General features: G+C 41.4%; 50 protein-coding genes and 1 pseudogene. 24 read left to right on the top strand and 27 right to left on the bottom strand.

Features of this window, described 5'->3' with window-relative positions; genetic code table 11:
- Window positions 1-356: 356 nt before the first annotated feature.
- From V7K97_RS22310 to V7K97_RS22300, 3 genes are read right to left on the bottom strand one after another with little or no spacing between them, the layout of a single operon-like run.
- Window positions 357-1838, bottom strand: coding sequence for a DUF1802 family protein (locus V7K97_RS22310; protein WP_334803170.1), 1482 nt, complete (start codon window positions 1836-1838; stop codon window positions 357-359).
- Window position 1839: 1 nt separating this feature from the next.
- A complete protein-coding gene (locus V7K97_RS22305; RefSeq protein ID WP_334803169.1) occupies window positions 1840-3672 on the bottom strand; it encodes a hypothetical protein in 1833 nt (610 codons plus the stop codon).
- 20 nt (window positions 3673-3692) lie between these two features.
- Window positions 3693-4346: a hypothetical protein gene (locus V7K97_RS22300; protein WP_334803168.1), complete on the bottom strand. Its 654-nt coding sequence runs from the start codon at window positions 4344-4346 to the stop codon at window positions 3693-3695.
- A gap of 489 nt (window positions 4347-4835) precedes the next feature.
- On the opposite strand from V7K97_RS22300, the gene V7K97_RS22295 reads away from it, so the two are divergent.
- Window positions 4836-5333 carry a hypothetical protein gene (locus V7K97_RS22295; protein ID WP_334803167.1) on the top strand — a complete coding sequence of 166 codons (498 nt, stop codon included), beginning with the start codon at window positions 4836-4838 and terminating at the stop codon, window positions 5331-5333.
- Window positions 5334-5428: 95 nt separating this feature from the next.
- Complete coding sequence (locus V7K97_RS22290; RefSeq protein WP_334803166.1) at window positions 5429-5761, top strand: translation initiation factor; 333 nt, start codon at window positions 5429-5431, stop codon at window positions 5759-5761.
- A 1123-nt stretch (window positions 5762-6884) separates the two neighbouring features.
- Here V7K97_RS22290 and V7K97_RS22285 read toward each other — a convergent pair.
- The 5 genes from V7K97_RS22285 to V7K97_RS22265 form a co-directional block, all read right to left on the bottom strand.
- Complete coding sequence (locus V7K97_RS22285; RefSeq protein ID WP_229550829.1) at window positions 6885-7100, bottom strand: NAD(P)H-quinone oxidoreductase subunit O; 216 nt, start codon at window positions 7098-7100, stop codon at window positions 6885-6887.
- 95 nt (window positions 7101-7195) lie between these two features.
- A complete protein-coding gene (locus V7K97_RS22280) occupies window positions 7196-7480 on the bottom strand; it encodes a hypothetical protein (protein WP_334803165.1) in 285 nt (94 codons plus the stop codon).
- Between the two features lie 479 nt (window positions 7481-7959).
- On the bottom strand, window positions 7960-8841 hold the full coding sequence (locus V7K97_RS22275; RefSeq protein ID WP_334803164.1) for a DNA-formamidopyrimidine glycosylase: 882 nt from the start codon (window positions 8839-8841) through the stop codon (window positions 7960-7962).
- A 243-nt stretch (window positions 8842-9084) separates the two neighbouring features.
- On the bottom strand, window positions 9085-9300 hold the full coding sequence (locus V7K97_RS22270) for a photosystem I reaction center subunit IV (RefSeq protein WP_094349537.1): 216 nt from the start codon (window positions 9298-9300) through the stop codon (window positions 9085-9087).
- A gap of 266 nt (window positions 9301-9566) precedes the next feature.
- The gene (locus V7K97_RS22265; protein ID WP_334803163.1) at window positions 9567-10151 is read right to left on the bottom strand and encodes a PAP/fibrillin family protein; all 585 of its coding nucleotides are present in this window, start codon (window positions 10149-10151) and stop codon (window positions 9567-9569) included.
- A 243-nt stretch (window positions 10152-10394) separates the two neighbouring features.
- Here V7K97_RS22265 and V7K97_RS22260 point away from each other — a divergent pair, with 243 nt between their 5' ends.
- The 4 genes from V7K97_RS22260 to V7K97_RS22245 all read left to right on the top strand — a co-directional run bounded on the left by V7K97_RS22260 (window position 10395) and on the right by V7K97_RS22245 (window position 14572).
- Window positions 10395-10634, top strand: a complete 240-nt coding sequence (locus V7K97_RS22260; protein WP_334803162.1) for a DUF3134 domain-containing protein — start codon at window positions 10395-10397, stop codon at window positions 10632-10634.
- Window positions 10635-10713: 79 nt separating this feature from the next.
- Complete coding sequence (mraY, locus tag V7K97_RS22255; RefSeq protein WP_334803161.1) at window positions 10714-11805, top strand: phospho-N-acetylmuramoyl-pentapeptide-transferase; 1092 nt, start codon at window positions 10714-10716, stop codon at window positions 11803-11805.
- Window positions 11806-12458: 653 nt separating this feature from the next.
- Window positions 12459-13430, top strand: a complete 972-nt coding sequence (locus V7K97_RS22250) for a CobW family GTP-binding protein (protein WP_334803160.1) — start codon at window positions 12459-12461, stop codon at window positions 13428-13430.
- A gap of 80 nt (window positions 13431-13510) precedes the next feature.
- Window positions 13511-14572, top strand: a complete 1062-nt coding sequence (locus tag V7K97_RS22245; protein WP_334803159.1) for a WD40 repeat domain-containing protein — start codon at window positions 13511-13513, stop codon at window positions 14570-14572.
- A gap of 132 nt (window positions 14573-14704) precedes the next feature.
- Here V7K97_RS22245 and V7K97_RS22240 read toward each other — a convergent pair whose 3' ends face one another.
- Window positions 14705-14842, bottom strand: a complete 138-nt coding sequence (locus V7K97_RS22240; RefSeq protein ID WP_334803158.1) for a hypothetical protein — start codon at window positions 14840-14842, stop codon at window positions 14705-14707.
- Window positions 14843-14845: 3 nt separating this feature from the next.
- On the opposite strand from V7K97_RS22240, the gene V7K97_RS22235 reads away from it, so the two are divergent.
- Complete coding sequence (locus V7K97_RS22235) at window positions 14846-16450, top strand: NAD(P)H-quinone oxidoreductase subunit N (protein ID WP_334803157.1); 1605 nt, start codon at window positions 14846-14848, stop codon at window positions 16448-16450.
- 247 nt (window positions 16451-16697) lie between these two features.
- Here V7K97_RS22235 and V7K97_RS22230 read toward each other — a convergent pair whose 3' ends face one another.
- Window positions 16698-18173, bottom strand: coding sequence for an ATP-binding protein (locus V7K97_RS22230; protein ID WP_334803156.1), 1476 nt, complete (start codon window positions 18171-18173; stop codon window positions 16698-16700).
- Window positions 18174-18212: 39 nt separating this feature from the next.
- Window positions 18213-18755 carry a methanogen output domain 1-containing protein gene (locus V7K97_RS22225; protein ID WP_334803155.1) on the bottom strand — a complete coding sequence of 181 codons (543 nt, stop codon included), beginning with the start codon at window positions 18753-18755 and terminating at the stop codon, window positions 18213-18215.
- 330 nt (window positions 18756-19085) lie between these two features.
- Here V7K97_RS22225 and V7K97_RS22220 point away from each other — a divergent pair.
- Window positions 19086-19451: pseudogene (locus tag V7K97_RS22220) on the top strand (RNA-guided endonuclease InsQ/TnpB family protein); the annotation flags it as partial.
- 160 nt (window positions 19452-19611) lie between these two features.
- Here the strand turns inward: V7K97_RS22220 and V7K97_RS22215 are convergent.
- Genes V7K97_RS22215 through V7K97_RS22205 form a run of 3 tightly spaced genes read right to left on the bottom strand, consistent with a single transcriptional unit; the run spans window position 19612 to window position 23158 of the window.
- Window positions 19612-20655 carry a sensor histidine kinase gene (locus V7K97_RS22215; RefSeq protein ID WP_334803154.1) on the bottom strand — a complete coding sequence of 348 codons (1044 nt, stop codon included), beginning with the start codon at window positions 20653-20655 and terminating at the stop codon, window positions 19612-19614.
- A 6-nt stretch (window positions 20656-20661) separates the two neighbouring features.
- Window positions 20662-21813 carry an FIST signal transduction protein gene (locus tag V7K97_RS22210; protein WP_334803153.1) on the bottom strand — a complete coding sequence of 384 codons (1152 nt, stop codon included), beginning with the start codon at window positions 21811-21813 and terminating at the stop codon, window positions 20662-20664.
- A 25-nt stretch (window positions 21814-21838) separates the two neighbouring features.
- Complete coding sequence (locus V7K97_RS22205; protein ID WP_334803152.1) at window positions 21839-23158, bottom strand: hybrid sensor histidine kinase/response regulator; 1320 nt, start codon at window positions 23156-23158, stop codon at window positions 21839-21841.
- 659 nt (window positions 23159-23817) lie between these two features.
- On the opposite strand from V7K97_RS22205, the gene V7K97_RS22200 reads away from it, so the two are divergent.
- Complete coding sequence (locus V7K97_RS22200; RefSeq protein ID WP_334803151.1) at window positions 23818-24786, top strand: terpene synthase family protein; 969 nt, start codon at window positions 23818-23820, stop codon at window positions 24784-24786.
- 61 nt (window positions 24787-24847) lie between these two features.
- Window positions 24848-26254, top strand: coding sequence for a cytochrome P450 (locus tag V7K97_RS22195; protein WP_334803150.1), 1407 nt, complete (start codon window positions 24848-24850; stop codon window positions 26252-26254).
- A 210-nt stretch (window positions 26255-26464) separates the two neighbouring features.
- Here V7K97_RS22195 and V7K97_RS22190 read toward each other — a convergent pair whose 3' ends face one another.
- On the bottom strand, window positions 26465-32119 hold the full coding sequence (locus V7K97_RS22190; RefSeq protein ID WP_334803149.1) for a trifunctional serine/threonine-protein kinase/ATP-binding protein/sensor histidine kinase: 5655 nt from the start codon (window positions 32117-32119) through the stop codon (window positions 26465-26467).
- 598 nt (window positions 32120-32717) lie between these two features.
- Complete coding sequence (locus tag V7K97_RS22185) at window positions 32718-33371, bottom strand: response regulator (RefSeq protein ID WP_334803148.1); 654 nt, start codon at window positions 33369-33371, stop codon at window positions 32718-32720.
- Window positions 33372-33845: 474 nt separating this feature from the next.
- Between V7K97_RS22185 and lipA the strand changes: the two genes are divergently transcribed.
- Window positions 33846-34766, top strand: a complete 921-nt coding sequence (gene lipA, locus V7K97_RS22180) for a lipoyl synthase (RefSeq protein WP_334803172.1) — start codon at window positions 33846-33848, stop codon at window positions 34764-34766.
- A gap of 149 nt (window positions 34767-34915) precedes the next feature.
- Window positions 34916-35053, top strand: a complete 138-nt coding sequence (locus V7K97_RS22175; RefSeq protein WP_334803147.1) for a photosystem I protein PsaX — start codon at window positions 34916-34918, stop codon at window positions 35051-35053.
- Window positions 35054-35075: 22 nt separating this feature from the next.
- Here the strand turns inward: V7K97_RS22175 and V7K97_RS22170 are convergent, their stop codons facing one another.
- A complete protein-coding gene (locus V7K97_RS22170; RefSeq protein ID WP_334803146.1) occupies window positions 35076-35942 on the bottom strand; it encodes a branched-chain amino acid ABC transporter permease in 867 nt (288 codons plus the stop codon).
- A 204-nt stretch (window positions 35943-36146) separates the two neighbouring features.
- Between V7K97_RS22170 and hrmK the strand changes: the two genes are divergently transcribed.
- From hrmK to larE, 3 genes are all read left to right on the top strand, one after another.
- Window positions 36147-37970, top strand: a complete 1824-nt coding sequence (gene hrmK, locus V7K97_RS22165) for a hybrid histidine kinase/response regulator HrmK (protein WP_334803145.1) — start codon at window positions 36147-36149, stop codon at window positions 37968-37970.
- 156 nt (window positions 37971-38126) lie between these two features.
- Window positions 38127-38555, top strand: coding sequence for a hypothetical protein (locus tag V7K97_RS22160; protein WP_334803144.1), 429 nt, complete (start codon window positions 38127-38129; stop codon window positions 38553-38555).
- Between the two features lie 221 nt (window positions 38556-38776).
- Window positions 38777-39604, top strand: coding sequence for an ATP-dependent sacrificial sulfur transferase LarE (larE, locus tag V7K97_RS22155; RefSeq protein ID WP_334803143.1), 828 nt, complete (start codon window positions 38777-38779; stop codon window positions 39602-39604).
- Between the two features lie 29 nt (window positions 39605-39633).
- Here the strand turns inward: larE and V7K97_RS22150 are convergent, their stop codons facing one another.
- The 3 genes from V7K97_RS22150 to V7K97_RS22140 form a co-directional block, all read right to left on the bottom strand.
- Window positions 39634-40689: an SGNH/GDSL hydrolase family protein gene (locus V7K97_RS22150; protein ID WP_334803142.1), complete on the bottom strand. Its 1056-nt coding sequence runs from the start codon at window positions 40687-40689 to the stop codon at window positions 39634-39636.
- Window positions 40690-41669: 980 nt separating this feature from the next.
- Window positions 41670-42173 (bottom strand): hypothetical protein, encoded by a 504-nt coding sequence (locus V7K97_RS22145; RefSeq protein ID WP_334803141.1) that lies wholly within the window; start codon window positions 42171-42173, stop codon window positions 41670-41672.
- Between the two features lie 236 nt (window positions 42174-42409).
- Window positions 42410-42715, bottom strand: a complete 306-nt coding sequence (locus V7K97_RS22140; protein ID WP_334803140.1) for an RNA recognition motif domain-containing protein — start codon at window positions 42713-42715, stop codon at window positions 42410-42412.
- A gap of 316 nt (window positions 42716-43031) precedes the next feature.
- Here V7K97_RS22140 and ilvA point away from each other — a divergent pair, with 316 nt between their 5' ends.
- Window positions 43032-44543: a threonine ammonia-lyase, biosynthetic gene (gene ilvA, locus V7K97_RS22135; RefSeq protein ID WP_334803171.1), complete on the top strand. Its 1512-nt coding sequence runs from the start codon at window positions 43032-43034 to the stop codon at window positions 44541-44543.
- A 235-nt stretch (window positions 44544-44778) separates the two neighbouring features.
- On the opposite strand, the gene V7K97_RS22130 is transcribed toward ilvA, so the two are convergent.
- Both V7K97_RS22130 and V7K97_RS22125 read right to left on the bottom strand, forming a co-directional pair.
- Window positions 44779-45810, bottom strand: a complete 1032-nt coding sequence (locus tag V7K97_RS22130) for a hypothetical protein (RefSeq protein ID WP_334803139.1) — start codon at window positions 45808-45810, stop codon at window positions 44779-44781.
- Between the two features lie 10 nt (window positions 45811-45820).
- Complete coding sequence (locus tag V7K97_RS22125) at window positions 45821-46066, bottom strand: hypothetical protein (RefSeq protein ID WP_334803138.1); 246 nt, start codon at window positions 46064-46066, stop codon at window positions 45821-45823.
- A 353-nt stretch (window positions 46067-46419) separates the two neighbouring features.
- On the opposite strand from V7K97_RS22125, the gene V7K97_RS22120 reads away from it, so the two are divergent.
- On the top strand, window positions 46420-46638 hold the full coding sequence (locus V7K97_RS22120) for a hypothetical protein (RefSeq protein ID WP_334803137.1): 219 nt from the start codon (window positions 46420-46422) through the stop codon (window positions 46636-46638).
- Here the strand turns inward: V7K97_RS22120 and V7K97_RS22115 are convergent.
- Window positions 46629-48152: an energy transducer TonB gene (locus tag V7K97_RS22115; RefSeq protein WP_334803136.1), complete on the bottom strand. Its 1524-nt coding sequence runs from the start codon at window positions 48150-48152 to the stop codon at window positions 46629-46631. The two genes, V7K97_RS22120 and V7K97_RS22115, sit on opposite strands and share 10 nt — an antisense overlap.
- A 348-nt stretch (window positions 48153-48500) precedes the next feature.
- On the opposite strand from V7K97_RS22115, the gene V7K97_RS22110 reads away from it, so the two are divergent.
- Together V7K97_RS22110 and V7K97_RS22105 are read left to right on the top strand one after the other, a co-directional pair.
- A complete protein-coding gene (locus V7K97_RS22110; RefSeq protein ID WP_334803135.1) occupies window positions 48501-49169 on the top strand; it encodes a MotA/TolQ/ExbB proton channel family protein in 669 nt (222 codons plus the stop codon).
- Complete coding sequence (locus V7K97_RS22105; RefSeq protein WP_334803134.1) at window positions 49156-49560, top strand: ExbD/TolR family protein; 405 nt, start codon at window positions 49156-49158, stop codon at window positions 49558-49560. Before V7K97_RS22110 ends, V7K97_RS22105 begins: the two co-directional genes overlap by 14 nt.
- A 61-nt stretch (window positions 49561-49621) precedes the next feature.
- Here V7K97_RS22105 and V7K97_RS22100 read toward each other — a convergent pair whose 3' ends face one another.
- Window positions 49622-50377 (bottom strand): thioesterase II family protein, encoded by a 756-nt coding sequence (locus tag V7K97_RS22100; protein ID WP_334803133.1) that lies wholly within the window; start codon window positions 50375-50377, stop codon window positions 49622-49624.
- A 301-nt stretch (window positions 50378-50678) separates the two neighbouring features.
- Between V7K97_RS22100 and V7K97_RS22095 the strand changes: the two genes are divergently transcribed.
- Genes V7K97_RS22095 through V7K97_RS22085 form a run of 3 tightly spaced genes read left to right on the top strand, consistent with a single transcriptional unit; the run spans window position 50679 to window position 51812 of the window.
- Window positions 50679-50918, top strand: coding sequence for a hypothetical protein (locus tag V7K97_RS22095; protein ID WP_334803132.1), 240 nt, complete (start codon window positions 50679-50681; stop codon window positions 50916-50918).
- 60 nt (window positions 50919-50978) lie between these two features.
- Entirely contained in the window at window positions 50979-51533 is a 555-nt protein-coding gene (locus V7K97_RS22090) for a pyridoxamine 5'-phosphate oxidase family protein (protein ID WP_334803131.1), read from the top strand.
- A 9-nt stretch (window positions 51534-51542) separates the two neighbouring features.
- Window positions 51543-51812, top strand: coding sequence for a hypothetical protein (locus V7K97_RS22085; protein ID WP_334803130.1), 270 nt, complete (start codon window positions 51543-51545; stop codon window positions 51810-51812).
- Between the two features lie 10 nt (window positions 51813-51822).
- On the opposite strand, the gene V7K97_RS22080 is transcribed toward V7K97_RS22085, so the two are convergent.
- On the bottom strand, window positions 51823-52308 hold the full coding sequence (locus tag V7K97_RS22080; protein WP_334803129.1) for a molybdenum cofactor biosynthesis protein MoaE: 486 nt from the start codon (window positions 52306-52308) through the stop codon (window positions 51823-51825).
- A gap of 260 nt (window positions 52309-52568) precedes the next feature.
- Here V7K97_RS22080 and V7K97_RS22075 point away from each other — a divergent pair, with 260 nt between their 5' ends.
- Window positions 52569-52940 (top strand): hypothetical protein, encoded by a 372-nt coding sequence (locus V7K97_RS22075; protein WP_334803128.1) that lies wholly within the window; start codon window positions 52569-52571, stop codon window positions 52938-52940.
- A 79-nt stretch (window positions 52941-53019) separates the two neighbouring features.
- Here V7K97_RS22075 and V7K97_RS22070 read toward each other — a convergent pair whose 3' ends face one another.
- Window positions 53020-53451 (bottom strand): KTSC domain-containing protein, encoded by a 432-nt coding sequence (locus tag V7K97_RS22070; RefSeq protein WP_334803127.1) that lies wholly within the window; start codon window positions 53449-53451, stop codon window positions 53020-53022.
- 306 nt (window positions 53452-53757) lie between these two features.
- The gene (locus V7K97_RS22065; RefSeq protein ID WP_334803126.1) at window positions 53758-54228 is read right to left on the bottom strand and encodes a GAF domain-containing protein; all 471 of its coding nucleotides are present in this window, start codon (window positions 54226-54228) and stop codon (window positions 53758-53760) included.
- A 185-nt stretch (window positions 54229-54413) separates the two neighbouring features.
- Here V7K97_RS22065 and V7K97_RS22060 point away from each other — a divergent pair, with 185 nt between their 5' ends.
- Entirely contained in the window at window positions 54414-54956 is a 543-nt protein-coding gene (locus tag V7K97_RS22060; protein ID WP_334803125.1) for a Uma2 family endonuclease, read from the top strand.
- Window positions 54957-55306: the final 350 nt, after the last annotated feature.

The following is a 55306-nucleotide window of genomic DNA, read 5'->3' as shown; positions in this document are numbered from 1 at the left end:
AAGAGTATCAACCAGAAAATTTAGTGAGTTGGTAATCGAAAAATTACTGTTTCAATCGGTAAATTTAAGTGCGATCGCCTGGTTTTTGACCCAACCCAATTAGAGTGTTTAAAAACCTGATTTTTTTGACTGATACGCTTGTAAATTAAGGTCTTTTAGGGAATGAATCAGCCCTGGGGGTTAGGGGGGATCAGCGAGTGCCTAAAATCACACCTAACTACTTTTCAAACAACCTCTAAGAAAAGAGATATATTATATAGCGGTTCTCGGTTGAGTGAGGTACAAGAACCCCACCCCCGCAAGCGAGGAGGGGGCTTAAGATGTACCTCACTAGATTGAGAAACGCTATATTATCTTTAGTTAATAGGTAAATCGCGGAGAAAGTAAAAGCGATCGCTATTCCAATTACTGCCTTTTATTCGTCCTAAATAGCCTGTTAAAGGTGAGGAAAGTTCAATCAGTAAATCGTGAACTACTTCATCATTTAGCCGGGGATTATGAGTAACATTGTAATGAACACGAATTTCTATAACTGTGAAACTCGGATGTGTAGCTTTTAAAGTTTCGTTGTCTTGTTCAGAGAGTTCTTTGACTGCTGTGATCATCTGCGATCGCAGGCTCATCTCTGTATAAACTTGGTCAATATATTTTTCTACTTCCTCATCAGATTGACCTGCTTTTAAATATTCTTTTAGCTTAAATAAGTCTACTGAGTTGCGATGGTTGCTTTGTAACTTGACTAATTTCTGAAGCGTTTCTGGTTTAATGATAGCCATACCTTGTATTTTTGCAGCGTCTTGTAGTTGGGTTGTTGGTTCACCAGGGCCAATAATTAATTTAGCAGCCTGATTAAAAAGGTCTGGTCGGCGTAGCATTCCCAAATTCAATAGTTGCACTGCGGTAGGATTGGGAATTTTTTTACCTGCTTTACACTCACCAAAAAGTGGATATGGTTTAGAACAAAATAAATCTAAACCACCAGCACCGCCTTTGTGAGCATAGTCAATCGTAAATCCCAGAAGTTCTAGGCTATCACGCACTACATTTTCAAAATCTGTACCAGCTTGATAATTAGTTTTTTCCTCATCTTCTTCTTTGCTCCGATTACCCAATGATGCGATATCATTTATCCAGTCCCGATTTTGATCTAGTTTTTCGTTAGATGCTTCACTAGTCCATCCCAAAAAATTTTTAATGTCGTAATTTAACTGTTGAGCATCTGTATTGTTTTGTGCCATCTGCTCACATTGAAACTGCAAACTTTCTATATCTGTATATGGATACAATTTCCCTGTCAACAATAAGGTTTTACGCCTAATAAAACTAGCATTAGAAACTATCGGGGTATCATTTTTACTTGCATTATTTATTAAGTCTTCAGCTTTATTCCAGTAAAATGCACTAGGATAAACTGGTGTGTTAACTACAGATAAAGTAGACAAATGATAAACTCGCAATATCAATAATTTCAGAACTTGATACTGTTCAAAAATATGTTCCAAAGCACTCAATTGCCAAATTGTGGCTTCTGCAATTTTAGGTAAAAGCTGCTTTTGATCAGGATTAATATGCCAGTGAAGTTCACAACGCGCCCAAGCTTTAATATGAATAGGATATGTTGTATGTTGAACTGAACAAATTTTAGCTTTTGCTAAATATTCAGGCTGATAATATTGTTCTAGGCTGAGATTATACGGTAGCTTTTGACCTGGATATAGCCAGAATACTTTGCCTTCTTTTTGAAATTGATTGAAAGGTACTACAATTAACTTGCCTCTAGTCAACATTTCTACGTCAAAAGCTGGAATTTGAATTCCATTAATTATGGAAATACTCATATTACACTGGCGCACTTAGGATTTCACAAATGAGTAGGTTATTAGCAACTAGTCTTAAGTCTTTAACAAAATTAGTTACTTCTTCTTTATCAAAACCGTAGTTTTCAGCTTGATCGTAAATTGTTTCAATTACTACTAAAGGTTTAATTTCATTCTTCTTCAAAACAACTACTTCGCCTCCTTGTTGCTTTTTAAGCTGGTCTTTCAATTGGTTTCCAACTCTCCAATTTTTCGGTACAGAAGTAGAACGGACTAGACATCCACGAGTAATATCGTGTTTTTTATAGTCTAGCAACCTTGCCATTACTGCATTAAATGTTTTGCCATTTGTTGCTTCAGATACTCTAATCCCAATTTTGATATTGCGCTGATGTAAAGAGTCATATCCAGAAACAGTTAAATGCAAATCATGTGATGCGTCAGAAATTTTATCAACTTTAGTAATCACTACGTTTTCTGTCCCTCCATCAGGAATCATTTTCATAGCACAGCTGATGATTGCTGCCAATTTATCATCATCTTTGATTGGGATATCAATTTGGTTACTCAGCAATTCGTTATATTTTTCCAAAAAATCTTTCTTTTTTTTATCTTCCAGAGTTCCTGGTGGATCAGGTTTATCTGGAGGGATCACACCCTTTTCAAACTCTTCTGCACACCATTTCATCAGGGAACGTACACCAGCGGATTGATTCGCAACATTCCTTATTTTATTTTCATTAAAAGGATATAAATTAGGATAGTCAAGAGAATTAAGATTGTTGTTCTTATAGAACCAATCTAACCGGAGTTTGACAAGCTCTATTATCTGTTCCGCAGTCGGTGGTTTGGCGGTAACTGACCTTTGACCAACCCGATCTGGAATACCGCTTCCCATCTGCTCGATTTCTCTCCATGTATCGCTGATAACGCAACAGATGAGAATCACATTACTGCATTGAAAGTAAATTTTATCAATGCATTTAGCGATAATTTGAGATCCACTGTCTCCAGAGTCACTATCATTTCCAGCATAATCTATTTGATCAAAGCAAATCAACACAGGTAATAATGCTATTTCAGCTAGTTTACATATCTGCTGAATAATCCAGATAGATTTATCTTCTTGTTGATCAATCAGAAATTCGGGTAAGCCTAGTTTTTTTATTTCAGGATGATCTTCACCTTTAATCCATGCGAAGGCAATTTGAGCAGATTTCACACTTTTCAAGAGTAAAAATAGTAGCGCCCTCAAAAAATCGGAGTCAATTCCAGGTTGATTTTCTAATATTGCTTCAACCAATTCATCGAAGAAGCTTAGTAGTGTATCTTTATTTTGACTTGCAATAATATACTTTTTCAGTTCATTAGGAGAATCACATCTTTGAATGTATTGACTATATTTATCCTTGAATTCAGATTCTTCTAAACTTTTAATTGCTGCTGCGGCAAGTTTCTGCCATTGGGTAACACCTTGAATGTCTTGATGGTTAAAGCTATCTGCTAAATAAAAGCGTACATGAGAATTGATGCGTTTAGGATTAGTACAAGGACCGATATAAGCAAAGACAGATCCTCCTTCTTGTGCAATGTTTTTCCATATCCGATGAATGACATGGCTTTTTCCAGTCCCTCTATCACCTTTGACAGCAATACCAATCTTGTTTGAATATTTTTTGCGAATCTCAAAGATTGCATCAGATATCCTTTCGTCAATATGTTGATTCAAGCTGGGTAAATCAGTCATAACCTCACCCCAAACCTCATCAGATGATATGACTGATTTCAGCGTGAAAGGATTAGGACATTGCTTGCGTGCTTCGTCAAATATTCTATACAAATCTGTAGTTGACATGATTATTTTCTACCTTGTTCTTAAGATGGTTTACTAGCGAAAAACAGAAGACCTCGAATATCACTGTTGATTGAGTTTCTCTTCTGTTCTTCTGTGGCTCCGCGAGCTTCTCCACTCTGGAGATAAAACAACTGCTCACTCTGCATAGCCATCATCCAGTTGTTGAAGTTGTCAAGGCTTACTCGCTTCCCTAGTGTCTGACGCAAATGCCATATCGGCACAAGACCGCTGTAGCTGCTGGTAGTGTTTAGCGTATCAAACAAGTCAAGAATCTCTGGTTTAAACTCGTCATAAGATGCGATCGCACTTTTCCCATTAACCAGTACATCTGCACCAGCCACCGCCACATCAATCTGACTAATCCACCTCACCAACGCATTCGCCGCCCAAGTACCAACAATTGTCCCTTCAAACTTAAAATCGCCACTTCTCAAACCCTCACCCAATACCTCTAACCCCTTACCAGATGTCAAAGAATATCCCTTTTTGGAGATTGCGATCGCACCCTGATTCTGTAATTCCTCGAATATGCCCTGATAATCTGCTACCTTCTGGCCTTTGGATATAATTCGGTCATGAAGTTGACGTTTGTTCACTTCCTGCTGCGTTCCTCCCAAATTCCACAAAGCCAAAAGGAGACGAGTTCTAGTTTGGGCTGTATTTTGTGATGTCATATTGAGTGTACTTTTTGGCAAATATCATCATAGTAACTGTATCTTTTTAAATTATTTACGCAGAAAAAATAACCGAGAAATTGCTGAACATTTCCGCGTTTGGGCTAAATTGACGTGAGTTAAACGAACCTCTCCCTACCTAAAATTCAAGTCTTTCCCTCTCCGACTCGGAGAGAGACGGTTTTACGTAGTAAAACCAGGGAGAGGTCTTTTTTATTTAGACGGACAGTAACTATATAAGCCGTCGAAATCAAGTTAAATTGATTCATCAAAAATCAACAATATATTTCCTTGGGATGAATGCAGTTTCTCTCAAAGGCAGGATGAAATACTTGAGAAAATAGATGATTATGACAGAGAAACGCTGTAGCCGTGCAGTTGTAAATTGAGTGGTAGATGTTTTTTCAATTCCCAGCGAAATAACAGGAATTCCAACTTTGTTTTTGCAACAGCTAGGCTTTTAGCAAATACAGGTGATGATGAAATCCAATGAACACAACAATATATAAAGAACGTAAAATAGTTTCGCGTCTATTTGCAGTGCTGCTTTCGGGATTGCTAATGGTACCCTTACTAAGTAGCTGTGGAGGCGGTTCCCGAAATGCTTCAACACCACCACCTGTTGATGATAGTGTTGGTAGAACAGTGAGCGATCGCAACTCTATAAACCAACCCGAAGCTAAGAAGGGCTTGTCTACAGGGCAGAAAGTGGCGATTTTGGCCGGAGCTGCGGGACTTTATTACCTCTACAACAAGCATAAAAATGCTTCACAAGAAGGAGCAGAAGGCAAGTACTATCTTTCCAAGAATGGGCGTGTATACTACCGTGACGCTGAAAAACGCGCCCACTGGGTAACTCCACCAAAAGAAGGAATTCGAGTGCCGGAATCTGAGGCGCAAAAGTATCAACAATTCCAAGGCTATAACGGGAGTACCACAGGTCGCGATCTCACTGGTATAACTTCAGAGTCAGCTCCGGCACTCTAGATCAGCGAAGCGTGTGTAAATAAGAAAGCGGGTTTCCCGGAGGATAACGCCAATCGCGCACGTCGGAAACACGAACTTAAATCAGGAGACAGATTATGGTAGATGAATTTTTCCGAAAGGCGAAAGATTTACTTTTGGGGTCGAACAGCGATCAAGCTGATCAAGATGCCGAATTGCGCGATCGCAATGTACGTCCAGCCAGCGAAGATCCATACGGTGATCCCGCAGATCCAGCATCTTACGGCAACGTCAGCCCAGCTAGTGAAGACCCCTACGGCGACCCCGCAGATATCGCGTCTTACGGCAACGTTCGCCCAGCTAGTGAAGACCCTTACGGCGACCCCGCAGACCAAGGGGAGTTTGGTAACGTCCGCCCAGCTAGCGAAGACCCCTACGGCGACCCCGCCGATCAAGATTCCCGTCGCTAATACGAAGCTGGTATTTTGTCAAGCCAGTTTTGAAGGTTTGTAGTAAACACTTAAGTGCTTATAGCGGTTCTCGTTCACGTGAGGTACACCCGTAGGTAGCATCCCAATGAGAGCTTAAATCTTTTCCCTCACCCCCAGCCCCTCTCCCATCTTTGGGAGAGGGGAGACATAATTCTATTTCCCCTTCTCCCAAAGATGGGAGAAGGGGTTAGGGGATGAGGGCTATCAAGGTTTTTGCACATTTGGGATGCTCCCCACCCGTAGGGGCAATTCATGAATTGCCCCTACACCTTGCGATATAATTTTGTACCGCATCTGAGTGGGAACCGCTATATAAATAAAGGACTAAAGTCCTTACTACGAACTTGCTTACCTAATACTGCTCGGTTAAGAATATTTGTAGGTTGGGTTGAGGAACGAAACCCAACCTATACATTTCTATTTTTTAGTCAAAACCTACGCAGTATTGCTTGTTTACCCATCAACTTAAACTTGACAAAAAACTAAATCTCTCTCCTTCTAGGCTACGGTGTACACACAAGTCGAATTACTTATTACTTCCAAATTAAAGACAGTTGGAGTCGGGGATTTAAACCCCAACTCAACTGATACTACGTGTAATGGTTGGGGTCTTAAACCCTTGAATTTACGATAAATTGGGGGACTTTGATTCTTTTCCCCCCCTTTTTTAAGGCAGGGCTGTTTCATTCGTTCAGATCAGAATTTTGTCAAGAGTATCAACCAGAAAATTTAGTGAGTTGGTAATCGAAAAATTACTGTTTCAATCGGTAAATTTAAGTGCGATCGCCTGGTTTTTGACCCAATTAGAGTGTTTAAAAACCTGATTTTTTTGACTGATACGCTTGTAAATTAAGGTCTTTTAGGGAATGAATCAGCCCTGCTTTTTTAAGGGGGGTTAGGGGGGATCAAAACGTTGTGGGGCTAGGTTATAAGACTTGTGTGTACACCGTAGCCTTTATAAGGGGAGGGTTAGGGTGGGGTAAAACCTAGCTTAATCAGCTATTTCAGACTTTTGTGAACCGCAGCCTTGTAGGAGAGAGGTTTTGAATTTTCCCCTTCCCGATGCCGGAAGGGGGTTAAGTTTTGCGTGGGCTTTTCTAGATTATTTAAACTCTTCAAGTTGATCCACACGTAACCAAATATTAGGTGTTGGCACTTTCCCGAACTTAATCAGGGCGTAATCACCTTTGACATCTACAATTTCGCCCTTGGTTTCAAACAAATAAGAAGGAAAGCGAGTATCACTGGCTTTTGCCTCCAGACTGTTTTCTAGCTTCTCGCGGACAGCGCGAACCATATCTCCTTTTTTGACTGCCATCAGTTCCTCTCTCAAATTTGTAACTTCTTTCATCTGCATTTTAAGAGAGCTTGACTAAATAGCCAAATACTTTTCTTGCATTTACTCATAGTTCTTCAGTGTGAGGATATTGACAGAGTTGTAACTTTCTGATAATTTTTCTTGAGTGCCGAAAACCAAGGCCAAAAATTATCTGGTTTGTAAACCACAGTCGCTTTCATTACTAGCCAGCCTGTCAAAAGGTCGAACGGGATGCCACGATTCGTTAAATATGTGAAAAATAATGGTTGAAAAACGGCTAAAAGCTTCAAAACAATAATTGACAGCCCAAAAAAATCGGCTCGGCTAGAGCCGAATTTACGCTTGGGGACTTTTGGAGCCGACTCTCTTGGTTGAAGCAAGAAGCAGACCCTCTAGAAATTACTTCTAGTTGAATGGCGAAGCTTAGATAAGTTTAGCCAAGTTTTGTATAGCAGTTCCGAGTTATAAGTAAAAACTCCTAACGTACAGACGCGATTAAGGGAACTCCAAGAAATAAATTATCCAATATTATGGGGTGGGCAACATAAGCGCCCTATGGACTGGGCGGGCGAGACGCCATTGGTGTCAAGTTAACTTAGAAGTCAGGTAAGAGAGAGGGTTCCAGAGTTGCCCTCATCCCCTAACCCCTTCTCCCAACATGGGATAAGGGGAACTAGAGAATTTGTTTGTTCCCCTCTCCCATTTTGGGGAGAGGGGCTGGGGTGAGGGCAAAACTCATACAGTCAGAAGATTTCAGCTTAAGTTGACACCAATGGCGAGACGCCCACCCCACAAGAATTAATTGGATATTTTTTTATTTGGAAGTCCCTAATCGCCTCTCTCCAAAGTACAGACGCGATTAATCGTGTCTCTCCAAACTCCTAACTCCCCCTAGCGTTTGACACTGGGAGCAAAAATGACTAGATCGCCCAGCTAACCTAAGCCGTTGAATTGCTGTGCCACAGACTCGACAGGGTTCTCCAGCGCGGTTATAAACCCAGGCAACACCACCATAGTTGCCGTTAGTACCTTGAACATTTAGGAAATTACTAAATGTTGTACCACCAGCCTCAATGCTCGTTTCTAACACTTGAATTATGGCTGTTCGCAAACGTTGAATTTGCTGTAGCTGCAAATCTATACACAAGGTTTCAGGTAAAATTCCACTCTTAAACAACGCTTCATCGGCATAAATGTTACCTAATCCCGCCACCACCGATTGATCTAGTAGCGCAGTCTTAATCGGGCGACGGCGGTTTTGGAGTTTCCTTGCTAGATACTCAACAGTGAATTCGGGTGAAAATGGTTCTGCTGCCAGTTTTGCCAAACCAGTGATAATACTTTCTACCGCAACACCAGGCGGAACCCACCACATTTTACCGAAGGTACGCTGATCTACAAAGCGTAATTCCTGGTGTTCCCCAAAGAATAATCTGACCCGCGTATGCTTGTGTAATGGTTCATCTCGATCCAACCATAGTAATTGACCAGTCATTCGCAGATGAACCCCTAGCCAACTGCTTGAGGGAAGGGAAGATGAGGAGAGTTCGGCCAGGAGATATTTACCGCGACGATGCCAAGTAGCGATCGCATTCTGTTTAATTCCATCAACAAATTCACCTACAGAAAACGGGTAGGCGATGGTGCGATCGAGCAACACATCTCCCCCCGTGATTTCTTGGTTGAGGGTCAATTGATTTAGACCCCTTCGGACTGTTTCAACTTCAGGCAGTTCAGGCATTCAAACAGATTAAGCAAGCAATATTGATGTACTTGGGGGGTCAAGAAAGAAGAGATTGGGTAGTAACTTACACAGCCGTATATAGCTACTATTACTACCCTAGAGAAACCGTAAATACCCGCAGGGCGGCTCTCGTAGATTAGGGTAGTCTAGGATGAAGAACGAATGAACTGAAATTTTCAGACTTCAGACTTCAGACTACCCTTCATCATCGCATCAAATAAGCCCCTTGTAGCTTTGCTGCTATTTTTTAGGTGCTTTAGCCTTTGGTGCTTCAACCTCGACTAATTCATCCTGGGCAAAGTTGTTGGTATTGATACCAGAGTAATTGACCTTTTCAAAGCGGACAATTACAGGGTATTTGATGCCGCTTTGGTCAATAGAAGCCACAGTTCCTAAATCCTGAAACCAGTAGGATTCAGGGCGGAGAATACGTACTTTAGAACCACGTTGAACCATGATTATTTTCCCTTTTAGTTATCAATTGCCAATCTAGAGGGCTAATTGATTTCACTCTACAACCTCAAGGTTGCAACAAGAGTCTTTGTTAAGTTATTTGTCTGAATTGGACATGGGGCATGGGGACTGGGGATTAAATATTAGTTATTTTTTCTCCCTCATCTCCCCCACTCCCCACTCCCCAAATTTAAAACGGTATTATAACCTACTTGACAAGGTACACGTTATAGCTTACCTTCGTTCGCAAACAGTTATTTTGTACAAGCTTATGTTTTAGTTAAGACAAACACACTTCCCTCGTTACCTCTGCCGATCCGCAGATCGTTATCTATATAAGTGATATCTAACCAGCCTTGCTGTTTGTCACTATTTATGGCAACATCAATTCCGGGAAATTTTCTCCCTGCTTCAATTTGTTGGATAAAAGTTACCGGAGAATTGTATTCTATTAAACGTTGTAAGCCAATAATATACCGCTCAAATTTCACTTGGACACGCCGACCGGAAACTGGCTCAAATTTAGCAGCAATGCTGACTAATCCTGACAAATAAGGTAAGCCATAAATCTCAGCTATGTTGTAAATACTGGTAGTCTCTACCCGGATACACTGATAGATTTGACCGAGTTTGCACAAAGGTAGACGATCTAAGTTTAAAAGAGCCTTGCTAGTGGTGTATAGTAATCGCCAATTGCCATCTAGCAAATTACTAGCTTCCACGGGACGGGGTGTAGGATTAAAGTCTTCTAAATTGGCGATCGCTGCGAGGATAGCCTGTTTCTGTCCTTCAGTCGCCAGTAGACCGCGATTAGTAAGTGCGATCGCATCGATAAGAGCCGCTTTTCCCATCATCGCCTGTCACCTCAAAAATCACTCATCTTCCATCAGCATAAACAAGATATTCATGAGATATATGTAGAGCCATAAAAATAACTAAGAATCGCTTGACCTAAGCCTTATGCCCATTAAATAAAAAATTTCTATCTCAATGCGGATTTGTCAACCAAAGGGTTGAAAAGATAACTAAATAAATCCGTGTCAAGTGATAGACTCTAAATGTCAACTTACCTAAACCTTTTCTTGTCCTGACTTGATATGTTGAACTCTCCATTACGTGAAGAACCTCGTAACCAACGAGCCGATGTCATCCCCCTAAAGCCAGAGTCCTCTTTGTTGGACTGGTTGCAAAGCAGCGATCGCATCATATCGCGTGACGTTCACGAACCGGATTTTCAAGATAACGAAGAAGGAATAGACTCTTTAATGGGTGTAGAAGATGGAATTGGCTACGACCTCGATGATGATGAGGATGATATAGAAATCGCTGAGAATTAGCCTTTTCAAGCTAGGGAATTGGTAGTATCCCTAGTTCCTGGTATTCAGTTTTATAAGTGTGGAGTGAAGGGAAACTTTTGTGGACGCTAAATTATCTCCTGAGCAAGGATTAAATATTTCTGGAATCGCTCTAGCCTCTTTATTAGCCGTAGGGCTAGGTATAACAGCATTTTTCTTGGATTCCATGGCCAATCGGCTACCCTGGCAAAGTATGTCGCTAACCCTGCCACTACTGTTGTGTGCTATGGGTTCAGGTGCCGTGGGCTATTGGGTAATACCCTTACTTCAAGCACTCAAAACTGGACAAATCATTCGGGAAGATGGACCCCAAGCCCATTTAAAAAAGGCAGGCACCCCCACAATGGGAGGTATATTTTTTATACCTGTATCTGTGCTGCTTGCCTGTATATTGTCTAACTTTGCTAAAGATGTGCTTGCAGTTTCGGCTTTGACAATCAGCTATGGATTGGTTGGCTGGCTCGACGATTGGCAAATTCTGCGCCGTAAATCAAATAAAGGTATATCTCCCAAAACAAAACTGGCTTTGCAAGTGAGTTTTGCGGCAGTGTTTTGTTTCTGGCTGATGTTTAATCAACCTTCTAATATTACAAATATTGCTCTGCCTTGGGTGGGCTTCACACTACCATTAGGATTCCTATTTTGGCCTCTAGCAGGTTTTGTGCTAGTTGCAGAAAGTAATGCCACTAATTTAACAGATGGTATTGATGGCTTGGCAGCAGGAACAGTAGCGATCGCACTTTTGGCATTAGGTGCCCTGATCGCCCCGACAGCACCAGGGTTGATGGTTTTCTGTGCGGCTTTAAGTGGTGGTTGCTTAGGTTTCTTAGCCCATAATCGGAACCCAGCCCGCGTTTTCATGGGAGATACCGGTTCCCTGGCGTTGGGAGGAGCTTTAGCGGCTGTAGCATTATTGACAAACACCTTAGTAGCTCTGTTCATTCTCAGTGGTATCTTCTTCGTAGAAACCCTTTCGGTGATGGCACAGGTAAGTTATTACAAAGCCACCAAGGGACCCGATGGCAAAGGGAAGCGCCTCTTTAAAATGGCACCCTTACACCATCATTTAGAACTAACTGGTTGGTCAGAATTGCAAGTGGTGGGAGTATTTTATATAATCGCTGCTATATTGGCTACTATCTGTTTAGCGTAGGCGCAGCCCAACCCAGGTCTTACCCTGAGCCTGCGCCGTTCGCGGAGCGTCTCGTAGAGAAGGGCATCGCTCCATTCTGAATCTTTTAAAAAATTACTCGAATACAAAATGACAACTCCCACATCTTCAGGGAGTTGTTTTTTTATTTATTAGGCTTGGGTTAAGACTTGATCCTCCATCTGACTTTTCACGACATCTGGAAAACCTCGCTTCTATTTCTCTCTTCCTTTAAGGAGAGAGACTTTGAATTTTCCCCCTTCCCTAGGAGGGAAGGGGGTTAGGGGGTTAGGTTTTTGGTGGACTTTTCCACATAACGTGAAAAGTCAGATTTTTAGGTAGGGGCAATTCATGAATTGCCCCTGAGCGCGTGTAGTTTTGCGTAAGTCCTATAGGATTACTATTTGATTTTTGAACAACACGTAGGGTGTGTTATCGCCGAGAGTACGGCACCATTTTCAAGGGTTTGGTGCGTTAGACTAAAGTCATAACGCACCCGACAAATACTTAATTTTTTTCAGAAATCAAACCGGATTCCTATATATGTGATTATTTTGCTGAAAACCAAAATAACAGCAAGTTCGCACAAAAATATGAAAAGATTTATGATATGTGATAATGATTATCCACAAGGTGAGACAAGGGGAATTTAGAGTATGGTAGCTGACGTAATCAATAATTCAGTTCCCGTTACTGTTCTTACAGGTTATTTGGGAGCAGGTAAAACGACTCTACTCAATCACATCCTCACCTACGAACACGGTAAAAAAGTTGCTGTGATTGTTAATGAATTTGGGGAAGTGGGTATTGATAATCAATTGATTATCGATGCCGATGAAGAAATTTTTGAAATGAACAACGGCTGTATCTGTTGTACAGTGCGCGGCGACTTAATTCGCATCATTGGCAATTTGATGAAGCGGCGTGATAAATTTGACCATATAGTAATTGAAACCACTGGACTAGCCGATCCAGCACCAGTGATTCAGACATTTTTTGTTGATGAAGATTTGCAAAGCCAACTGTCTCTAGATGCAGTGGTGACAGTCGTAGATGCCAAGCATATTTGGCAGCATTGGGATGCAGACGAAGCCCAAGAACAGATTGCCTTTGCCGATGTGATTTTACTTAATAAAACAGATTTGGTAGCGCCAGAAGAGTTGGATGAATTAGAAAAACGGATTCGGGCGATGAATGCGATGGCCAAAATCTACCGTACCCAGAATTCTGAACTAGGAATAGATGCTTTATTAGGTGTAAAAGCCTTTGATTTAGACCGCGCATTAGAAATTGATCCAGATTTCTTAGGCGAAGATGCCCACGTACACGATGAAAGTGTTTTTTCAGTGGCTTTGGTAGAAGCAGGTGCAGTAGATGGAGAAAAATTAAACACTTGGCTTTCCGAGTTACTGCGTACCCAAGGGACAGATATATTTCGGATGAAAGGCATTTTAAATATTGCTGGAGAAGATAATCGATTTGTGTTTCAAGGAGTACATATGATATTTGATGGGAAACCCGATCGCCCTTGGAAACCAAGCGAAACCCCCAAAAACGAACTAGTTTTTATCGGTCGCAACCTTGATGCAGCCCAACTCAAGCAAGATTTTCTCGCTTGTCTAGCTTAAATAGGGAGTGGGGAGTAGGGAGTAGGGAATTTCCCATCCCCTATTCCCCATTCCCCATTCCCCACTCCCCCTCTACAAATATGAACACCACAACCAGCAAATCTAAGGAATTTGAACAAAATTATTCGGGGACACTTTCAGATTATGTAACTGCGATCGCCTGGTCGCCACAAGGTCAAACTTTAGCAGCAACTTCTGCCGCCGGTGAAGTAGTTCTGTGGAATGATGGCGAACTCACAACCTTACAAACTGCTAACGGTAAATCAGTAGACTGTCTGGCCTTTTCACCCGATGGAAAATTTTTAGCCGTTGGCGGACAAGATGGACAGGTGAAAATTTGGCGCGACACCGAATTAATCGCCACCTTGTCAAATGCTCCCGCATGGGTTGACAAGCTAGCTTGGAGTTATACCAGTAACCAACTGGCTTTTAGTTTGGGGCGTTACGTCCAAGTCTGGGATGCAGATACTCAGGAAATTGTCGTGACGCTGAATTTCGACAACTCTTCAGTATTGGGTATAGATTGGCGCATTGACGGGCAATATTTAGCCATTAGTGGTTATAAAGGAGTCAAGATTTGGCATAGTCAAAACTGGGATGAAGAACCATACAGCTTAGAGATGACTACTGTCAGTTTAGCGATGGCTTGGTCGCCCGATGGTAAATTCCTGGCTTCTGGCAATATGGATCGCAGTGTCAGCGTTTTGGAATGGAATAACCCCGACCCTTGGGTAATGCGTGGCTTCCCTGGTAAAATTCGCCAATTGGCATGGTCAGAAGCTATTACCAAAGTGGGTGCGCCAATACTGGCATCTTCTAGCGTTGAAGGTATTGTGGTGTGGGAAAAGCTAGAGGATGATTCCTTGGGTTGGGAAGCGCGAGTATTAACTAATCATGTGGGTGTGATCAATGCGATCGCCTTTGCACCCAAAAGCTTCCTGCTCGCTTCTGCTGCTACTGACGGCTGGTTATGTTTGTGGAACAAAGCCAAGGAAGTATCCCAAATTATCACAGGTGTCTCAGCAGGATTTTCTAGCCTAGCTTGGCATCCCGAAGGCAAGTTACTGGCCGCAGGCGGTGAGCAGGGCGAATTACTTGTATGGTCAAAGGTTTTGCGGGGTCAAGGATTCGGGCGTAGTTAAGCAATATCAGTATTAAAGTAAAAGGGCGGTTAGAAACCGCGTCTACACAAGCAAAACCCAGCGACCTGGGTTAAAAAACCTTAATTTTATCTTAGTCCGCGCAGGCGGACTTCATTTGTATAGCCGCGAATTCTATTGTCCTGGCTTCTTGGCGATCGCAATTTGTACCCAAGCTGTTAAGCTCTTGTTAAAAGAGCTAGTCTGGGGATTAGAAAACTTGCTAGAGTGAACAGAGTTAGCCTTAATGTCTAATCGCCAAAACCTATACATCTCATGGATTTTGCTAATATTGCATCCCAGTTGAACGCTGGAACGATTTTACCAGAGGGGATTGTTATTCTCACCCTCTTGGGGGTTTTGATAGTTGATTTGATTTTGGGGCGTACATCCGCACGCTGGATTGGATATTTAGCGATCGCAGGTTTATTTGCTTCGATTGTCGCCCTATATTTTCAATGGGACGCTCCTAATCCCATCGGTTTTACCGGTGGCTTTAATGGTGATGACCTGAGTATCGTCTTTCGCGGGATTATTGCCTTATCTGCGGTTGCCACTATACTGATGTCAATTCGCTACGTTGAACAGAGCGGCACCCCTTTAGCCGAATTCATCGCTATTTTGCTGAGTGCTACTTTAGGAGGGATGTTTTTATCCGGGGCTAGTGAGTTGGTGATGATTTTCATCTCCCTAGAAACCCTGAGTATCTCCTCTTATTTGTTGACAGGTTATACCAAGCGTGACCCCCGCTCCAATGAAGCAGCACTGAAATACTTGTTAATTGGAGCTTCCAGTACGGCAATATTTTTGTACGGTGTATCACTGCTGTATGGACTATCTGGAGGACAAACTGAATTAAGTGCGATCGCTAATGGCATTGCCACAGCTAAAGTCGGTCAATCTTTAGGTTTAGTGATTGCCCTGGTTTTTGCGATCGCAGGTATTGGCTTCAAAATCTCTGCTGCACCCTTCCACCAGTGGACACCAGACGTTTACGAAGGCGCCCCCACCCCAGTCATCGCCTTTTTATCAGTCGGTTCCAAAGCAGCTGGGTTTGCCCTAGCCATTCGCTTGCTAACAACAGCCTTCCCCCTTGTGGCTGAAGAGTGGAGGTTTGTCTTCACTGCTCTAGCCGTTCTCAGCATGATCTTGGGTAACGTCGTCGCCCTAGCCCAAACCAGCATGAAACGGATGCTAGCTTATTCATCCATTGCCCAAGCTGGGTTTGTAATGATTGGCTTGATTGCTAGTACACAGGCAGGATATGCCAGTATGATATTTTATCTACTGGTTTACCTATTCATGAACCTGTGCGCCTTTACCTGCATCATCCTGTTCTCATTACGCACGGGAACCGACCAGATTGCCGAATACTCTGGTTTATATCAAAAAGACCCACTCTTAACATTGGGGTTGAGTATTTCCCTACTTTCCTTGGGTGGTATTCCCCCATTGGCTGGGTTTTTCGGCAAGATTTACTTATTCTGGGCAGGTTGGCAGGCAGGACTTTATTGGTTAGTTTTGCTGGGCTTAGTTACCAGTGTCGTCTCCATCTACTACTACATTCGCGTAGTTAAGATGATGGTAGTTAAAGAACCCCATGAAATGTCCGACGCAGTGAAGAATTATCCACAAGTGCGTTGGGATTTGCCTGGGCTAAGACCTTTGCAGGTTGGGTTGGTGGTAACATTAATTGCCACTACTGTAGCAGGGATTTTGTCAAATCCACTGTTTACATTGGCGAACAATTCCATCTCCCACACCCCATTTTTGCAAGCAACAATCAACAGTAATGTAAAAGCACAAAATCTACTGCTTTTGCCAAAGTTAGATTCGGTTAGTCAGTCTCAACCCTCAGTTGATTCTACTGCTAAGATTTAACCGAGTCTCAACCAAACTTTATACTCAAAGACACGCCTGTTTGCTAATTAGCACACAGGCGTTTGTCATCTAAAGTTTCCTAATCATATAACCCAATACGGTTCGGATAAGATTTTTTGATGACACGCCGCTAATCGCAAAGACGCGATAAATCGCCGTCTTGACAATAATCAGTCCTTTGTCTTGACGGCGATTTATCGCGTCTCTTGCTTTAACCGAACCGTATTGGGGAGGGAACTAGATTCCTTTACATTTGGGGTTGGGGTTCTTTGATTATGGGTAATTTAGCAGACATAATATTAACAGGTATCCTAATTACAAATTCTGCACCTTTTCCGGGAACAGAAAAACAGCTAAGTTGTCCGTCATGTTTTTCAACTATAATCTGATAGCTTATATATAGCCCTAGTCCAGTACCTTTGCCCACATTTTTAGTTGTGAAAAACGGGTCAAATAACTTTGAGCGTACTTGTTCATTTATCCCCAAACCATTATCAGCAATACTAACCGCGATCCAGTTTTTATCAATTACCTCAGTTTTAATTTGAATTTGGGGATTATTCTTTGACAGTTTTCCATTTTCAGTAATTTGTGAATTTACAGTTGACCACTCACCATTCTTTGCCGATACCTCCAGTGCATCGATGGCATTAGCAAGAATATTTATAAACACTTGGTTGAGTTGACTAGGGTAGCAAGTTACATTGGGAAGTTGACTATATTTTTTGATGACTTTGATTTCTGGGTACTCATGCCTAGCTTGCAGGCGATGCTCCAAAATCATTAAAGTACTATCAATTCCTTCATGGATATTAACTTGCTTAAGTTCTGCTTCATCCAGTCTGGAAAAGTTACGTAGTGATTTAACAATTTCCTGAATACGCTCTGCTCCCACTGTCATTGACTGAAAAAGTTTAGTTGTATCTTGAATCAGGAAATTTAAGTCTATTTCTTCTATTTGCTCTTGGATTTCTGGAAGAGGATTTGGACAAAATTGTTGATAAATTTGCACCAATTTCAGTAAATCCTGAGTGTATTTATGAGCGTGGTGAAGGTTTCCATAAATAAAACTCACGGGGTTATTAATTTCATGGGCGATACCAGCGACCATCTGACCTAAACTAGACATTTTCTCAGATTGGATCAGCTGAGTTTGAGTAAGTTGCAGTTCCTTTAGTGTTTCTTGTAAAGCAGTTGTACGTTCCTCAACCCGAATTTCTAGCTCTTGATTCGCTTTCTTGAGGGCTTCCTCTGCCTGTTTACGTCTCTGAACCTCTTTTGCTAACTCACCGATTTTCTCATTCAGGAGAACGAAATTACTGCTGGCTAAAGTTCTGTTTTCCAAGCGTAAGAGAATTAAAGCTGAAAATTTACAAGACCAAGGTTGAATAACGGCTCCTTGACTACGACATATTAACGTTTGTCCATCATTCTTTCGTAAAGTCAAGGAGCCAATAACCATTGCCCTACTACTTGAACAAGCTTGCAGGTACTTGACAATATCACTAGCAGGCTCAGTTACAAGTTCAAAGAGCATTTTTCCCCGCAGTTCCTTACGGTGTAACCCCAACATATCTGCTACTGGTTGATTGGTAGCTAACAACTGACCCTCTCCACTCACCAGGAGTAAAGGTTCTGGTAAAACTCTGGCAAGTTCAAGAAATTGTTCAGGAGTCATGGGATTTCCAGTTTCAGGGTTTGACTCTACTTTATATATCTGCACTCAAGCTTGTATGCTGGGGTTGGTTTAGTACTGAAGGGTTTAGACAGATTCTAGTCCCCGAAAGTACTCTCGACCTTCTGCATCTTCTGCCTCTTCTGTAAGTTTTAAGTAAACAATAACTCTACATTCAGAAGCACCCTCTGCTATGGTCTCTTGCAATTCTACTTTCGCATATCCCAGATTATTAGCTGCGATCGTCCCAAAGACGTTTGAAGTCATCATACACATGGTAGGGCGATTAAGTACTTTGTCACCAAATGGGCAGACACGATTGCCAAAGACAATTTTTTCATCATTCTGCTCAATGACATAAAAATCGCCCTGGATTCGTTTTTTTAAATCAACCAACACATCAGCTACCTGCTTACGAGAAAGGTTGGAGACTTCCAGAGCAGATTTATAATCTTGGTTGAGCTGCCTCCCCATTCTTTCACCAACTACGCTAATAAATCCAGAAGCTTCTTTTAAGCCAACTACGTCCTGCAAAGTGCCAGATAATTCTCTAATTAATGTACGTAAAAATATATCGCGTTCTAAAGAGAGATTCAGTGTACCTATTGAGTGGTCAAGTGTATTGGTCATAAATTTTGAGGACACAATCTTGGATGTACACTTCTAGAGTTCCCCAAAACATCTCTAAAGTAACTGCTTATACCAATTTTCTGTGAAGCTGCACATTATTTTGAACCCTCCCAACCTGCCGCAGGCGGTGGGGTTCTTTCTATGCATCTCCATACAGAATTGGTATTAATCTTTTTATTCAGAGAATTTAATACTTGCTTTTGTTTCTAACCCTCTTTTATTACTTCAAAAAAATATTCGTAGGTTGGGTTGTAGCAAGATCCCCGAAGGGTACGAAGTGAAACCCAACAAAACCAGAGATTGTTGGTGTTGGGTTTCGTTCCTCAACCCAACCTAGTCAAAAATCATTGCCTAGCAAAGTCAATAAATGATGCTGGCTGGTATCAATTTCGGGTGTGGCTGGAGTATTTTGGAAAGGTATTTAAGAGGATTACTATTGCTGTGAATCCCTCATATACCTCCCAAGAATGTTCTAGCTGTGGCGTAATTGTCAAAAAGTCTCTATCCACTCGCACACACCTTTGTCAATGTGGCTGCAAGTTAGACAGAGATCAGAACGCCGGGATAAACATTCTTAATTTAGGATTGGGTACGGTAGGGCATACCGGAACCTTTGCGCTAGACGCAAGCAACGCTTCTGGAGAATCGACCTCTACTTTAATTGGAGCAATCCTGTCAGAGCAAGCCGTCTCGTAGATAGAAGAATCCCCGTGCGTTCACGCCGGGGAGTGTCAAATCCTCATCCGTAATTCATTATGAATTATTAACCATGAATTATTCGTTCACTATAACCTGCTACCATACCGAACATTTCTTTCTCCTAATATTAATTTGAATAATTGTTATATTTACTAATTTAATAAATTGGAATAGTGATTATAAACTCAGAACCTTTTCCTAACACAGAATTTACTTCTAGAGTTCCTTTATGTTTTTGGACAATTATTTGATAAGTGATTGATAATCCTAATCCTGTTCCTTTTCCCACAGGTTTGGTTGTGAATAAATGGTCAAACATTTTTTGCTGAACATCAGCCGATATTCCCACCCCATTATCTTGAATCCGAATCGAGACATGATTGTTATCTTCAGTTAGAGCCGTATGAATTGTAATTTTATTGGGATTTACCTTAATATCATTAAAACTCAGTCCAGAGTTAGACTCTTCTAAAGCATCAATGGCATTTGCCAACAAATTCATAAATACCTGATTCAGTTGTCCTGGGAAGCATTCTACTAGAGGAAATTCTCCATAATCTTGAACTAATTCAATAGCAGGACGAATCTTATTAGCTTTCAAACGGTGCTTGAGAATGAGGAGAGTGCTATTAATACCTTCATGAAGATTAAACAGAACTTTTCGTTCTGTATCTGCTCTAGAGAAAATTCTCAAGCTGTTGCTAATGTTGGAAATGCGATCTGTGCCTTCTCTCATTGAGGAAATGAGTTTAAGTAGATCCTCGCGCACATACTCCAGGTCAATTACTTCGATTTTTTTCTGAATTTCTTGAGACGGTTTGGGATAGGTTTGCTGATAGAGTTCAATGAGATGTAATAAATTCTGAATATACTCTTTAGCCGGAGCCAGATTACCTGCTATAAAGCCAACTGGGTTATTAATTTCATGAGCTACTTCTGCCACAAGACCTCCCAAAGTAGACATCTTATTCTGCATTATCTGAAGATTAAGAAGCATGGTTTCTAGCTCATAGCTTCTTTCTTCTAAGTTGTTTTGATATTCCTTTAATTCATCAATTACTTTCCTGAGCAAGGATTCTTTTTTTTTGTTTGTATATTCGAGTTGTATCCGGTCTGACTCAGAACGCTCCAATTGTTTTTGGATAATTCTATTCGCTTTTTTTAGTTCCTTAATTTCTTGTTGATGATCCAGGATTTCCATCAGTTTTTACCGAGTTCCCAAAATTAAAGTTACAAAAGTTTCATTATGAAATTGCGTCTGACTAATTCGATCTATAGGAGCAATCTCTCCATAAGAATAAAATCCACAGGCAGGTAAATAGTCAGTCAGGTAAAGTTTCGTATTCTGATACTCCTCTTGTGCCCTTGTACCAAGTATTTGCCGACGAGCTACACATGAAAAAAATAAAACAGCACTCGGTTCTGCACCTGGGTAATTATCTAAGGCATTCATAAACGATGCTTTTGAAGCTGCCAGAATATCTTCATAAGCTGCTTCTGAAATTTGAATAATTGCTTGATCGGGAATATCTCCAAAAAATGTTATGCTACCAGATTCCTGATTGTAAGCAATAGGCGCTCTTATATAAAAACTGTCTCGATTTTGCTCAAACACTGCTAGTGGATATTCCATTGAGGGAGGAAGCGAACCTAAATAATGATGATAAAAATCTAAAGCTGGTTTACCATCTATTTCATAGACTATGTTCTGATCTACCTTAGTAATTTTGCTTGTTTGACCAATAGGATGCCAACCACTTGCAACAGCGTGAGAAAACAATATTCTGCCGGAAAAAAGCAGAATTGGTACAGAATCACTTAATACTTCTGTTTGAAAAAATTGATATGTATTTTGATATCTTGATTGATCGCCTGCCAAACCACCGAATATCGGCACATATTGACCAAGAGCTAGCTTTAAGCCATTCAATATAGAAACACCACTAGTTGTGAGGCTCTCTGGATGAGTTAAGCATAGCTTTGGAGGTGCGGTACTTTTTGCTTTAGCCTGCTCTACAGCTTGTTTAGTCGCAGTAATTGGATCAGCTGAAACTTGGCGTCCAACTCCTGCGTGAATTTCAACTTCGTCTGAGCAAAACAACATCAAGGTGATTGAGTCCTGCTGAAAATCTAAGACTGAAGAAATTTCTCCATCTGTTGTTCCACCAATCAACTCAATCCCAGGAAAAGCCTGATAAATTTGCTGTAAAATCAGAGAATGTTCAAAGTCAATTGCAGCAAAAATAATCCCAGCTTTGGGTATATCTCCTGCAAGAGAACTAGCACATTGCTGAAGAACTTCTTCAACTGCTGATTGAGAATCTGGATCGTTACTATGAGCTACTACTGCCTTGAACATAAATTTATTTATTTCTTATTAATTACTAAATAGGAAGCTTGATAATAAACTCTGAACCTTCTCCTAGTGCTGAATTTATCTCCAGAGTTCCTCCATGTTTATGGACAACAATTTGACGAGCAATTGATAATCCTAATCCTGTTCCTTGACCGATAGGCTTAGTGGTGAATAAATAGTCAAAGATGTTTTGCTGAACATCAGCCGACATTCCCACGCCATTATCTTTAATCCGAATCAAGATATGATTTTTATCTTCAGTCAGAGTCGTCTGAATCAAAATTTGATTAGGATTTGCTTCAATTGCAATATAGGTGCGTCCTATATTAGACTCCTCTAAAGCATCAATAGCATTAGCTAATAAATTCATAAATACCTGATTTAATTGTCCGATGAAGCATTCTAAGTCTGGCAAATTACCGTAATCTCTAGTTACTTGAATATCGGGTCGTTCCTCCGATGCTTTTAAGCGGTGTTTGAGGATCATGATTGTGCTGTCAATGCCATCGTGAATATTGCAAGAAACTTTGCGATCGCTATCTGCTCGAGAAAAGGTTCTCAGACTGGTACTAATGTTGCGAATACGCTGAACACCCTCTTTCATTGAGGAAATTAAATTAGGTAGATCGGCAAGCATATACTTCAAATCTATCGCGGCAATTTGCTCTTGAATTTCTGGAACCGGATTAGGATAATGCTGCTGATAGAGGTCAATAATGTTAACCATGTTTTGGAAGTATACTGAAGCGTGTCCGAGATTGCCATGAATGAAACCAACTGGATTATTAATTTCATGAGCAACTCCTGCTACTAATTGACCAAGGGCAGACATTTTTTCTGTCTGTACAAGGTGAAGTTGAGACTCTTGGAGGTCTTTTAATGCCCTAGACAAAGCTGCTGTCCTTTCTGCAACTCGTTTTTCTAAAGTTTTTGTGAGATTTCGTAATTGAAGATGGGTTTTAATTCTAGCTAATAATTCTTCTTCATGAAAGGGTTTAGTGATGTAATCAACTGCCCCCATATTTAGACCCTTTACCTTACTATCAGTATCAGAGTTGGCGGTCATAAAAATTACGGGAATATCACAAGTAACTGAATTTTCTTTGAGCCTTTTGCAGGTTTCAAATCCATCTATTCCCGGCATCATTACATCTAATAATATCAAATCAGGTAGTCTATTTTCAACCTGACAAATTGCCTTTTTACCATCATTTTCTGTAATGACTTTAAAGCCTACATTAGTTAATATGCCAAAGACAATTTCTAGATTTGTAGTGGTATCATCCACCACTAAAATTAAATTATCTTCTGGTTCATAAAGTATTTTCATCTCTAGCTTGTCATTCATATACTTAAATTAATTTTACTTCTTGTTAGTTGTTCACTATTGCCCTGCGATCGCAGCTCAGTCACTGCTATTTTTTCGCAGACTGACTGGCTTTCTTTCGCGTCTGACAATCCTATAGTTCCCAAAAACTCTGACAACAGCAACATTCTCACAATAAATTACCCCTAATCGACCACGAGTGCGATCGCTACAGCATAGACATTAACCACCACTCTTGACTTTCACCGGAGTTGAACATCCTCTTTTATGAAGGCGATCGCTCTGAAATTAGTCATTATTACCCTTGTCTTTTTATAAAAGTAGCGCTATCCCAGAACAACATTGTTGATGCGATAAGCTAAGTTTTTTAGCAAGTCAACAGTATTTATTATGAACGAACAGATACAAAAATATTTATTTTTATTAAAAAGCATAATTCCAGATAAATACGGTTATTTTGTGAATAAAAAATATTTAACAATAGCTACATAACTTTCTCAAGATTCGTATAGATTTACATACCCATAATAGTGGCGTAAATGTATTTTACACACTTGAGAAAATGTTATTTGTGAAAAATTAATAAAAGTTTGTCATAGACTTTAAAAAAACCTATGGAGGTATTTTGTTTGTTCTACTGTAATTCATTTTTTTCGGTACTTTAAACCAATAGATTTGTTATGAAGCAATTGCTCTACCCTGACTTATACTGCCGATTTCCATCCCAGATCAATAAGCATGTTGATATTCTAGAAGAGCATGCTCTTGAATGGGTAACTCGTTTTAATCTACAAGCAAGTAAAAGTGCTTATCAGCGTTTCTCAAAGTCAAAATTTTTCTTGTTAGCTGCAAGTGCCTATCCAGAGTGTGATTTGGAAGAACTTAAGATTGGAAATGACTGGCTTAGTTGGGTATTTATTTGGGATGATCAATGCGATATGTCAGAGTTCAAAAAACAACCACAAGCGCTCAAAATTTTTCAGCAAAGATTTATAGAAATATTGAAAGGATCAGAACTAACGAGGCAAGATATACCTATTAATCATGCCTTGGCTGATTTGCGACAGCGTACACGCGAAAGAGCGAGCGAAAAATGGTTCAATTATTTCCTGCACTGTTTTGAGCAATACTGCCACGGATGTGTAGAGGAAGCAGCTATTCGGGCAGAAGGAATTGTACCTAATATTGACACTTATATGAAGTGCAGAAGATTCAGCGTAGGAGGATATCTTTTCCTGACAGTAAGTGAATTTTGTAATAAGTTCATGCTCTCTGATGTTTTACGAAATCATAAAATTGTGAAAGAAATAGAACTGAGTACAATTGATATTCTTGCTTGGTGTAACGATGTTTTTTCAGCATCTAGGGAGATGGGGAGTGGTGATGTTCATAACTTAGCAATCATACTACATTATCTACAGGAACTACCTTTAGATAAAGCAATCAAGGTGGCTGCTGATATGCATGATGAAAAGGTCAAATATTTGATCAATTTAGAAGCAACTATTCCCTCTTTTGGAGAAGAGCTAGATGTTGCTCTGGAAAAATATATATCAATAATGCACTCATGGATTGGTGGCAATCTCAATTGGTATTCTCTGACTGCCCGATATGAAACTACAGAAAAACTGGATTTAGTTAACTATTAAGTTAATCTTAAACTTTCAAATCAGCAAATTTTAACATTCTACTTGTAACCATAATTTCGAGATGACAAAACAGATTTCACTACCAAATATTCTCAAAACCCCCCCTTTTCTCCAAAAGGTTCAGTGGGTCACTGACCCTGTTGGATATATGGAAAAAGCGGCTCAACAATATCCTGACATTTTCACTGCTAGGATAATTGGTTTTGGGGATACCGTAGTTTTTGTAAACCATCCCCAAGCAATTCAGGAAATTTTAACCAACGATAGAAAGAAGTTTGCTGCTGTTGCTGAGGTGAACAAAATTGTCGAACCCTTAGTAGGGAATCATTCAGTTTTCTTGCTGGAGGGCGCTCAACATAAACAGCGACGACAACTTGTGATGCCGGGTTTTCATGGAGAGCGAATGCGAGCTTACGGCCAGCTAATCTCTAATCTTAGCGAAAAAGTTTTTAGTCAAGTACCACAAAATTTGCCCTTTTCAGCCCGTAATACAATGCAGGAGATTTCTCTGCAAGTCATCTTAGAAGCTGTTTTTGGCATGTATGAAGGAGAACGTTGCCAAAAACTTAAGCATCTACTGGGATCTTTTTTGGACGACTTTTGGTCACCACTTACTTCTAGCCTATTCTTTTTTTCATTTCTACAACAGGATTTAGGAACTTGGAGTCCGTGGGGAAATTTTCTGCGCCGACGGCAACAAATAGATGAATTGATCTATGCTGAGATTGCTGAACGCCGACAGCAACCCGATCGAGATCGTATCGATATCCTCTCCATGCTGATATCAGCTCGGGATGAGGCTGGTCAACCTATGACAAATGAAGAGTTGCGTGACGAGTTGATCACCCTGATGATTGCTGGACATGAGACTACGGCAACGGCAATGGCTTGGGCACTATACTGGATTCACCAAAACCCAGAAGTCCATGAAAAATTGCTTCAGGAACTTGATACATTAGGCGATTCACCAGATCCCATGAGCATTTTCCGATTGCCTTATCTCACAGCTGTCTGTAATGAGACTTTGCGGATTACTCCTGTGGTCATGTTGACTTTGCCAAGGGTAGTGCAAGAACCTGTTGAACTACTAAAACATCGCTTAGAGCCTGGTACGGTAGTTGTTGGTTGCATTTATCTAACTCACCAACGTCAGGATTTATATCCCCAGCCCAAGCAGTTTCAGCCAGAGCGCTTTCTTGAGCAGCAATTTTCTCCTTATGAATTTTTGCCTTTTGGTGGTGGTGTTCGTCGCTGTATTGGCGAGGCTTTAGCCATATTTGAAATGAAGCTAGTATTGGCAACAATCTTGTCACACTATCAATTTGCCTTGGTTGATAATCGACCAGAGAGACTACAGCGTCGAGGTTTTACACTTACGCCTGCTAAGGGAATCAAGATAGTAATTACAGGAGAGCGTGTGCATCAAAAGTCTTTAGAGAATATGACAACTACATCTGTCCCCCAGTAGTCTGTCATAGTTGATTTGATGAGTTTTAGAAACCAAATTTATCAAACTAATCAAATTGTTCTTAACAGACTACTAGTAGTGTATTGCATTAATTTTGAGAGCTTTGTATTGAGAAATTTATCACTCAATTTCAAGGGCTAGAGCCGCTAATTACAAACTTTCACCATTCGATCAAAACTAATAGGAGCGCCAAGCTTGAGGCTCCTATTATCATACGGGAATCTCAATTACAAATTCAGTTCCCTCTTTGGGGGTAGAATTACATATTAAACTACCCTGGTGTTTTTCCACGACAATTTGATAGCTAATTGATAATCCCAATCCCGTACCATTTCCTACCAACTTGGTTGTAAAAAATGGGTCAAATATTTTCTGTTGTACTGCTTCTGTGATGCCAGAGCCATTATCGACAAACTTAAGTTTTACAGTATTTAAATCTGTTAGTTCGGTATAAATACGAATTTGTCCTTTGTCCTTTCTTATGTGTCTGTTGTCATTCACCAATGACCCATGACGAATTACAAATGACTCTTCTAGAGCATCAATCGCATTGCTCAGGATATTCATAAATACTTGATTGAGTTGACCAGGGTAACAACTAATTTCTGGCAACTTACCATATTCTTTGATGACTTCAATTTCAGAACGATCGCTCTTTTCTTTGAGTCGGTGCTGCAAAATCATTAAAGTGTTGTCTATTCCCTCATGAATATCTACACACTTCATCTCAGCTTCATCTAGACGGGAGAAGTTGCGTAAGCCTAAAACAATATTCCGGATACGCGAACTCCCCACTTTCATTGAATCTAGAATCTTTGGCAAGTCTTCTATTAGAAAATCTATGTCAATCTCCTCAGATTTCTCATTAACTAAAGGCGAAGAAAGTGGATATTCCTGCTGATAGATAACTACCAAATCCAGCAAGTCTTGGAAATACTCACTAGCATGATTAATATTACCATGAATAAAGTTAATCGGGTTATTGATTTCATGGGCAATTCCCGCCACCATTTCTCCCAAACCAGACATTTTTTCACTTTGAATCAATTGCATCTGGGTGCGTTGCAATTCCTTTAGAGCTTGTTGTAAACAGTGATTTTTGTCGTTTATTTCCTGCGTTCTTTCCTGGACTTTTTCCTCTAGAGTATGGTTGTACTTCTCCAAACTTTCTTTAGCTTGTGCCAAATTTTTGTAGAGGATTGCATTCTCTAGGGATATTGCTGCTTGAGTGGTGAGGAGTTTGAGGAGTTCTACGCGATCACGTGTAAATGCTCCTGTAGTCAGATAATTTTCTAGGTAAAGAATCCCAATTAATTTACCTTGATTTAGAAGAGGTATAGACAACAAACTCTTAGGTTCTTCACTAATAATGTAGCTATCACCTGCTAGAAAAGAAACAGCCATTGCATCATCAATAACTAAGATTTCTCTGGAGCGTTTAACGTAGTTAATCAAAGTAATGGGAACATCATAGCTTGACTCCAAGGAAGTTGAGGGAAACTCCGTGTAGGTATGGTCAAAATTTGAACTGGAACAAACTGCTGTGACAGTTAATGCTAAATTATCAGCTTCGCTCAAAATTAAAGCGCATTTAGAGGCTCCTGCATTTTCCATCACAACTTCTATCAAAGTAGAAAGTAGTCGCTCCAGATCAATTTCCCCAGAGAGTGCTTGAGATGCCTTAATAAATGCGGCTAAATCCAGAGAGTCAGAAATACTGGTCTTCGAGCCAATAACAGTTTGTTGATTACTTAGGGTAGATAAAGATGATATGGATGTGTTATTGAAAGAAGTGCTTTCCTCGCTGGAATGGATACTCAGTTTTTCTTGCTGGAATATAGGAGCGATTAATTGGGGATAGCATTTTGCCAAATCATCAACTTTGGCTAATGCTCCCCAGCGAACGTAACCATAGTAAGCATCAGTTAGATATATTTGTGCAATCTTCTGTTTACCCCACTGTCGATAGAATTTAGCAGCAAGTTCATTTGCTAAAGCTTCTTCATTGATGTACTTGTGTTCCTTAGCAGAGGAAATAGCGCGATCGTAATTGCTCATAGCTTCAATATATTGACCCAGAACTCTATGCCGCTCTCCTTCGACTAAATAAAATTTATGCAAATAATTCATTGGGGCGTGATTCGCCCAGTGCTGCATCTGTTGCTGATTGGCTGCAACCTTTTTCAGGATTTGTTTTTGTACAGACTCTTCAACATCGCAGTAAACTGCCAGCCTAGCTAGAGAATCGTAAAAACGGAAAGTAGGAACAACTAGATGTCCTATTCCAGCATCTAAATAATTTTCGGCTATAGTGGCATTTTCAATTGCTTGCAAGAAGTCCTGAAATAGATAACATAACTGAAGCTTGCAGAAATATAGATGTAAAAGTCCAAGTCTATCTTTGATATGGAGATGAATCGGCAGCATTTTCTCCTCATCATAAGATTCACCAATTAAAAGACAGGTATTTTCCACACCTCCTAGTAAGTTCAAAACAGTTTGTCGATAGATAGCACTCCAGTTAAATGCTGTTTCTATCTTAAGTTGACTGATAGTATTGCTATAAGTTGTTATCTCCTGTTTGAGTTCTGTCAGTTCTTGTCCGATAAAATATGCACTGTAGCAATAAGTGTAAAGAGAATAGGCCGCAAATTCCAAATCTCCTGTTTCCAGCGCGGCAGAGTAGGCTTCTATTAAAGATTTTAATAAAAGCCTAACGTGTTCCTTCCAAGGTCTGATATTGGCATTAAATGTGACGACGATCTTAGCTGTGAGTGTTTTAATATCTAACCTAGTTAATAGACTTAAAGCCAGTTTACCGATTTGATAACCAGATTCAATGTCTCCTACTACTCCAGAGAGTATCATTCCGTAACTAACATAGGCATAGGCTGACAAGGGAGTATTGCCGTATTTAAGAGAAAATTCAATTTGTTTAATCACAAGTAGTGGTAACAGTTCTGGAGCAACTTGATAAGCAACAGGAACTGCACTAGAAAGGATACGCATCACCGCCAGTGCTTGGGTTTCTATCATCTCCGGCAGATTAATTAAATCCTCAATAGACCTCCCGTTGAGATTTGATGTTAATTCTGCCATTGCTAACTGAATATCCGACTGGCTTGGATGTTCAGGAAACTCTACTTCCAAAAGTTTCAAAAAGATTAGAGCAGTATTTACAGCCTCCAGTGCTTGGTTCTGCGCCCCATAAGCCTGAATTTTGACTTCATAAACTTTTACTTTTTCGAGTAGTGTTTCACGCGCCAACACTAGATCTGCTAATTCCTCCATAAGTTTAAAGTTGCCAGCCAGGTATGCTGCCTCTGTCGCAGTCTCATATAAAGCCAGGGTGAGATGATGTTTCGTCTCCCAGCTATTATCTGCCAGCAGTTCGATGCCCGTAGTTAAATACTTAACGGCAGCAGGATAAGCTGTTGATGCTAAAGCTTTACGTCCAGCAATTAGATTCATCTGGGCTAGTTCATCTCGTTTAGCTTGAGGGGAGATGAATTCCACTGCGATATTAAACTGATTGACAAGCTCAAAAATCTTTTCTTCCTGTTCTACAACTGGAATATTGCTCAATAATAGTAGCCCAATTTTTAAGTGAATTGGCTTTTTTTGTTCTTCGGGAATCAAAGAATAAGCGGCTTGCTGCACTCGATCATGTACGAATTTATATTTAGGTAGCTGGAAATTAGAACTTGAAAATTGTGTAGATTCTATTCCATTAACAATGAATTCTTGATTAGTATTATCTTTGAAAAATATGTTATAGTTTTCATCTTGTGGTAAAACTAACCCATCAAGTAATGCTTGCCACAAGTCTGATGCTGTATCTACTACAGATTTTTCATTGACGATCGCCAGAGATTTTAAGTCAAATTGATTACCAATACAGGCTGCAAGTTTCAGGGCTTTTTGGGTATTTTTTGGCAATTTTTCTATTTGCAGGGCGATAAATTCTACTACATCATCTGTGAGAGCTAATTCTTTAACTTTGGAAATATCATACTGCCAATGACCAATATCAAAATTTAATACAATTAGCCCATCATCGGCTAAAGATTTGAGAAATTGAACGGAAAAGAAGGGGTTGCCTTTAGTTTTGGCAAACACCATCTGCGTCAGAGGAACCGCTACTACTTCAGGGCAATGAAGGGTATCAGCAATGAGATGATTTAAATCACTCTGATTTAAGGGTGCTAGGGTGATCGTATTAATAATTACTCCTGCTTGTTCAATCTCCTGTAGTGTTAAATAAAGTGGATGTGCCTTGGAAACTTCATTATCTCGATATGAACCAATTAATAATAAACCCCCCTGATTTTCATGCACCTGATCTGTCTCTTCTGATAAAGAAGACAAGCTGATTTCACACATTAATAATTGAATTAATTTTAGTGAAGTTGTATCTGCCCATTGCAAGTCATCGAGGAAAATAACTAGAGGGTGTTCTTTCGTTGTGAAGATTTGGATAAATTTTTTAAACAATAAATTGAAGCGATTTTGAGCAGCACTGCCAGACAGTTTTGTAACCGGATGTTGCTTATCAATAATCTGTTCTAGTTCAGGAATCACATCAATAATTACCTGAGCTTGTGTACCCAACTCCCCCAGAATTTTGGCTTTCCATTGTTGAATTTGGGCATCAGTTTCCGAGAGAAGTTGCCCAATTAAGTCCCGAAAAGCTTGCACCAATCCTGACAAGGGAATATCGCGTTGGAACTGGTCAAATTTTCCTTTGATGAAGTAGCTACGCTGCCGTAGAATGGGTTTGTGGACTTCATTGACCACAGCAGTTTTGCCAATGCCAGAGAAACCCGCGACTAATATCATTTCTGTTGCCCCCTCTGTCACACGCCTAAAAGCAGCGAGTAGGGTTTCAACTTCGCTTTGGCGACCATAGAGTTTTTCGGGAATTACGAAACGGTCTGAGATGTCCCTCGCACCTAGTTCAAAGGGTGTTATATTTCCTATTTCTTCCCATTGGCTTTGGCACACCTCCAAGTCATGTTTTAACCCCAAGGCACTCTGATAGCGATCTTCGGCATTTTTTGCCATCAGCTTGCTAATAATGTCAGACAAAATTGACGGAATATTGGAGTTAATTCGGCTGGCTCTTGGCGGTTGTTTGGCAATGTGACAGTAAACTAACTCCATCGGATCTTTGGTGGTGAAGGGTAACTGTCCGGTGAGGAGTTGAAAGAAGGTAACACCGAGAGAATAAAAATCAGTGCGGTAGTCAATACCTCGGTTCATTCTTCCGGTTTGTTCTGGGGAAATGTAAGCGAGGGTGCCTTCTAAGATGTTGGGATTGGTGAGAAATTTAATTTCTCTTGGCAGGAGGGTGGCAATACTAAAGTCGATGAGTTTTATTTCATCTGTGGTAGGGTTTATAAGGATATTGGCAGGCTTGATATCTTTGTGAATAATGCGTAGGTGTAGTCCACCGTAGGCATCGCGATGCAGTCCTTCAAGGGTAGAAGCAATTTGAATCGCAATGGGCAAAAACTCGTTGAGGGGAAGCTTGTTTTGCTCCTTCCCCTTGTCTTCCAGTCGCCAGTCTTGGAGGGAAATGCCGCCAAAATCTTCCATCACTAAGACGTAGCTGTTACGGTAGTTTTCTAAGCTATAGGTTTTGACTATGCCAGGAAGATCAAGGTTTTTACTGATGATATATTGATTTCGGAACTGGGCGATTTCCGCGAACGTCGGATATTCATTCCGCATCAATTTGAGAACGACTGGTTTTTGGTCTTGTTCTCTAATGCCCCGATAAACTAGGGTTTTACTACCTGAGTAAATTTGCTCGGTAATGCGATAGCCAGGAAAGGAATATAATGTATCCAATACTACTAACATTGGGGACTATGCTCATAATTATTGTTTCTATGGCTTAGTATTCCCGTGGGAAGACTATCAGTATCATGAAATAAGATTTCTGATAGTTTAATTTGTATTATAAAATATGATTTTCTAATAAATATCTGATCTGGAACTATGTAATTCTGGAAGGGCTAACTTTGGTATAAAGCTATAGGTTTTCCAAGGATATTGCTAGCAAGTTTATCTGGTAAATGTTTGCTATTGCTGCTTTCAATCTGTGAACTAAGCTAATCGGCATTCAAGTTGCATAATTAGGGCGCTCATGTTGCCCACCCCACAAGATATTGAGAAAATTTTAATATGCAAGTTAGATGTGTTTTAGCTTATCTATGAAGTTTTGACACAGATTTTAGATCAGGGATTAGGCAAACAATGGCATAAACCCTGATTTTTAGGTAGGGGCAATTCATGAATTGCCCCTAGGGATGATTTTTTCTGTTTTTGAATTTTGTTGTCAATGATGATTTGTCAACATAACTGTTTTTGAACTAACTATTTTTACCAGCTTTTAATCGGACACCCGCTATTAAAGACGGTGTATTTTTGGCTGCGATAATAATAACGAGCACAAATACTACTTGATTTTTTGTTTAATAAAAGTCACAACCTGAGTTAGTTGTTTCTTCAAACCATCAATTTCTGCTTGCATTTTGACAATTTTTTCATTCAACGCATTAATTTCTGCGTCGGAGACTCCTCCAGTAATAGGAGTGGCGTTGCTTGCCGCCGTAGGCATCGCACTATTTGCGACGCTAGGGGCTACTACCGTACCATTGGCGACACTAGAAGTTGTAACTGTGCTGTTTTTGACAGCAACCGGCGCTCCTACTGAAACTAGTTCTGGGCGTGGCTGTTTCGCCTTGGTCATAGCTAACTTAATTGCGTTAATTAGTTGCTTCTGATCAAAAGGCTTGCCCAAAAATTCAAAATATTCAAATGGTTCTGTGATTTTCTCTGTTACCTCTTCCTTGCGACCAGACATGATCACTAAAGGAATTTTCCTTAACTCTGGGTGGGCTTGAACTTGCTGAAAAACTTCCCAGCCACTCATCTTAGGCAACAGGAAATCCAGCATAATCAGGCTGAGTTTTTCCTGAAGGATGAAATTTAGTCCTTCCACACCGTCTTTTGCTTCCAGTACCTCAAAATTGCCCGGAGGCAACATTTCTCGTACTTTCACCCTGACAACTGTAGTGTCATCGATAACTAAAATTTTGTTGCTTGCCACGACTGTTTGCTCTAACAGAAACTTTAAGTGTAAATAGCGACTTTGCCGATTGTCCTTGAGAATCCTCCCACTATATACAAAATTTCTAGCAATTGGGGGATAGTATATTTCGGTATAAATGACATTGTTATAGGTGTTTTGTAAAACTTTTGCTAGCCCTCTTTTCAATTTGTCTCATGGTCAAAAGAAGCAGGGGAGCAGGGGGCAGGGAGCAAGGGGGAAAACTGAGACGGTCCGCCCCAGTAAGAGCGCCCTAGAAGGGCGTTGCTCTCAACCCATGTTTCGCTCCGCTCCACGGCTTCGGGACAGGGATTGCTCCCCCTGCTCACTGCTCCCTGCCCCTCCGCCTCTTCAGTGATATTTAACGCCGAGCGAAAGTCCCCACCCTCAATGTACTGATATGGTGGGTATGGACTGCGGTCAACGATGAATTGACAGACCACTACTCTATATCCGCATCTTGCTTGGATGTCTATGATTTCGTCACAACAAGCCGAATTAAAGTCTGAAATTACGGCAATGCCTAGCTGGTTACGTCGCCCGATTGGTAAAGCCAGTGAAATCTCTACCGTACAACGCATTATTAAGCAGCGGCAAATTCACACGATTTGCGAAGAAGGGCGCTGTCCCAACCGGGGAGAGTGCTACGCCCAAAAAACTGCAACTTTCTTACTAATGGGGCCTACCTGCACACGCTCTTGTGCTTTCTGTCAAGTAGATAAAGGTCATGCACCGATGCCTCTTGATTTAGAGGAACCTGAAAAGGTAGCCCAAGCAGTGCAGCTTTTGGGGTTGCGTTATGTGGTGCTGACTTCTGTAGCCCGTGATGACTTGCCCGATCAGGGTGCAGGGCATTTTGTGAAGACAATCGCGACTATCCGCCAGTTGAACCCAGAGACTCAAATTGAAGTGCTGACCCCAGATTTTTGGGGTGGTGCTGGTGTTGGGGAATCAGGTCAACGCCAACGGATAGCGATGATTGTGAAAGCCAAACCAGCTTGTTTCAATCACAATATTGAGACAGTGCAACGGTTAACTAGACCAGTGCGGCGGGGAGCCAAGTACGATCGCTCACTCTTGGTGCTAGCTATGGTCAAAGAAATCGATCCGACAATTCCCACCAAATCAGGTTTGATGCTGGGACACGGAGAAACACTGGATGAAGTTGTTGAAGCAATGGCTGATTTAAGGGCTGTGGGGTGCGATCGCTTAACTATCGGGCAGTATATGCGACCATCTTTAGAACATTTGCCAGTCCAAAAATATTGGACTCCAGAGGAATTCGATCAACTCGGCAGATTAGCATGGGAAATGGGATTCAATCATGTTCGTTCTGGGCCTCTGGTTCGCAGTTCCTATCATGCTGGTGAGGAGGGAGTGGGAAGTGGGGAGTAGGGAGTAGGGAGTAGGAAAAGAAAAAATAACCAATCCCCAATCCCCAATCCCCAATCCCCAAGTTTACACAAATATTCTTAAAGAATTTGGGTATTTGGTACGCCAGTTTGGTATTTCTTAAAAAGTTCTGACATTAGGAGAATCGGATTATGACTGCTAAAACGAAGATTTCCGCCGTTGCCGATAGTGGAGCTAAACCTCCCTACGCCTATCGCACAGGCTGGGCACTGTTCTTGTTAGCTATCAACTTGCTGGTAGCAGCCTACTATTTCCACATTATTGAATAATTAAGAAGTGGAGTGGTGCTGCTCAAATCGTTCCTTTGAATAAACCTTTGGGACGAATGAGCAGCACCAAAATCATGATCAACAGTGCTACACCTTGTTTGTACTGTGAACCCAGCCAAGGAGTGCTGACTTCCTGGACGATGCCAATAATCAAAGCTCCTGCGATCGCACCGTAAGGGTTGCCAATGCCACCAAGAATTACTGAGGCGAATAAAGGTAAAATTAAAAACCATCCCATATTCGGGCGCACGGCTGTAATTAACCCATACATACTGCCGCCCAAGGACGTAAGAGTACCAGCAATTAGCCAAGTCCAGAAAATTACTCGGTCTACATTGATACCTGAAACCCTGGCTAAGTCTAGATCGTCGGCAACTGCTCTCATCGCCTTACCAATTTTGGTATTTTGCAGCAGATAATGCAGCCCCAAAATTGCTAGCACCGCCAACCCCAATACCAATAATTGATTTTGCGGCACCTTTAAACCAAAAATATCTAAAGCCGGGGTAACAGGTAAATTATAATTTTGGTTTTTGCCACCCCAGATAAAAATAATCCCATTGCGAATAAATAAGGCAAGTCCGATGGAAATAATAATCAGCGTCGTGGAAGTAGCACGGATAGAGCGCATCCTTGACCACAGGAGCTTTTCCGATAACAGCATTGCTGCTACTGTTCCCACCGCCGCCACGATCATCGACAGCCAAATATTGACTCCAAGAGTGTTTATCAGCCAGGTGAGATAGGCTCCTAAAGTGAGAAAATCACCATGAGCAAAGTTAGATAGCCGTAAAATTCCAGATGTAAGAGTGAGTCCGACTGCGGCTAGAGCAATAATGCTCCCCACCGCAATGCCATTGACGATTAGTTGGGCAAATTGTGTATCCATAAGTCTGAAGTCACTTTTAAAAATTTGAGGTTAGTGGTTTATACAATAATTTTTTTGACTAGCTGCTAAATTCGACATCATAAGTTATGGTTTATAACAACATAAGTTATGGTTTATAAATAAAAAAGAATTGTCCGCTAATATACATAAAATCCTCTTGGGATTTTTATGCGAAGCTAAACTTGTTCACGGGTCTAGTTGACCATGCAGCAGTACTCAAGCTTACCAGACCAGAACTCACAGATAGATGCAACGCCAAAACTTTTGACAACAATTCAGCAACTTCGCGCCCAACTGTGGCTGGAGAGCAGCTTGAACCAGTTGCAAAGTCACCTTAATGATTACCTGCTTTCTGCTTGTAACACTGTTCCACAGACAGAAACCGCACAAGCGGAAATTTTCCAAACTGTAGTTAACGAAATCAATCGTGCTTTGAACAGCAGTAATCTGGCGCTTACAGATTGCGCCGTCGGCATTGCTCTGTTTCAACCACAAGAAACTGTTGCCAGAGTTTGCTATGTTTCTCGTTCTCCATCCCCAAATTCACAACCTTTATTTCTAGAAGTGCTGACAGCAGAAAAAAAGCTGCTGTTGAGATTGCAAGAGGTTATAGAACTCGAAGATTTGCAACAGCTTGAGAATCAACAACCACCGAGCGCTTGGCCTTTGGCTGATGATTCTGGCAGCGTCATGGGCTGGCTAATTATCGCCGCAGTGCCCCTAATCTCTGATCGTGATTCTCTTAGAGAATCACAAGTTAAACTCAGATCACAATTGATGGCAAGGTCTGCAAACTACTGTACAACAGCTTTGCTACAACTTAGACAGATTTTATCTTGGCAACAACGGTATCAACAGTTAAGTAACTCCAATCAAGAATTGGAGCGTACCAATCAACTGAAAAATCAGTTTTTGGCAAACACCAGCCACGAAATTCGCACACCGCTTAGTTCCATTATTGGGTTTACCCACTTGCTTTTAGTCCCAGGATTTGAAGCAACTAGAGAACGCCAGCAAGAAGAGTATTTAAATATTATTCAGTCTAGCGGCAAGCACTTGCTAGCTCTGATTAATGATATTTTGGATCTCTCTAAAATTGAAGCAAATCAGATGGAAGTGCAGTGTGAATCAGTAGATGTACCACTGCTGTGTAACAATGTTTTGGCACTGGTGAAAGAGAAAGCCGCTAATAAGGGTTTGAAACTGTGTCTAGAACTTGAACCCAATGTTACAACCCTAGTAGCCGATCCCTTACGACTCAAGCAAATGCTGTTGAATTTACTTTTCAACGCCCTAAAGTTTACAAGTATCGGAAGTGTTGGCTTACAGGTTGCTCCCAAAGGTGCATTTATGCATTTTACAGTTTGGGATACTGGCTCTGGCATTTCCCAAGAAGATCTAGCTCAACTGTTTCAACCCTATTTCCAAGTTGCCAAGGCTGTAGCTGATGGCGTTGAAGGTACTGGTTTGGGTTTAGTAGTGACTCGAAAACTCGCCCAAATTCACGGTGGTTCTGTGAAAGTGGAATCGGAAGTAAATCATGGCTCCCGTTTTACCCTTGTACTTCCCTTTAAGCAAGACGAGGGAGCAGGGAGAGATGAGGGAGCAGGGGAAGGAAAATTTTCTTCATTTCCTCTAACTTTGACACCTAGTTATTCTGTAGATATTTTGCTGGTAGAAAATGATTTACCCAATGGTGATTTGATGCAAATTTATCTACGGAAATTGGGATATAAGGTGACTTGGGTTAAGAATGCTACTGAGATGTGGGAAACTCTCAGAGAGTTAGACCCAGTAGTAATTCTAATGGATGTTTGTCTGGCAGATGGAAATGGTCTTAACTTGGTGCGACAACTGCGAGAACATCGGCAATATAAGACGATTCCAGTAATTGTTCAAACAGCAATGGCGATGAAAGGCGATCGCGAAACCTGTTTAGCAGCTGGAGGAAATGACTATATTTCTAAACCGATTGATTTACCACTTTTAGCCAGTCTGGTGGCTAAATACAGCAAACCACCAATTTAAAGCAAAATTTGTTCAGTCGGGGGAGTGTCAAGCAGTATGTATAATATCGTTAATTTTAAAGAACAACATAGGCAGACTATATTATCATTTCAATCACGCAGCAGGAATACATTTAACAATCTGCTATGAACTACTTTTTTTAATAAGGTGCTGTTCATGCTGTTACGTAAATTATTTGCCGTTACCACAATGACTCTGTTAGCTTCCAGCATCATCTATGCTAAGGATGCATCTGAGTCAATTGCTACTGCTCCTTTACCTGCCAATTTGGATGGGACATGGGACTATACAAATAGCTTTCCAGGAAGTCCTTGCTATGTACTAGGTGGTTGTACAATCCAGATTACAGGCAATGCAGGTAAATATATTTTACCCGGTGGCAATACTTCCCTATTTCTGATTGATGTTTATTCAACCCCTAATCGCGGCAAGCCAGTCATCACTATTGTTCAGACTGCACAGCCAGGAACGCCAATTACTTATAATGCCGCTCTTGTCGGTAGACTAAATGACCCTCAAACGATTACTGGGTTTTTTATAGATGTTGATAATGACCGAGGTACATTTACATTGAAAAAGCAATAAATCTTTGGTGACTGGTGTTGTTACCCAAATGAGTAGAAATGGTAAATCTCTGTCAGAAATTTTTGGTTGAAAAGCCGAGGTTTATTTTCTAGAAGACGGTGTTGCTTGATTTTGCGGCTGTTGATTGACTTTCTGCTGAGTTATTTCTCTTCTCACTGCTGCTGTTTTTACTAGAATGGAATTTGCAGGGTGCTATAGGGCTTTAATAGGATTTGCCAATTATGCTGACAGAAAAATTTGAGCAATTAAGAGCTTTGTTTACAGAAATGGAGCAGGCGTTGATTGCCTACTCTGGGGGCGTTGATAGTACTTTGGTTGCCAAAATTGCTTTTGATGTGTTGGGCGATCGCGCTTTGGCTGTCACTGCTGTTTCTCCTTCGCTATTACCAGAAGAGTTGGAAGACGCGAAAATTCAAGCTGCAACCATTGGGATTCCTCATCAAATCGTCCAGACACACGAGATGGAAAATCCTAATTACACCTCTAACCCTGTCAATCGCTGTTATTTTTGCAAAAGTGAGTTGCACGACACTCTCAAACCTTTAGCTTTAGAGTTGGGTTATCCCTACGTAGTGGATGGGGTGAATGCCGATGATTTGCATGATTATCGCCCAGGAATTCAGGCGGCTAAAGAAAGAGGGGCGCGATCGCCTTTAGCAGAAATTGGTGTCACCAAAGTTGAAGTTCGCCAACTTTCGCAACAACTCAATTTACCGTGGTGGGATAAACCTGCTCAACCTTGCCTCAGTTCCCGGTTTCCTTACGGTGAAGAGATTACTGTCGCTAAGTTACAACGAGTCGGTAGAGGAGAAATTTTCTTAAGAAAGCTAGGTTGGCAGAATTTGCGCGTGCGATCGGAAGGGGATACAGCACGCATTGAATTACCACCAGAACAAATCAAAGAGTTTGTCTTGACTAACGATTTACAAAAATTAGTTTCGGCATTTCAAGATTTCGGATTTATCTACGTCACCTTAGATTTAGAAGGTTATCGTAGCGGTAAGTTGAATCAGGTTTTGAATCGGGAAGCCTTGGGCGTTAAAGTATAGGATTTTTCTTGTCTGGAGATATTGATCGCTCAATTCTCACGCTGAGTGACCTTGTATTCTATCTGCTGTAGTGCCGTTCGCCACACGTCATATCCCTCTTGAGACAAGTGCAACCCATCTGTGGTTAACTCTGGGCGCAAATTGCCTTCCATATCGGTAAACCAGCTATAAATATTTAGATAATTAGCACCTTCTTGTTTGGCAATCAGGGTTAGTTGGATGTTGATGTGACGAATGCGGCTATTAGAAAGTTTTGCTCGGCGAGTCGGCAAAATTGATTGGACAATGATTTCAGTATGTGGGTGTTCCTGCCGTAATCGGTGGAGAATCCGGCGATAATTACGCAAAATAGCTTCATCACTAGTGCCTTTTAGTAAGTCGTTAATTCCAGTCATGATGTAAATCACATCTGGTCGGGTTGCCGAAAATGCCCCCAATCTTTTTAAAACACCACTGGAAGTATCCCCAGATATGCCTTGATTCAGCCACAATGTACCAGAGGGTAGTTTTTGTTTAGGAAACCACATAGTCAAAGAATCACCAACTAAGATACTTAGATGATTTGGGCCTTGACCTTGAGCGATCGCTCTCGCTTCTAAAGCTAGTAAACTTTTCCAGTCATCATAAGTTAGTTGACGTTTCTTGATCGACTCCCACAAGGATTGTAAATTATCACTATCTAAGCGTGTATAAATCTGACCTGTTTTCAGAGCCGCCAATCTTTGGTAGTAAAGTTGATTGCCAGATGTCAGTGATATACCAGTTGCTTGGGTACTGACGTTGAGTGATGACTCTGTTGGCGCTGGTAATCCCTGACTGCTGAATTCTGGTACGCTAGAGACGTTTTTATCACCTACTGTTGGCTGCGAACTTTTTAGGGGTTGGAACCCTTGTCCGCTGAGTTGTGGTAAGGAGATATCAACGCTGTTGATAATTTTTGTACTGACTATTGCCTGCGAACCCTGTTTTAAATCCCACAGGAATCTAGAATTTTCTGGCAGGACAATCGACAGATGTGGAAGAGCCGATGCTGGTATTGCTAATCCTGTTAACAAGCCTGCTGCCAACAGATAAGGGTCCCTCATCGCTTTCTCTCTCCTCTACTCACTGCTTTTCCATATCACAGCATTACTTGCCTGTATTCAGGAAAATTTTACTTCGGTTAATCTACTATTCTTATTTACACTGCATAATTCTGTAAAGCGTGTTCACAAGATTATATTTGACAATTTACGATCTCTTTAAACTAGGGTTTTCTCGGTGGTATATAAGTCTTAATTTGTGAGAGAGCATCCCAGGACATTTCCTAGAGCCAGAGGCGATGTCTGACAACAAGCCTTTTCACGTCTACGCTTTTTAATTTCTCTAAAATTGAGCGGTGCAAATGCGTCAGTTATCAAATATGGGATTAGTCAGATTAAATACTTAGTAAAAATTCTGGAGGAATAGGCAAAACTTTAGCTGGTGAGAACATTGATATCATACGATGGTGTGTCCTCAATGAGCAAGTATAAGGTTTGCCATACTGAGAATTCGAGAACTTACTTAAAAAAGTTAGACTCTCAAAGCGGTTTATGATAACTCTAGAGTCATCTAAACAGCTGTCAGACATTCTATACTGGAATGACAAAAGTTAAATTTATTTTTATCCAAAAGTATCCGAAATTAGGCTCTCTTTGGTTATACAGCACTTTGCAAGTAAATGAAGTACACATCTTAATCTGATAAATCTTGTGGGGTGGGCATCCGGCCCTTGTGTACCTCATTCAGATCAAATGTGCTGTAAGGCTTTAAAACTTTTCTGTTGTCTGCTTTAGGATTCGGTGTTTTAGACAACTACCAAACTTCAATGAATTTAATGAGTTTAAGGCTATAACCTAAATATGCTTCTCCGTTCTGTTGAGTATAAGATGTTAAAAATTATTTTTTTAGTGGCGTTATTGGTTACTTTTGCAAGAGTGAGAAGATGATCTCATTTTTTATATTGATAATTTGTTTTGGTATTGTGCAAATGGGGAGAGTGTTTTTTGAGCGTGGCGAGAAACTTAAACTTGACAAACTACTATTAGGATATTGTCGAATTTGCAAGGAGCCAAGCGTTCTGAGTCCATGCATTATTAAAGAACTCTACCTCTGGCACTTTTAATTCAAATGAATGGGGTGGTGATTGTAGCAACAGGGGCGAACCTTTATCATGGGCTTCAACTAAGTTAACTATCCAGGGAAGAAAGTCTAAGATTTCTTTTGGTAATACAGTTAACTCAAAATCCCACACCAAATTTTGACCTCGGCATATTTGTCCTTTTCTTAACACAGTCACTCTACCAGCACTCTTGTTAATAGCCAGTCGAAGAATAAATGGGCGGAATGGGACAAATTCATCAGGTGCTGTATAAGCATATACATTTATATAATTTAGTCTGTGCCTTTGATCCATCCAAGATGCGATGGGTGAATTACTACTATAAGATGTACCAGTTATGATTACCGGCATATTCATAGCAGCAGCAAAGTTAGAGTAAAACTTATGCCTTAGTTCGCTAACAATATGTTTAGCTTCTTGGTTCATGGTTGCTACACCTGTTACAAAAACAATACTTGCGGTAAGCTACGTTAACGCATGGCTTCATAAAAGACGGTTTTGAAACTCCCAGACTTGATATAAGCCGAGTTGCTGGGCACTGGCTCAAGGCTCCGCTTACCGCTAACAGCACTATTTCGTTCAGCACTCCAAACCGAAGCAAAAAAAAGGCAGACGCCTTATCTGCCCTCAAGACCTTAGAGTTAAATCCTTGGTTTTAGAGCTTAATAGCGTCGAGAGTATCCTCCTCCATCACCACCTCGTCTACCACCAGAGCCGCCTCCGTCGGTCTTAGGCTTGGCTTTATTAACTTTTAAGCTCCGACCCATCCACTCAGCATTATCAAGGGCTGCAATTGCCGCTTCTTCTTCTGCGTCTGATGCCATTTCTACAAAACCAAAACCTCTAACCCGACCTGTTTCGCGGTCGATAGGCAATTGAACATTTTTTACAGTTCCGTATTCTGCAAAGACTTGCCGGAGGTCATCTTCTTTAACCTCGTAAGCTAGATTACCGACATAAATTGACATATTAATGTCTCCAGAATCAGGGGGTGTAGAGATTTAGATCCGGAGAGGTCTGTAATACAAGTATATATAAGAACAAACTATACAGCCGAATGTAATCTTCCATGCATACTTTAACATAAATTTAAAAGTTATGTTCATAACCCACACTATACTTATCTATTAATCTAAATACTCAGACAGTTGGCAAAACTAGTTTAAAATCAACCTACGAGCGATCGCCTTAAAGTAATTTGTAATTCTGTTTTGATAAAACCAGTGCGATCGCTTGGAATGTAAAATTATTTTTCATCCAGCATTTGCTAACACTTTGACACCCATGTTTTGCGACTACCTAATCCAAATCCTGACTGCCCGTGTATACGATGTTGCTCAGGAAACACCACTGGAGTATGCCCCAAATTTGTCTGCGCGGCTGAATAATCAACTCCTGCTAAAACGTGAGGATATGCAGTCAGTATTTTCCTTTAAGCTGCGGGGTGCTTATAACAAAATGGTGCAACTGCCACCAGATATATTGGCACTGGGTGTAATCGCCGCATCTGCGGGAAACCATGCTCAGGGAGTCGCCCTTGCAGCCCAACGCTTGGGAACCAAAGCAATTATTGTCATGCCAATAACCACACCTCAAGTCAAGGTGGATGCGGTGAGAATGAGGGGCGGAGCAGTGGTGTTGCATGGAAATACCTATGATGATGCTTATAGCTATGCCCGTGAATTAGAAGTAGAAAAAGGATTGACCTTTATTCATCCCTTTGACGATCCTCATGTCATTGCTGGACAAGGAACAATCGGGATGGAAATTTTACGGCAATATCAGCAACCCATTCATGCGATTTTTGTCGCCATTGGCGGGGGCGGATTAATTTCTGGCATTGGGGCTTATGTGAAACGGTTGCGTCCCGAAATCAAGATTATTGGTGTTGAACCAGTAGATGCTGATGCGATGTCTCAATCGCTCAAAGCTGGACATCGGGTGCGTTTGTCCCAAGTGGGGTTATTTGCTGATGGCGTGGCGGTGCGAGAAGTAGGTGAAGAAACCTTCCGTTTATGTCAGCAGTATGTAGACGAAATCATTTTGGTGGATACAGATGATACTTGTGCTGCGATTAAAGACGTGTTTGAGGATACGCGATCAATTTTAGAACCAGCCGGTGCATTAGCGATCGCAGCGGCCAAAGCCTACGCAGAACGAGAACAAATCGAGGGACAAACCTTAATTGCTGTCGCCTGCGGTGCAAACATGAATTTTGATCGCCTCCGCTTTGTGGCAGAACGGGCACAGTTAGGCGAACGCCGCGAAGCGATCTTTGCAGTCACAATTCCAGAGGAACGGGGAAGTATTCGCCAGTTTTGTGAATGTATTGGCAACCGTAATCTTACCGAGTTTAATTATCGCATTGCCGATGAAAAAACAGCCCATATTTTTGTCGGTCTGCAAATTCAAAATCGAGCCGATGCTGCAAAGATAGTAGAAACCTTTGAAGCTCAAGGATTTGAAACTCTTGATTTAACAGACGACGAACTAACTAAATTACATCTGCGGCACATGGTGGGTGGGCACTCTCCCCTGGCTCACAATGAATTGCTCTACCGTTTTGAGTTTCCCGAACGTCCCGGCGCATTGATGAAGTTTGTTACTTCCATGAGTCCCGACTGGAATATTAGTCTTTTTCACTACCGTAACAACGGCGCAGACTACGGGCGAATCGTTGTCGGTATCCAGGTTCCCCCTCACGAGATGGAAGAGTGGCAAGCTTTTCTCGATCACCTGGGCTATCGCTATTGGGATGAGAATAAGAATCCGGCATACAAGCTGTTTTTGGGATAGGGGAATTGGGGACTGGGGACTGGGGAGACGGGGGAGATGAGGGAGATGAGGGAGATTGGGGAGATTGGGGAGATGAGGGAGATGAGGGAGCATACAATAGATGGGCAGAGGGAGAAAGAGACAGGAAAAGAATAACAGTCCCCAATGCCCCATGCCCCATACTTCTCTTCTTAGGCTGCGCCAACGACTGCGCTCAGTACAAGTGCCCAATGCCCAATGCCCAATTTAACGAGAACTACCCTCTAATACTCAGATTGGAGTCCAAAGTATAGAAGCCAATTTGGTTAGGAACCCTAGAGAATCTGCCTGTGCGATAGCCTCTAGATAATTCATTCAGCACCTTATTTTTGATCTCTCTAAGTTGTTGAGAATCTATTTCTCCATAAATTCCGGCAATGACTTCAGCGACGCTGAAAACTTTACCTGGATTTTGTTCAAAGAGAGAGGTAAGGGCATCAATTAAGAATTGACCCTCAAAGACTTTGAGCATTGGTACTGTTTTTGTCGGGGGTACAAAAGGTTTCTTCTTTTTGCTTTTGATGCTTTTAGAAGCACTATTACCATTATTTGGGGCTACCAAACTTAAATCCAGAGTATAACAACCTGGCTCATCGGGAATAGTTACCCAGTAATTCCTTTCTCTACCTTGGGTGAGGGAAGATTGAACTCTACCTTTAACTACTCTGAATAGATTGGAATCTAACTCTCCATAAAGCGATCGCACGATAAAATCAATATGACAAACAGTACCTATTTGCTCTTGCAATAGCTGTTTTATGGCTTCCGTTCGCGAGAGAGCGTGCTGATACTGCGGTAGCATGGGGATTTCCGCTACCTTTGTTGAATTATCGTTGTTCTCTATGGGTATCTTTCTATCTGGCGATGTAGTTAGAGTTTGACTCTCTTTTGTATCAACAGCAGCAGAAAAAGAATTATTTATCTCAACCTGATCTGAGTCTTTTTGTACTGACTTTACAGACTCCACCAAATTGATTTCGTCAATGTCATCAAGGGGTGATAAAAACAGCAGAGAGCCTTCTGAGGAAAGATTTGAGGTTTCATCAGCCGCCGTTAGCCTTGATATCTGCTTGTTAGCATCAGAAAAAGACCAGTCAGACAACAACGCTTCTACATGATCGAGCTGCGATCGCGCCTGCACAAAGAGGCGTTCATACTCTTCTGTGAGGCGAGCATAATAGTCTCGTAATTCCAACAGTGGTGATAGAAAAGTGCCCGGAGGTGGTTCTAATTGTCCGTTTTGAGTCATAAGGCTTTAATCAATTTAAATCGATGTCACTTTTATAAGACATTGCTCTGGGTTTTGCTCTATGAGAGGTTGGCTGGGATTTCTTAGGCGGTTGGGGAGGCCGACATCTCTCACAATATAAGGGTCGAGGACCGAAAGTCTCGCGCTTTGTCAGATCGTTACACTCTTTACAGACAAACTGGAAAACACGAGTATGAATCTGTCTTTTGTGTGCCCTAACAGTATATTCCCTAACATCAATGAATTTACTTGCCATAATCAGGATTGTGAATTGCCGTCCGATCAATGTCCTATCAATATAGCTATTCAAGCAAATCAAACTGCATCAGTGTGTGTTTATGTAGAAGTTTTATTCAAATCAGTGAATTTTCCGCCTAGCATAAAGTGCAGATGAGCAACTTGAGAGTTAGCTATTGACTATCCTCTCACCATATAATTGGTGATGAGCAAACACTGTTAGCATTCTTTGGGCACAGACGATTTTCATTGCACTCATCAAAAAAACCGCCTCCTGTTTTCAGGAGGCGGCGCGCGATCGCTAATCAAACTATGATTGCAATAAGTTTTGTCCAGTATGCTAGATAAATAAGTTTGTAGTAAGGACTTTAGGTGATTTCCGAGAAAGAAAATACCTGTGCTGGCGAGTTTCGACACTTCGACTACGCTCAGTGCATCGCTTCGCTCAACTCTCGATCTCTCAGTTGGTTGAGCGAAGTCGAAACCAACGGCGGCGGTATATTTATTCCTGTAAATCGCCTTAGTCCTTGTCTTAAGCACTTCAGGGCTGACTACGAACCCATCAATTTCAACTTGACAGACTACTGCTGACTGGGAGCAGCAGGTGGTGTAGCAGGTGGCGATTGAGGTTGTTGACGTAAACGGCGCAAAGACTCCCGCAACTTGTTCTGGCTAGTGTTATCTTTTCGCCGCCGTCGATTTGTGGTTGCTTCTGACTGTTGTGATGAATCAGTAGTCGCTCGTTCAGGCTGGGTGCGGGGTAAGGACTCTCTTGCACTTCCTGGAGTCCTAGTTGTCCTAGCTCCAGATGATGAGCTTGTAGCACTACTTTTCCCTTCTTGAGGTTGCAGCCGCCGACTCAATCCAGATATTGCTGGTTTTGTGGCTGTAGCTTCATTAGATGAGGGTGTTAACTCTCTGCGCCTGCGTCTGGGAGCTTCCTCTGTGGAGTTAGCAGCCGTTATCTGCTGGGTTCTCTCTTCTGCTTGTCTTTGTGCTTGCCGTTGTTCAACTTCGCGCGATCGCCGTGAACCTTTTATCGCAAATTCAGTGGCGATCGATACCCCTTGTCTACCGCCATCTGCGGGTTTTAATTTCCACTCACGCGCTTGTCTGGCGGTTTCTTCATCTAATTCGCGGTTTCCACTAGAGCGAGCAATCCGCACATTGGTAACATTACCTTGTGCATCAGTATCGACAGCTACTTCTACTCTGCCTTCAACTCCTCGCCGTCTTGCTGCCTCTGGATACTTGGCATTACAGTCGCGGCAAGCTGCACGGCCATTACCATCACCTGAGCTATTAATTTTTGGAGGTGTTGGCGCTATTGGCGCTGTTGCTACTGTCGGACGGTTTCCTACTCCATTGCCGATACCACTGCCAGAGCCAGAACCAATTCCTGAACCTGTACCACTACCTGTACCACTGCCAATTCCTGAACCTGTACCACTACCGGAGCCAGAGCCTGTACCACTACCGGAGCCAGAGCCTGTACCACTACCGGAGCCAGAGCCGGTGCCACTGCCAGAGCCAATTCCTGTACCTGTACTTAAAGCAACGCCAGAGCCAGAGCTACCAAAGTTACCTGTTAGGACTGGATTACCGCCGCCACCACCGCCACCACCACCACCACCACCATGAGGAGCAACAGTTGTCACAGGGACTTCTGGTTTGGGAGCAATTTCCCTATTTGTTGGTTGTGGGTTTTGAGTAGTTTGTTTTGGTTGTTGAACTGGCTGAATTTGAGTAGTTTGTTTTGGTTGTTCTTCAACTGGCTGAATTTTTGGTCTTTCAACCAATTCTTGTACTGATTTTTGTACTGGTGAAGTTTCTATAGACTGTTTTTGAACAATTTCTGGTTCTTTTTTGGGAGATTCTAGAATTTTTTCAAGTGGTTTTTCTGGTTCCGCAGTTGAAGAATCAACGATCGCCACCTCTATTGGTTCTTCTTCTCCCGTGGGTACTCTCGTCAAATAATTACCTATGCCTGAGGACAGTACGCCGATATGCAGCGCCAGTGAACCTATCAGACTGTAAGTCAGAAAAGACTTGAGAGCCTCAACTTCTTTGGAACGTTGCTCGACAGTAGTGCCGGAAAAGCTCATAGCTATTGCTACCTATTCTCACTAATTTAGTCATATTAGAATGCATAGTTGCAAATATCAAGTAAAAAATTAAAATTATTTCGGGCAGTGTCAAGAACAGCATACTTAATAATCAAAATATCTTTGAAAATTAGTGTTTATTATGACGATTTCTAGATAAAATTAATTTTCATGTGATGCAAGGATTATTTTTTTTTATGTAAAATAAAAAAAGGTTTAATAAAACTAATGATAATTTCATTTGAAAAAATCATTATTATATCTTAAACTTTATTGAGAAAAAGTTTCATTTTTAGCTTGGTTCTAGTAGTCTGATTTTGTATTGTTGATGATGTTTAGAGGCACTACATGGGAATTCAGAGTTTGTTTGAAGCAGGCGGTGTGGTCATGTTACCCCTGCTGGCGTTTTCGGTTTTGGCAGGCGCACTAATGATTGAGCGGGCGAAGTTTTGGATACAGATTGGTAAGCGTCAAAACCGGGTGGTGCGAGAGGTTTTAAATCTTTATCGACTTGATAATGTTGTTAGTGCTGTAGATAAGCTGCAAAAAAATGTAGATTTACCTATAGCACGCATTTTTCTGGCTGGACTACAGCTAGAAAGACCGACTCCAGAAAAATTTCGTTTGGCTTTGAAAAGCGAAGCGCAAGCAGAAATACCTATGCTCAAGCGGTTTCAAGCTGTATTTGATACCATTATCGGTTTAGCGCCTCTGTTGGGACTTCTCGGCACAATTTTAGGATTAATTCGCTCATTTGCCGGACTGGATATTGGTGATGTCGGAGGTACTAAAACTGGTGTAGTCACTGCTGGTATTAGTGAAGCTTTAGTTGCTACCGCCTCAGGATTGATTGTGGCTATCTTTGTGCTTTTAGGAGCCAGCATCTTCCGGGGACTATACCAGAGGCAGATAGCAATGATTCAAGAGTACGGCGGACAGCTAGAAATACTGTTCCTCGATCGCTATGACCAAATTAATCATCACGAACAACAGGAGAAGTCTTATGGATCTCGATGATCATGAACCAGATTTACCACCATTTATAAATGTAGTACCTCTGATTGATGTAATGTTTGCCCTTTTGACATTTTTTATTATGTCAACGCTCTTTTTAACCCGATCAGAAGGGTTGCCAGTAAATCTACCGAAGGCAGCCACGGCGAAGGAACAGCAAATTCCCACTAAAATTACCATCACGGTAGATGAAAAAGGTCAGGTAAGCCTAAATCGCGATCGAATAGCAGTTAAGGATTTAGCACCGCGAGTGCGGACTTTAGTTGGTTCTAATGCAGATGCATTGGTGATTATTAATGCCGATCAAAAAGTCTTACACGGTGAGATAGTGAGCATAATGGATCAAGTACGTCAGGTAAAGGGAGCAAGGTTAGCGATCGCTACCCAAAGATAATAGACATCGGCGAAAATGAATGTAGAGACGTTATCTGTAATGTCTCTACAAGGGTTTATCATTACGGGCTACCATCACGCATCTGTAATTCTTGAGATATCAGTTTAAATAATAATTGTTGGTGTGAATGGATAAAAAAGTGGTCACCGTTGAACTCATGTAATGAGAAAGCAGCGATTGTCTGCTCTCGCCATCCTTGCAGAGCCTCATGACTAACTTCTTGGTCTTGCAAACCACCAAAAACAGTAATAGGACACTCTAATGGCTGTTTTTGAGTGTAAATATAAGTTTCCACAACGGCAAAATCCGCCCGCAAAATAGGAAGGAACATCTGCATTAGTTCCGGGGTTTCTAATACTGCTTTGGGTGTACCGTTAAGAGTGCGTAGCTCGCCCTGCAAATCTGGGTCTGATAAGATATGGAGAGGTGATTTGGTGAACGGGATTTGTGGGGCGCGACGGGCAGAGATGAAGAGGTGAAAGGGAACAAGACTATACTGAGAGCGGAGTAGACGGGTCAACTCGAAGCTAACTAATCCGCCCATACTGTGCCCGAAGAAAGCGAATGGTTTATCTAAATATGGTATGAGAACTGGAGCGATTGCTTGAACAAGAAGTTCTAATCGCGTGAAGGGTGCTGATTTAATCTGTCTTCCCCGTCCCGGATATTCCACAGCACAGACTTCAACGTTACTAGGTAGATTATTAGGCCATGTGCGAAAAATTGCCGCGCTACCACCAGCGTAGGGGAAGCAGAATAAACGCAAGTTGGCTTGAGGATTTGGTTGAGGACAGATAACCCAGGAATTGAAGGTCATTTTTTTTACTAGGAATTTATTGTTTCTCTACAAGGTTCTGGATAACATCTATTTAAATTCGGTCGATGTCTATTAATTTAGACCATATATTTGAAAGTCTCTAATAAAACTGAGTGGGTATTGAGTAGACAGATACTTCTAATCTTCATATTTTCAGTATTTTTCGCTAGGGTAGAAAAAAGCAACTTTTGATAGACTAAGAACGCATTTCGGATCAAACGTGTTCTTACTGACTTGCGGCTGGATTTCTTGTTTTTGATGAAAAAACACCTAATAGAAAAATTCCACAGCGAGTTGTATCATGACTGCGACACCTGAATTAAGATATTTTAACTGGGTTAAACAAGGATTCTACCAGCTTAGTATTCGGCAAAAAATTTTTTGTGGGTACGGACTGGCTTTAGGAATTGCAGTTTTGGGAACAACGGCGGGGTTGGTAATAGGCGATGGCTATTACCAACAAGCTAGACAACAGATGAATCGCGTCTCTACTCCCCACTCCCTTCCTCTAAACCAGACATCGATAATTAGCACTTGCTAGATTCTTAGCTAAGACATAGGCTGAGAACATGGGAAATTTGTAAAATAAATCAGACAGTCTATGTCTAAATTGTTTGAGTGTATCACTAAGGAACAGCAAGACTTTATTTCTGCCCAACACATTTTCTTTGTTGGCTCTGCACCTTTGAGTCCTACGGGTCATGTTAACCTGTCTCCTAAAGGTCTGGGATGCTTTCGCATTCTCTCTCCCAATCGAGTCGGTTACGTAGACCTCACAGGCAGTGGTAACGAAACATCAGCCCATTTGCAAGAAAATGGGCGGATAACCTTCATGTTTTGTGCCTTTGAAGAACCCGCGTGTATCCTGCGTCTTTACGGTCAAGGAACCACGATTTTACCAAGTTCTCCAGACTGGGACTGCATGTATTCTCTGTTTTTGCCAATACCTGGAACTCGTCAAATTATCGTCGCTGACATTGAAAAAATCCAGACTTCCTGTGGTTTTGGCGTACCACTCTATGAATATCAAGGTCAGCGCCAGACTTTAGTAAACTGGGCTAGTAAAAAAGGCGAAGAGGGAGTTCGAGAATATCAACAGAAGAAAAATCTCGTCAGCATTGATGGTTTAGCGACACCACTGAGTAAATTACCCTAACTTCACCTGATGGATTATTCTATTCGTCCACTTGCACAAGAAGACGAGCCTTTTCTCTGGCAAATGCTTTATGAAGCAGCCCATCTGGTAGAAAAAGGTGATTTTACAGTGCAAGATGCGAAGAATAATCCTGATTTGGCAAAATATGTGAAAAATTGGCGATGTCAGGATGATAGTGGCTTCGTCGCTATTTTGGAAAGTAGTAATCAGCCAGTAGGAGCTGCATGGCTGCGTTTATTGACAGGTGAAAATAACAGTTGTGGGCAGGAATGTTGGTAAATTGGAAATCTTAACAATTTTCTCCTGATGCTTCACAAGCACCAATACTCACCCAGGAACTAGAACCATCTCGCCAATGTTCTTTCTTCCATATAGGAGCATTGTGTTTTAGCGTATCAATAGCATATTGGCAAGCTTCAAACGCCTCACTCCGATGCGGACAACCCACAGCTACTAAAACGCTGATTTCCCCAACTCGCAAACGTCCAATGCGATGATAAATAGCAATTCGATTTACATCAGACATAGATAAGCGAATATCAGCAGCAATTTGATAAAATATTCGCAATGCCATCGGTTCGTAAGCTTGATACTCTAGAGCAATCACAGGTTTACCATCGGTTTGATTGCGAACCATGCCACTCATCACAACCACAGCACCATTGGCTGGATCGTCAGACTTGGTATAGATTTCTTCAAGAGACAATGGTGCAAAGGTAATGGCAAAACTATCTTCGGCTCTTGGTTTAATAGCAGAGGCAAATGTAGTAGTCATAACTGTCTTGATATTATATAGGCTTTTTATATTGTCTCTGAACAAAGTTTTGCTGGTCTATGTTTAGCGTACCTTTGCGATCACCGGGAGGAAAGGCGATCAGTACTCTGTGTATACTTTCGTGTACCATACCAAATCATAACATGGTGGTTTGATCGCCGGATCAAGTTATTTATGTAGGTGAGGGTACAAAATTTAAGGTGTTGTAAATATTTATTGATTTTATACCCATATATACCCAATAGGGATAATATGGGTGGATGAAGTTATCTGATTATGCAAAGAAAGTTGGGGTAAGTTACAAAACTGCACATCGTTGGTGGAAGGCTGGGCAGTTAAACGGCTACCAAATTCCATCAACAGGGACAATCATTATTGAGTCTGATAACCCAATAGAACAGGAGCAAATCGCTCTAATCTATGCCAGAGTTTCATCAGCTTATCCATGCAGATATCAATGCCAGTCTAAATATTACAAGAAAGGTAATCCCTGCGACCTTTGGTTTCGGGATAGAGGATATTGCAGTTTATCCATTCCGGGTAACACCGGGAAAAGTTGCTTGAGGACATTTGCCCATAAAGTTACTAACTGTACTTGCCACCAATTAATCAAGTTCCAATCCAGTCGTTAGAAAATATAGAAATACCGACTGGATCTGAACCAGGACTTGCGCTACACAACGCAAGAATTATTGAAAACCCTATATGTAGCTATGAGTCATTAGTATAATCTGCATTATCTAGACGATCGCAGTCATATCTACCTTTAATCTCTTGATTAAAAAAGCTGCCAATTGAGTTGGAGGAATGCAAATCTTCCCAAGTATCCTCGTCTACGCCTAAGTATTGATAAACAGATCCACTTTGAAACTCAACTTGCAAAATCTGTTCGTTGCGATCGTAGCCTACAGCCATAGCCATTGATGAGATAACTGGTAGCATGGCAATTGGTTCTTCTTCAAAGGGTAATGCAGTTGTTTCAGCGATTACCTCATTCAGTTCTTGCAATCCTTCATAAGCTTGTATCGGTGCCGGAATTTCCAAAAACTCCAGTTCGTCGCCTCGATCGAGCAACAACTGTAAATATCCATCCGAGTGAGCGATCGCGACTAAACTGCTCAAGTCTACCTTAGATAGCTTCATTTATTTTCTGCTCTCCTGTTGGCGTAGTCGGGAGTGTTAAAGTTTTATGCAAAACTGAATCGATATATAGTACAAAAATACTATATAATCGATTCACCGTCAAGTTTTTTCACCAAGCGAGAATTTTAGGTGTACGGAGACGCGTTAGCAAGGTAGTACGAACAGTATCTGCGAATGTACTTATATAAGTTTTAGATATGCAAACTAGATGTGGTTTAGCTTAGAACGATCGCAGTGACTAATGAACTCTCGGAATCCGAACTCAAGAAGCTGCAAGATTTGGAAAACAAGTAATACTATTTAATTTTAACTGACGATTTTCCGGCTAATAGCCTCTCCAATCTCCATCAGTGTCTCTTCCTCTTCGGGAGTAAATTCGTAGTGAAACCGCTTGGCAATGCCCAAGGCACCATACAATCGGCCATTCAGCATAAGCGGCACCGCGATCGACCCTTCTACCTTCGTTTCTTTTGCCGAGGGTCTGGCCACCCCCGATTCGTCGGTTTGCAAGTTGCAAATCTGCACGGGTCGCTTGCGTTCGGCGGCTATACCGGCCATACCTTTGCCAATGGGAATTACCGTCATTTTAGGCAACAGAAATTCTGGAATTCCCTGGTAAGCCTTTAGGTGCAATAACTGGCTGTCCTGATCTAGGGTATGGATGGTACCTGTAGAGCAGTCGAAAGCGGACAGGATTTCGATTAGTAGTTGGTTCCAGTCGATTGCAGATCCTTCGACAGCCAGGGTATCAAAAATGGGTTTGGTATCTGAAGTCATAGTGGTAGGAATTGAAGTTTGATCATAAAGGCGGAAAGTAATTAGGAAAATTCACTTAGCAAAGCCAATCTCCCCTTTCCACATCCGGTGAAAAGTCAGAGGAATTCATGGGGCGATCGCTCCTGGAGAGGTCTGTTGTCTCCATAATTAATATACATACAAGGCGTTTGATAATTAGAGGTTTTATGTCGTTAACGCTTGAAGACTTGGAACAAATGCAGCAACAGCATCCCGACTTTCGGATGGAACTAGTCAAGGGTAATATTATTGTTATGAGTCCATCAGGATACGAATCAGATGAGGTCGCGGCTGAAATGGTAGCCCAGCTACGTAACTGGGTTAGACCGCGCAAACTTGGACGAACAGCAGCTTCTAGCGCCGGTTTCAGGTTGCCTAATTCAGATTTACGCGCACCAGACGCTTCATTTGTTTTAGCTGAACGCTTGCGTCGCAGTCCGAAGTCTTTTGCTCAATTGGCTCCCGATTTGACTGTAGAGGTGAAATCCCCTAGCGATAATTTAGACGATCTGAGAGCCAAAATTCAAGAATTTCTGAGTTTGGGAACTCAGGTAGGAATTTTACTCAATCCAGATGAGCGCATTGCTGAAGTTTACAACTTTGGACAAGAGGCAATAATACTTCGTGATGGCGATATTTTAACAGTTCCCGAACTGCTCCCAGGATGGGAAGTACCAATTGCAGATTTGTGGCCTCCAGAGTTTGATTAGGATAGTGATGAAAAAGAGGGGAAAGGGGAACCCCATCTTTGAAAGAAAATAGGGGTCTAAATCGCCGTTACAAAACTGAATTACAAATTACGAATTACTTTAACCTTCAGGAGTTTAAAAACTACCGAATAGGGACGTGTTTTGGAATTGAAGAGCTTCTGGTCGTTTTCTGCAAGATGATATCGATATAGCGATCGCTAATCCGAAAAAAAGGCTAAAACTATCAAGATTTGGCAACTGCCACTGTTATTTAGTCCGTTATGAAAAACTTATCTAAAGTTAGCTAAACCAAACTCTTGCGAGAAAAATTATAGACAGCTTTAGCGTTTACTTCCTGCTTCATTCTGGAG

It is taken from the genome of Nostoc sp. (assembly GCF_036917815.1).
Classification (GTDB): Bacteria; Cyanobacteriota; Cyanobacteriia; order Cyanobacteriales; family Nostocaceae; genus Nostoc.
This window is presented reverse-complemented; position numbering and strand designations above follow the sequence as displayed.

Excerpts from the sequence above, each read along its gene's own strand:
- V7K97_RS22305 (WP_334803169.1), bottom strand. The coding sequence starts at position 3,672 with ATGTCAACTACAGATTTGTATAGAATATTTGACGAAGCACGCAAGCAA.
- V7K97_RS22215 (WP_334803154.1), bottom strand. The coding sequence starts at position 20,655 with ATGGAAATCCTGGATCATCAACAAGAAATTAAGGAACTAAAAAAAGCG.
- V7K97_RS22310 (WP_334803170.1), bottom strand. The coding sequence starts at position 1,838 with ATGAGTATTTCCATAATTAATGGAATTCAAATTCCAGCTTTTGACGTA.
- hrmK (WP_334803145.1), top strand. The coding sequence starts at position 36,147 with ATGCAGCAGTACTCAAGCTTACCAGACCAGAACTCACAGATAGATGCA.
- V7K97_RS22245 (WP_334803159.1), top strand. The coding sequence starts at position 13,511 with ATGAACACCACAACCAGCAAATCTAAGGAATTTGAACAAAATTATTCG.
- V7K97_RS22290 (WP_334803166.1), top strand. The coding sequence starts at position 5,429 with ATGGTAGATGAATTTTTCCGAAAGGCGAAAGATTTACTTTTGGGGTCG.
- V7K97_RS22145 (WP_334803141.1), bottom strand. The coding sequence starts at position 42,173 with ATGAACCAAGAAGCTAAACATATTGTTAGCGAACTAAGGCATAAGTTT.
- V7K97_RS22110 (WP_334803135.1), top strand. The coding sequence starts at position 48,501 with ATGGGAATTCAGAGTTTGTTTGAAGCAGGCGGTGTGGTCATGTTACCC.
- V7K97_RS22100 (WP_334803133.1), bottom strand. The coding sequence starts at position 50,377 with ATGACCTTCAATTCCTGGGTTATCTGTCCTCAACCAAATCCTCAAGCC.
- V7K97_RS22085 (WP_334803130.1), top strand. The coding sequence starts at position 51,543 with ATGGATTATTCTATTCGTCCACTTGCACAAGAAGACGAGCCTTTTCTC.
- V7K97_RS22275 (WP_334803164.1), bottom strand. The coding sequence starts at position 8,841 with ATGCCTGAACTGCCTGAAGTTGAAACAGTCCGAAGGGGTCTAAATCAA.
- V7K97_RS22060 (WP_334803125.1), top strand. The coding sequence starts at position 54,414 with ATGTCGTTAACGCTTGAAGACTTGGAACAAATGCAGCAACAGCATCCC.
- larE (WP_334803143.1), top strand. The coding sequence starts at position 38,777 with ATGCTGACAGAAAAATTTGAGCAATTAAGAGCTTTGTTTACAGAAATG.
- V7K97_RS22105 (WP_334803134.1), top strand. The coding sequence starts at position 49,156 with ATGGATCTCGATGATCATGAACCAGATTTACCACCATTTATAAATGTA.
- V7K97_RS22225 (WP_334803155.1), bottom strand. The coding sequence starts at position 18,755 with ATGACCAATACACTTGACCACTCAATAGGTACACTGAATCTCTCTTTA.
- V7K97_RS22300 (WP_334803168.1), bottom strand. The coding sequence starts at position 4,346 with ATGACATCACAAAATACAGCCCAAACTAGAACTCGTCTCCTTTTGGCT.
- V7K97_RS22235 (WP_334803157.1), top strand. The coding sequence starts at position 14,846 with ATGGATTTTGCTAATATTGCATCCCAGTTGAACGCTGGAACGATTTTA.
- V7K97_RS22125 (WP_334803138.1), bottom strand. The coding sequence starts at position 46,066 with ATGGCAAGTAAATTCATTGATGTTAGGGAATATACTGTTAGGGCACAC.
- V7K97_RS22170 (WP_334803146.1), bottom strand. The coding sequence starts at position 35,942 with ATGGATACACAATTTGCCCAACTAATCGTCAATGGCATTGCGGTGGGG.
- V7K97_RS22095 (WP_334803132.1), top strand. The coding sequence starts at position 50,679 with ATGACTGCGACACCTGAATTAAGATATTTTAACTGGGTTAAACAAGGA.
- V7K97_RS22295 (WP_334803167.1), top strand. The coding sequence starts at position 4,836 with ATGAACACAACAATATATAAAGAACGTAAAATAGTTTCGCGTCTATTT.
- V7K97_RS22075 (WP_334803128.1), top strand. The coding sequence starts at position 52,569 with ATGAAGTTATCTGATTATGCAAAGAAAGTTGGGGTAAGTTACAAAACT.
- V7K97_RS22195 (WP_334803150.1), top strand. The coding sequence starts at position 24,848 with ATGACAAAACAGATTTCACTACCAAATATTCTCAAAACCCCCCCTTTT.
- V7K97_RS22285 (WP_229550829.1), bottom strand. The coding sequence starts at position 7,100 with ATGGCAGTCAAAAAAGGAGATATGGTTCGCGCTGTCCGCGAGAAGCTA.
- V7K97_RS22210 (WP_334803153.1), bottom strand. The coding sequence starts at position 21,813 with ATGTTCAAGGCAGTAGTAGCTCATAGTAACGATCCAGATTCTCAATCA.
- V7K97_RS22265 (WP_334803163.1), bottom strand. The coding sequence starts at position 10,151 with ATGATGGGAAAAGCGGCTCTTATCGATGCGATCGCACTTACTAATCGC.
- V7K97_RS22175 (WP_334803147.1), top strand. The coding sequence starts at position 34,916 with ATGACTGCTAAAACGAAGATTTCCGCCGTTGCCGATAGTGGAGCTAAA.
- V7K97_RS22150 (WP_334803142.1), bottom strand. The coding sequence starts at position 40,689 with ATGAGGGACCCTTATCTGTTGGCAGCAGGCTTGTTAACAGGATTAGCA.
- V7K97_RS22260 (WP_334803162.1), top strand. The coding sequence starts at position 10,395 with ATGTTGAACTCTCCATTACGTGAAGAACCTCGTAACCAACGAGCCGAT.
- ilvA (WP_334803171.1), top strand. The coding sequence starts at position 43,032 with ATGTTTTGCGACTACCTAATCCAAATCCTGACTGCCCGTGTATACGAT.
- V7K97_RS22250 (WP_334803160.1), top strand. The coding sequence starts at position 12,459 with ATGGTAGCTGACGTAATCAATAATTCAGTTCCCGTTACTGTTCTTACA.
- V7K97_RS22130 (WP_334803139.1), bottom strand. The coding sequence starts at position 45,810 with ATGACTCAAAACGGACAATTAGAACCACCTCCGGGCACTTTTCTATCA.
- V7K97_RS22070 (WP_334803127.1), bottom strand. The coding sequence starts at position 53,451 with ATGAAGCTATCTAAGGTAGACTTGAGCAGTTTAGTCGCGATCGCTCAC.
- V7K97_RS22115 (WP_334803136.1), bottom strand. The coding sequence starts at position 48,152 with ATGAGCTTTTCCGGCACTACTGTCGAGCAACGTTCCAAAGAAGTTGAG.
- V7K97_RS22240 (WP_334803158.1), bottom strand. The coding sequence starts at position 14,842 with ATGTATAGGTTTTGGCGATTAGACATTAAGGCTAACTCTGTTCACTCT.
- V7K97_RS22270 (WP_094349537.1), bottom strand. The coding sequence starts at position 9,300 with ATGGTTCAACGTGGTTCTAAAGTACGTATTCTCCGCCCTGAATCCTAC.
- V7K97_RS22080 (WP_334803129.1), bottom strand. The coding sequence starts at position 52,308 with ATGACTACTACATTTGCCTCTGCTATTAAACCAAGAGCCGAAGATAGT.
- V7K97_RS22200 (WP_334803151.1), top strand. The coding sequence starts at position 23,818 with ATGAAGCAATTGCTCTACCCTGACTTATACTGCCGATTTCCATCCCAG.
- V7K97_RS22160 (WP_334803144.1), top strand. The coding sequence starts at position 38,127 with ATGCTGTTACGTAAATTATTTGCCGTTACCACAATGACTCTGTTAGCT.
- V7K97_RS22140 (WP_334803140.1), bottom strand. The coding sequence starts at position 42,715 with ATGTCAATTTATGTCGGTAATCTAGCTTACGAGGTTAAAGAAGATGAC.
- V7K97_RS22190 (WP_334803149.1), bottom strand. The coding sequence starts at position 32,119 with ATGTTAGTAGTATTGGATACATTATATTCCTTTCCTGGCTATCGCATT.
- V7K97_RS22090 (WP_334803131.1), top strand. The coding sequence starts at position 50,979 with ATGTCTAAATTGTTTGAGTGTATCACTAAGGAACAGCAAGACTTTATT.
- lipA (WP_334803172.1), top strand. The coding sequence starts at position 33,846 with ATGATTTCGTCACAACAAGCCGAATTAAAGTCTGAAATTACGGCAATG.
- V7K97_RS22065 (WP_334803126.1), bottom strand. The coding sequence starts at position 54,228 with ATGACTTCAGATACCAAACCCATTTTTGATACCCTGGCTGTCGAAGGA.
- V7K97_RS22205 (WP_334803152.1), bottom strand. The coding sequence starts at position 23,158 with ATGAATGACAAGCTAGAGATGAAAATACTTTATGAACCAGAAGATAAT.